Source organism: Longimicrobium sp. (assembly GCA_036387335.1).
Taxonomy (GTDB): Bacteria; Gemmatimonadota; Gemmatimonadetes; order Longimicrobiales; family Longimicrobiaceae; genus Longimicrobium.
Window position 1 is genome coordinate 1 of record DASVTZ010000217.1, and the last position, 54514, is coordinate 54514.

Below are 54514 nucleotides of genomic sequence, written 5' to 3' on the forward strand. Positions count from 1 at the left end.
GGCGCAGGCGGGGCGCGCCTCACCCGCATCCGGTGGACGCGCGGGCGCGCTCAATACGGCGCGGCCACCACGAGCATCACGAAGCCCATGGCGCCCGCGGCGCACACGCTGATCATCCCGAACTGCTCGCCGCGCCGGCGCAGCTCGTTGAGCAGCGTAACCGTGATTCGCCCGCCCGTGGCGCCGAACGGGTGGCCGATTGCGATGGAGCCGCCCATCACGTTGATGCGGTCCTCGGGCGGAATCCCGATCGCCTTGTCGCGCCCCAGCCGCTCGCGCGCGATCTTGTCAGAGTCGAACCACTGCAGGTTGGAGAGCACCTGCGCCGCGAATGCCTCGTGGATCTCCAGCAGGGCGATGTCCTTGATGGTGAGCCCCGCGCGGTCCAGCGCCACGGGCGCGGCGTACACCGGCCCCTGCAGAAGCTGGTCGTTGGGGGCCAGCGCGGCGTACGCGTAGCTGCGGATGAAGCCCAGCGGCCTGTAGCCCAGCGCGGCCGCCTTCTCCTCGCTCATCAGCAGCACCGCCGACGCCCCATCCGTCAGCGGCGACGCGTTGCCGGCCGTCACGGTGCCGTAGCGCTTGTCGAACACCGGCCGCAGCGACGACAGCTTCTCCAGCGAGGTGTCCGCGCGGATGCCGTTGTCCTCCTGCAGCACCTTGTCGTACTTCGGGGGGATGTACGCCGGGGCGATCTCGGCTGTCAGCCGCCCGTCCGCCGTCGCCGCGGCGGCCAGCTGGTGCGAGCGCAGGGCCCAGCGGTCCTGCTCCTCGCGGGTGATCCCGTTCTGCTGCGCCATCTGCTCGGCGGACTCGCCCATCGTCATCCCCGTCGTCGGCTCGGCGATGGCGGGGGTCACGGGGCCCAGGTGCTTGAGGCGCAGCGTGGCGAACGCCTTCAGCCGCTCCGGCAGGGTGCGCGCCTTGGACGCCCTCACCAGCGCGTTGCGGAACTCGGGGGAGAAGAGGATCGGCACGTCGGTTAGCGACTCGGCGCCGCCGGCGATCACCACGTCCGCCATCCCCAGCGCGATCTGCTCCGCCGCCGAGGTGATCGCCTGGTTGGACGACGCGCAGGCGCGCCCCACCGTGAACGACGGCACCCGCGGCGGAATGCCCGAGCCGAGCGTGACCTCGCGCGCGATGTTCGGCTCCTTTACCGACTGGATGACGGTGCCGTACACCACGTGGTCGATCAGCTCCACGTCCAGCTCGGTGCGCGACAGGAGCTCGCGCACGGCGATCTTGCCGAGCTGCGTGGAGGTCATGTCCCTGAAGTCGCTCCCCGACTTCGCGAAGGGCGTCCGGCACCCGTCGATGATGGCGACCCTGCGCCCGATTCCGTTCATCCGAATCCCCTCATTCAGGTGGAGCCCCGCGGAACCCCGCAATCTTTCCCTGAACTCCGCTCATAACAAGGGGAACCCCGGTCTCACGCGGAGGCGCGGAGGCCGCGGGGAGAGAACGACGCGGGTGCCATGCGGTTGCGCTTGCCCCGCCATCAACGCGGACAGATGTTCTTGTCTCGCAGTTCCGTTGAGGCTAATTTACCCCCTGCTGCTCTCCGTTCGCGTCGCACGGATCGCGGCAGCACACCGCTTCCTCCGTTCCAGCCCCACTCGCGTTCCCGCAGTCCCCCGCCGCTCCGCATCCCAGCCCGGCGGACGCGCACTTCATCTTTCCCTGGATGGCCCTCAATGACGAAGCACCCTTGGCTCCGCACGCTCGCCCCCGTTCTCGCGGCCGTGGCGTTCGCCGCCTGCGACCGTCCGGCAACTGGCCCGCTGGGCGCCGCGCGCGCGCCCGGAGAGCTGGCGCCGGTGCACTCCGCGGGCCCGGCGGCGATCCCAGGCCGCTACATCGTGGTGCTGGAGAACGGCGTCGCCAGCGCCGCATCCGTGGGCCGCGAGATGGTGGCGGCGCACGGCGGGCGTCTCCACTACAGCTACGAGAACACGATCAAGGGCTTCGCGGCCAACCTGAGCCCCGCCGCCGTGGAACAGCTTCGGCGCAATCCGCAGGTGAGGTACGTGTCGGAGGACGGCTGGGTCACCCCCGACGAGACGCAGCAGAACAACGCGACGTGGGGGCTCGACCGCATCGACCAGCGCGCCCTGCCCCTGAGCACCACGTTCAGCTACACGCCCACCGGCGCCGGCGTAAAGGTGTACGTGATCGACACCGGCATCCGCACCACGCACACGGAGTTCAACGGCCGCGCCAGCGTGGGCGCCGACTTCGTGGGCGACGGGCAAAACGGCCAGGACTGCCACGGCCACGGCACGCACGTGGCCGGCACCATCGCGGGCAGCACGTACGGCGTGGCCAAGAGCGCCAGCGTGGTCGCCGTGCGCGTATTCGGGTGCTCGGGCGGCGCGGCGACCTCCACCATCGTCGCCGCCGTGGACTGGGTGACGGCCAACGCGCAGAAGCCCGCCGTGGCGAACATGTCGCTGGGTGGCAGCGTGAGCGCCCCCATGAACGACGCGGTGGCCGCCTCCATCGCCTCGGGCGTCGTGTACGCGGTCGCGGCCGGCAACGAGAGCACGGACGCCTGCTCCCGGTCGCCGGCGAGCACCCCCACCGCGCTCACGGTGGCGTCGTCGACCTCCGCCGACCTGCGCTCGTCGTTCTCCAATTATGGAAGCTGCGTCGACCTCTTCGCGCCGGGGTCGAGCATCACGAGCGCGTGGTCCACGGGTGACGCGGCCACCAACACCATCAGCGGCACCTCCATGGCGACCCCGCACGTGGCCGGTGTAGCGGCGGCGTACCTGGAGGACCACCCGACCGCCACCCCCGCCGCGGTGGCGCAGGCGATCCTCGCCTCGGGCACGGTCGGCGCGATCGGCGACGCGGCCGGCTCGCCCAACAACCTGCTGTACTCCAGGCTCACGCCGCCCGTGCCGGCGCCCTCGATCGTGCTGAACAAGTCGTCGCTCTTCTTCACCTTCCTGCGCACCCAGGGCACCGCCGCCGCCGCCCCGGCCGAAAACGCCCCGGCGCAGCGGTTCACGGCCTCCGGCGAGGGCGCACCCAGGCAGGCGGCGGAGGATGCCGGCGCCGTCTACGGCGCCACGCTCGCGGGCTCCACGGCGTCGCTGCCCGTCATCCTGAGCAACGGCGGGACGCTGAACCTGAACTGGACCGCGTCGAGCGACCGCCCCTGGCTGTCCGTCGCCCCCGGCGCGGGGATGCTCACGCCCGCCTCGTCGACCACCCTGAGCGCTACGGTGTCCAGCGCCTCGCTCACCGCGGGCAGCTACACCGGGAAGGTGGCGGTGCGCGACACGGCCGCGGGCATCCCGTCGCGCTTCGTGGACGTCACGGTGCAGGTGACCGACGTACTGCCGCTGCAGTCCGGGACGCCGCGTACCAACCTCTCGGGCACGTACGGAAGCGAGACGTACTACGCCGTCACCGTGCCGAATGGCGCCACGAGCCTCTCCGTCACAATCAGTGGCGGCACCGGTGACGCCGACCTGTACGTGCGGTACGCCGAGCCTCCGACGCAGGCCGCGTTCGACTGCCGGCCGTACCTGAACGGCAACGTCGAACGCTGCGACCGCTCGATGCCGGCCGCGGGCACGTACTACGTCATGCTTTACGGGTGGTCGTCGTACTCGGGCGTGACGCTGTCGGCCAACGTCACTGTGCCCGCGGTGCCCGTGGCCCCCGCCAACCTCGCCGCCGCCATCGCGGGGCCGGCGAAGGTGGGGCTGACCTGGACCGACCTCTCCAGCAACGAGATGGCCTTTTCGCTCTCTCGCCGGGTGATGACGGGCGACACCACCTGGAGCCCGTGGCAGTACGTGTCCTCGCCGCTGGCGAACATCACCGCCACCGCGGACAGCGCGCTGAGCGCGGGCGCCACCTACCAGTACCGCATCAGCGCCTGCAACGATGCGGGGTGCTCGGCGGCTTCGCAGAGCTCGCCCGTGACGCTCAGCGCTCCCGCCCTTCCCACGGGCGCGGCGGCGGCGGCCGTGGCGGCCAACCGCATCCAGGTGACCTGGACGGACGCCAGCACCACCGAGACGTCGTTCACCCTCGCGCGCCGCCTGGTGAACCCGGACCGTTCCCTGGGCCCGCCGCAGCCGATCGGCTCGGTGTCGGCCAACGCGACGGTGTTCGCGGACAGCACCGTCACGCCGGGCCAGACGTACCGCTACCAGGTGCGCGCCTGCAACCTGGCCGGCTGCTCCGCCGTGGCGGCCACGGCGAACGTCACCGCCCCCACCATCCCGGTGCCGCCCACGAACGTCGTGGCGGCCCTGGCGGCGGGCTCGGGGGTGCAGGTGACCTGGACCGACGCCAGCGCCAACGAAACCTCGCTCACCGTTGCGCGCCGCACGATGAACCCGGATGGGTCGATGGGACTGTCGCAGACCCTCGGCAGGCTGGCGGCGGGCGCGGTGAGCTTCACCGATGCGACCGTCACGGCGGGCCAGACGTACCGCTACTTCGTCCGCGCCTGCAACGTCGCCGGGTGCTCCGCTCCGGGGGCCAGCGCCAACCTGGCCATCCCGGCTCCCTGACCGTCGGCAGCGCCAAACGGAAAGCCGCCCCCATACCCGAACCGGGTGTGGGGGCGGCTTGCGTGTGCTGCACCCGCGTGCGCGCACCAGATCACCCGCCGACGACTGTCACCTCTTCGAAGACGGCCGTCCGCCCGGGAATGATGGGTAGGCGCACGAGCTCCTGGCCGAGATCCTCGCCCGCCGGCCCGATACGCCGCGCGGGAACGTCCTGGTACGACGGCTGGACCGCCGCGGCGATGAGGGTTTGGCGGCCCTGTACCCGGCTCAAGTAGAGCGTGGAAATGGTGCGCATCTCTGCGCCGGCGGCCGTACGCACCCGCACGTCGCGATCGAGCGAGAGCTTCCAGGCTCCGTTCAGCGGCCCCTCCGGGATGTTCAACATCACTAGATCGGGAACCTCGATCACGCGGGCTCCCGTCGCCCGGCCCACACGAACCACCGCCTCTTCTGGGCCGAGAAGCGAGCCATTGCCGTCGAGAGCCGCGCCGATTGGTACGCCCGACGCCACGAACTCCATCCCGCTCTGGCGCGGCATGTCGAGCTTTCCGTCTGGATGAATCCCGACATCGTTGGAATACGCGGACACCGCCACGAGCACCTCGGGCTCACGCCCAGTCGCCAGCGTAAAGAGGTAGAAGGGCCCGAATGCGCGCCGGAACGCCGGGTGGTAGCCCTCGGGGAAGAGCTCGTACGGCGTGTGCACGAAGAAAACGCGGCTGTCGGCTCTCAGGCGAGTGACGTCGATGGCACGGCCTCGTTCCCTGTCCCAGAACGGTTTCGAGGCAGGGCCAAAGCTGAGCACGAAGGAAGCGGCAAGTTCCCGGGCCCGCTGTTCCGTAATGATCGCGGCCGAGGAGGGCGCGGTTGCCTGTGGGTACGTGAACAGCCCATCGCTGCCCAGCCGCTGTTCCGCCGAACCGGCGACGTACTGCCGCACCTCCTCCGCGTCGCCCGGCGAGCCCGTGGGACCTTCAGAGCACCCGAGGAGCAGTACGGCGCACGACACCGGGATTGCGGCCGCCAATCGGCGGGATGTGCCAAACATCAGCCCTCCCCCAGCTCGGATTTCAGGACGGCCCGCATGTCAGCTGCGGCGGAACGGGCTGGCAACCGGGATCGTTGTCACCGAATCCGTGGACGTTGAGTGCATGCGCGTCGAACTCGCCTGCGCTGTCCTGTGCCCTGACCTCCAGGCGGTGCCAGTTTTCTCCCGGGTACGAGCTCCACGTGATGCCGCTGCCTGCATAGATGTCGTCCAGATACCAGTCGAACGTGTAGGTCCCCGTGCCTCCCCTCGCCGTCGCGCTCCAGGTCTGAGCTCCCTGAGAAGCGTACACCACTGTGGGGCCGTCGATCGTCGCCTCGATCCCGCCCACGTTCAGCGACAGTACCGCGGCGACCGTGCTCCACGTCTGGTCGGTGACTTCGACACGGAGATTCGAATCGCCAGTGCCGACCGTGCCCGTGTAGGTCGGGCTGCTCCCAACGAGCATTCCATCACGATACCACGCGTACGTGAAGCCGGGGTAGCCGCCCGTCACGGGTGCGCTCCAGGTCTGAGTAGTGTTGGGCGGTGGGATCTTCTCACCGACCAGCCGAGTCGACAATGTGGTCTGTCGATACCTGAGCGTGGTTCTCCCTTGCGCGAGCTTGTTCCCCGTCTGGCTAGACGCGTGGAACGTCACCAGGTCCGTGTCAGTGAACGTTCCCGCACCCGACGCCGCCACGAATTCGGCGCGCGGAACGGCATACCGGTTCCCTACGAAGTCGCGGAGGAAAATCGTCAACTCGCTCTCGACCTCCTTGCCGGCGGAGTTCCTCACCTTCACGGATGCATAATACATGTCCTCGGTGCCACGGTCCCAGATCTTCGCCGCCGCGTATTTCTTCTCGATGCCGGGGTTCGCCAGCGGGACCGGGCACTCTGCTGGGATCACCAGCTCAAATTCCAACTCGTAGAGTCCGGCGTTCTCTTGTGAAACCGCGCAGTTCGCGATCTCATCATCGCCGCCACAATCCGCCGCCGCCAGGGCCGTGCAGGCCAGCAGTACCGCTACGGATCGAAGCATGTCACTCTCCTCCCCGCACGAGGTCCACTCGCTCGTAGGAGGCGGACTCGCCGTCCACGATTGGCAAGTCGATGGGCACGGGACGCTGGCTCTGCCCGGACACGTCCACCCCGAAGCTGCGCAGCGTGCGCCCGTTTCCCGGCACCGCTGCCATCATCCTCCGATCTCGCTCGGGGCCAACGAAGATCTGGCGCGTGCGCCTGACGCCGCCCGCTCCCTTCACCGACACATCGCGGTCCAGCGTCAGCTTCCACATCGAGGAAGCGGGAGAATATGGCAACGGGGGCCGAACCAGCTCCGGCGTGGTGACGACGCGGGCCCCAGTGGCACGCCCCACGGACTCCACCGCTTCTTCGGGAGAGATCATTCGTACTTGGGTGGTGTCGATCGGGAGTGCATGGGAGACGAACTCCATCCCCCGGTGCTGCGCCCTGTCGATCAGTCCACGGTTGTTGACCTTCGTTCCCTCGTTGTAGGCGGCTACCGAAATCAGCAGCACGGGCGTCGAGGCGGAGTAGAGGGTCACCAGGTAATACGGGCCATGGACGCGCACTATGGCCGGATGTTGGCCGCTCGGAAGCTCCCCATAGGGGGTACGCGCGAACACCGTGCGCGGCCCGAGGGTGAGGTTCGAGATGTCGATTGCCTCGCCGCGCTCCTTCGACCAGGAGGCCTGTAGCGACGGACCCCAGCTCTTCACGGATGCGAGCGCGAGCCGGCCGGCCTCTTCAGAAGTGATGATGGGACGGCTTCCCGGTGCCTCCGGTTTTGGGAGGTCGAAGAGCCCTTTCGAGTTCAGGCTCACCGCCGCGGCACCGGCGACGTAGGGTCTGAGAGTCTGCGGCGCCATTGAGGCGCCGGAAATAGCGTCGTCGGGGTCGTCGCACGCTCCCAGGAGCGTGGTAGCCGCGAGCGCCGTGAGGAGGTGGCGCAGAAGGTGAGTACAGCTACGGAATGGATGGTGGAAAGGCAGGAACATGCGTACCTCTGGGGAGCGCCGCTGAAGCCGAAGGGCGTGCGGATACAGGGTGTGGCAGTCCTAAAATGATAAGTAGGCGTGAGATTCGGGTCAATGTAAATTGTTTCACCAAGTGATCCCACAGAGGACAAGCACTCCCATCCTGGAAAAGCCGCACCGCCCCACATCTTCTGAGCGTGGGATGGTTCCCGGGGCGGCTTCCTGCTGGGGCAGACTACTCGGACGCGCGCTTCTCCGCCTCCGCCAGCGCGTCCCAGCCGAGCATTGCGCACTTCACGCGGCGCGGGAGCTTGGCGACGCCGGCCAGCGCCCGCATGTCGCCGAGCGCGCGGTCGCGGGCGGCCTCCTCGTTGCCGTGCATCAGGTCGCGGAAGCGGTCCGCCACGGCGTGGATCTCGTCCCACGACTTCCCCACCGCGTGCTCGCACATCATCGAGGCGGCGGCCTGCGAGATCGCGCACCCTTGCCCCGAGAAGCGCACGTCCTCCACGATCCCCTCACGCACGCGCACGGTCAGAAAGATGTCGTCACCGCAGAGCGGGTTCCTCTCCGCCACCGCCGCGCTCGGCTCCTCCACCTCTCCCCGGTGCTTGGAGGAGCGGTAGTGCTTCAGGATCAGCTCCTGGTAGACGGATTCGAGCGGCAGGGACATGGGACTGCGGGGAATGGGGAATGGGTTTTGGGGAATGGGAACGGCATGGAGCGCGGAAAATGGGGTGGTTTTTTACCATTCCCCCATTCCCCAATCCCCATTCCCCTCTTTCACAGTCCGAACAGCTTCCGCGCCCGCCCCAGCCCGTCCATCAGCCGGTCCACGTCGTCCACCGTGTTGTACAGGTAGAACGAGGCGCGCGCGGTGGAGCCCACGCCCATGCGGCGCATCAGCGGCTGGGCGCAGTGGTGGCCGGCGCGGATGGCGATCCCCTCCGCGTCCAGGATGGTGCCCAGGTCGTGCGGGTGCACGTCGCCCAGGGTGAAGGAGATCACCCCCGAGCGCTCCGCCGGGTCGCGCGGGCCGAAGACGGTGAGGTCCGGGACGTCCGCCATCCGCTCCAGCGCGTAGGCGAGCAGCGTGCGCTCGTGGGCCAGGATGGCGTCGCGCCCGATGCCGGCCAGGTACTCCGCGGCCGCGCCGAGGGCCACCGCGCCCGCGATGTGCGGCGTCCCCGCCTCGAAGCGGTTGGGGAGGGGCGCGTAGGTGGAGTGCTCCAGCTCCACCCACTCGATCATGTCGCCGCCGCCGTGGAAGGGGGGCATCGCCTCCAGCAGCGCGCGCCGCCCCCACAGGCCGCCCATCCCCGTGGGACCGCACATCTTGTGGCCGCTGAACGCGTAGAAGTCGCATCCCAGCGAGGGGACGTCCACCGGCAGGTGCGGCGCGGACTGGGCGCCGTCCACCAGCACGACCGCCCCCACCGAGTGGGCCCTCGCCGCGATCTCGCGCACCGGGTTGATCGTCCCCAGCGCGTTCGACACGTGGACGATGGAGACGAGCTTCGTGCGCTCCGTCAGCAGCTCGTCCAGGTTGGAGAGGTCCAGGCGCTGCTGGTCGTCGATGTCCAGGAAGCGCAGCTTCGCCCCGGTGCGCTGCGCGATGATCTGCCAGGGCACCAGGTTGCTGTGGTGCTCCATCACGGAGAGGAGTACCTCGTCGCCGGCGCGGAGGTTGGCGAGGCCCCAGCTGTAGGCCACCAGGTTGATGGCCTCGGTGGTGCCGCGCGTCCAGATCAGCTCCGCGGGGTCCGCGATCCCAAAGAGCGCCGCCACCTTGCCGCGCGCCAGCTCGAACGCCTCCGTGGCGCGCACCGAAAGGGTGTGCACCCCGCGGTGCACGTTGGCGTTGTCGTGCTCGTAGTACGCGGCCAGCGTGTCCAGCACCGCCCGCGGCTTCTGCGTGGACGCGGCGTTGTCCAGGTACACCAGCGGATGCCCGTTCACCTCCTGCTGGAGGATCGGGAAGTCCGCGCGGATCAGCTCCGCGTTGAGCACGGCCGGCATCTCGGCGATCAGCGACATGGGTGTTCCTGCCATCCAAAGGAAAACGATCTCACGCAGAGGCGCAGAGACGCAGAAGAGATCGCGGAGTTCTCTCCTGCGTCTCCGCGCCTCTGCGTGAGGCCCATCTGTTTTCAGCTATTCCGGCATGTCCACGAAGACGGAGTCGTTCTCCACGCGCGTGGTGAACACGGGCACCGGGCGCACGGCGGGCGGGCACTGGGGGATGCCGGTGCGCAGGTCGAACATGGCGCCGTGCCACTCGCAGGTGATGGTGCACTCGTCCGGGTCCACCTCGCCCGGGGAGAGCGGGAAGTCGCGGTGCGAGCAGTTGTCCTGCAGCGCGTAGAACTCGTCGCCCACGCGCGCCAGGCAGACCCGCACTCCGTTCAGCTCAACGTCGATGGCCGATGCCTCCGCCACGTCATCGACGGAGGCCGCGCGCACCCACACCACCGGCTACAGCCCCCGCCGCGCGAGCTTCAGCTCCACGGCGCGCACCAGCTCGGCGCGGACGCCTTCCAGCGGAAGCTGCTCCAGCACCTCGCCAAAGAAGCCGAACACCACCAGCCGCACCGCCTCGCTGCGCGGAATGCCGCGCGAGAGGAGGTAGAAGAGCTCCTCCTCGTCCAGCTGCCCCACCGTGGCGGCGTGCGAGCAGCGCACGTCGTCCGCCTGGATCTCCAGGTTGGGGAGCGAGTCGGCGCGGGCGCCGGTGCTCAGCAGGAGGTTGCGGTTGGTCTGGTACGCGTCGGTGCGCTGCGCCTTGGGGTGCACGCGGATCAGGCCGCGGAACACCGAGCGACCCGTGTCCTGCAGCGCCCCCTTGAAGAGCAGGTTGCTCGATGCGTGCGGCGCGATGTGGTCCTGCAGCGTCTCGTTGTCGAAGTGCTGCGTCCCCTGCGCGATGTACACGCCCAGCATGTCCACGTGCGCGCCCGGCGCCTGCAGCCTGCACTGCGCGTCCGCGCGGCTCAGGTCGCCGCCGAGGGTGGTGTAGAGCGTGGTGATCTTGGCGTCGCGCCCGGCCACCAGCCGGTCCGTGCTCAGGTGCGAGACCCCCGCCCCGAAGCGCTGCACGGACACGTACGTCACCTTGGCCCCGTCCTCCGCCACGATCTCCGCCGCGCCCACCGAGAGCGTGGGCGACGACATGGCGTCGGAGGCGAGCTCGTCCACGATGGCGATCTCGGCGCCGGCCTCGGCCACGATCAGCAGGCGCCCGAACGCCGCGGTCCCCGCGCCGCTCAGCCAGCGGTAGAGGCGCACGGGCGTCTCCACCCGCACGTTCTTCGGCACGTACAGGAAGAAGCCGCCGCTCCAGAAGGCGTTGCTCATGGCGGCGAACTTCCCCTCCTCGGGCGTCACGGCGCTCCCCAGGTAACGCTGCACCAGCTCGGCGTGCTCGGCGGCCGCGCTCTCCAGCGACATCAGGATCACGCCCTGCGACGCGAGCTCTGGCGGCAGGTCGCGCAGCACAACGGAGGCATCCACCTGCACCGCGCGCGCGCCCTCGCCCGCCTCGGCGATCAGAGCACGCAGCGCGGCAGGCAGCGCGTCGACCGTGGCGGGGGCGGCCTCGTCGGCGAAGGAGAAGGCATCCAGGCGCAGCATCCGCCCGATGTCGGTGTAGCGCCACTCCTCGGCTTCGGTGGTGGGCATGGGCGTTTCGGCGAAGACGCCGTGCGCCCGCTGCCGTGCCAGGCGCAGCCACTCCGCCTCCACCTTGCGCGCGGAAAGGATCTCCACCTGGTCGCGCGTGAAGACGCCGAGCGATTCGGCGGCGACAGATGTATTGGTCACGATGTCCAGGTCGGTAGAAAAGTGCGTTAGTGCGTAAGTGCGTGAGTGCGTTCGATGCCGGTGGGTGAGGCGGGAAGTGCGTGAGCGCGGGGTTTTTCCGCACTCACGCACTAACGCACTCACGCACCGCGGTTCACCCTACGCTCCCTTCCATCTCCAGCTCGATCAGCCGGTTCAGCTCCACCGCGTACTCCAGCGGAAGCTCCTTGGCGATCGGCTCGATGAACCCGCGCACCACCATGGTGGCCGCCTCGTCTTCGCTGAGGCCGCGGCTCATGAGGTAGAAGAGCTGCTCGTCGCCGATCTTGCTGACCGTGGCCTCGTGGCCGATCTGCGAGGTCGGGTCGTTGATCTCGATGTACGGATAGGTGTCCGTACGTGCCTCCTCGTCCAGCAGGAGGGCGTCGCACTCCACGTTGCTGCGCGCGTGGTGGGCGCCCTCTTCCACCTTGAGCAGCCCGCGGTACGACGACCGCCCCGAGCCGCGCGAGATGCTCTTGCTGACGATGCGGCTGCTGGTGTGCGGCGCGTTGTGCACCACCTTGCCGCCCGCATCCTGGTGCTGGCCCGGCCCCGCGTACGCGATGGAGAGGATCTCGCCGCGCGCGCCCTCGCCGTTCAGGTAGCACGACGGGTACTTCATGGTCAGCTTGCTGCCCAGGTTGCCGTCCACCCACTCCATGGTGGCGTCACGCCCCACGATGGCGCGCTGCGTCACCAGGTTGTAGACGTTGTGCGACCAGTTCTGGATGGTGGTGTAGCGGCAGCGCGCGCCATCCTTGACGATGATCTCGATGACGCCCGAGTGGAACGAGTCCTGGGCGTACGTGGGGGCGGTGCAGCCCTCGATGTACTGGATCTGGGCGCCCTCTTCCACGATGATCATCGTGCGCTCGAACTGCCCCATGGCCTCCGCGTTGATGCGGAAGTAGGCCTGGAGCGGCATGTCGAGCTTCACCCCCTTGGGGATGTACACGAACGACCCGCCGGACCACACCGCCGTGTTGACCGCGGCGAACAGGTTGTCGCGGAAGGGCACCACGGTGCCGAAGTACTGGCGCACGATGTCTTCGTGGTCGCGCAGCCCGTCGTCCATCCCCTTGAAGATGACGCCGGCGTCCTCCCACTCCTTCTTGAGCGAGTGGTACACCACCTCGCTCTCGTACTGGGCGCCGACGCCGGCCAGGATGCGGCGCTCCTGGTCCGGAATCCCCAGGCGCTCAAATGTGTTCTTGATCCCCTCCGGCACCTCGTCCCACGTGCGCCCCGTCTTTTCGCTGGGGCGGATGTAGAAGTAGATGTCTTCGAAGTTCAGCCCGCTCAGGTCGCCGCCCCAGGTGGGCCAGGGCCGCTTGAGCGCGTGCTTCAGCGCCTTGAGCCGCACGTCCAGCATCCACTGCGGCTCGTTCTTCTGCCCGCTGATCTCCCGGACGATGTCCTCGTCCAGGCCCTTGCGGCTCTTGAAGATGTAGTTCTCTTCGTCGCGGAACCCGTACTTGTACTCGTCCAGGTTCAGTGCGGCGACGCTTTCGTTAACGGGCATCGGTGTGCCTCCTCAGGATGGAACCAAAGTGCGTTAGTGCGTCAGTGCGTCAGTGCGTTTGAAGCGCCCTTCCAAGCGCACTCACGCACTAACGCACTAACGCACCTTCCCCTCAGACCGCGGCCCCTTCCCGGAGCCAATCATACCCCCGCTCCTCCAGCTCCAGCGCCAGCTCCGGGCCGCCGGAGCGGATGATGCGCCCCTCCACCATCACGTGCACCCGGTCGGGGGTGATGTAGTTGAGCATCCGCTGGTAGTGCGTGATCAGGAGGACGGCCATGTCCTGGCGCTCGTCCTTGATCTTGTTGATCCCGCTGGTCACGATCTTGAGCGCGTCGATGTCCAGGCCGCTGTCCGTCTCGTCCATCACGGCGAGCTGCGGCTCCAGCATGGCGAGCTGCAGGATCTCGTTGCGCTTCTTCTCGCCGCCGCTGAAGCCGTCGTTCACGGAGCGCATGGCGAACGCCGGGTCCATCTCCAGCATCCCCATGCGCCCTTCCAGCTCGTCCTGGAAGTCGAAGATGTCGACCTCTTCGCCGCGCTTGGCGTTCAGCGCCGTGCGCATGAAGTTGGCGACCGAGACGCCCGGGATCTCCACCGGGTACTGGAAGGCGAGGAAGATGCCGGCGCGGGCCCGCTCGTCGGGCTCCATGTCCAGCACGCTCTCTCCCTTGAAGAGGATGTCGCCGTCGGTCACCTCGTAGGCGGGGTGCCCGGAGATCACCTTGGAAAGGGTGCTCTTCCCGGAGCCGTTGGGCCCCATGATCGCGTGGATCTCGCCCGCGTGCAGCTCCAGGTCCAGCCCCTTCAGGATCTCCGTGCCGTCTTCCGCGATCTCGGCGTGGAGGTTGGTGATCTTCAGCAGCGGCTCGGCCATCTCGTTCGGTCTCCTGGGACGGCGGCCCGCGCGGGGCCGGCCGGTAGTCGTTGTGCGTCGCGTTCGGCGGGAAACCTCGTGATACCCCGCCCGCCGGGTTCCGCTCCCGTATGGGCGCGTCTCCCAATAATGATTCTCCTTATCAGGGGCAAGCTACCCCCGCACTCCGCCCGCGTCAAGCTTCCTGCCGTGCCGCGGAAAGGGGGTGCGGGCGGGTCGCAAGAATGATGCGGAGGCATGCGCCTGAACCGCTGATCTTCAAATGAAGAGAGGGGGGAGCCGCGGTGGGCTCCCCCCTCTTTTTTCCCCGAGTACCGCGCGATGCGGTCAGTTGGAGCAGGCCGTGGTGGCCGGCACAACGTCCGCCTGGTCCGCGGTGTACCCTGCGATCATCCACTCCCACGCAGGCGCCGCCGACGCCGCGAACGCCTTGGAGCGCATGGTGCGGCGGCGCGCGGTGCCGCGGGGGGTGCCGGCGGGCTCGTCCGATCCGGCCGGGCGCGCGGCCATCGTGACTCCCAGGTCGCTTCCCACGATCTCGGCGTTGAGCACGACGTCGCCAGGGTTGGCGCTCAGCGTCACGCACCCCGTGCGCCCCGCCGTGATCCGCACCGGGCTCACGCCGCGGCCGCTCACTCGCAGCTCCTCGGTCGTGCGGTTCACCACCAGCACGGTGACGGCGGCCCGCGGGCTGCTCTGCTTGGTGCTGTCGGCCTGCTGCGCCGATGCGGCGGAGGCGGCACCGCAGGAAAGGACGAGTGCGGCAAGTAGGATGCGCATTGGCGGCTCGGTTTCTGGGAGGTGGATCGTGCGGGAAGACCGATAAGATAATGGAGCCCGCGGCAAACCGGAACCCTTTTCATCCCTTCACCTTGCGTCCGCCCGACAGAGACGGGTGTCCGCTCCGTGAACTGGCGGAGCCGCGGGCACGCTTCCCGCGCACCCTCATCCCACGCGACCCATCCCCCCGCACACACCGCCGCCATGCCTGAACCGCAGACTCCGCTTCCACATCCCGCGCCGGTGGGCGGCACCGTGCTGGTGCTGGGCGGCGGGGGGATGAAGGGCGTGGCCCACATCGGCGTGTGGAAGGCGCTGCAGGAGGCCGGGATCGAGGTGAGCGCCTTCATCGGCACCAGCATCGGATCGATGATGGCCACGGGGCTCGCCTCCGGCTGGGGGTGGCGCGAGCTGGCCGAGCTGGCGCGCAAGCTCACCAAGGACGACATCGTCGCCATCAACCGGCGCGCCATGCTCTTCGGCGGCGTGCGCGAGGAAGCGGTGTTCCGCGGCGACCACTTCCGCGCCTACCTGGAGCGCACGCTCCCCGTCCAGGCCTTCTCCGAGCTCCAGAAGCCCCTCCGCCTCAACGCGGTCTCGCTCGTCACCGGCAACGAGGTGTGGTTCGGCAGCGGCGCCAACGACGAGGTGCCGGTGGTGGACGCCGTGTACGCGTCGTGCGCCATCCCCATCTACTTCCCCCCCGCGCGCATCGGCGGCGACGTGCTGGTGGACGGCGGGGTGCTGGACGTGCTCCCCGTGCGCCAGGCCGCCGCGTGGGGCGCCGCCCGCATCATCGCCGTCGACGTCGGCTCCGAGATGACGCCGCCGGCCGAGAAGTACTTCGAGCGCGGCATGGTCGCCATCCACGAGCGAGTCCTGACACTCAACCTGCAGGAGCAGCGGAAGCGCTGCCTGGACGGCTGGCAGGGACCGCCGGTGGTCTACATCCGCCCGCGCATCGGCCACCTGGGCGGCTGGGACTTCGGTCGCACGCAGTACTTCCTGGAGGAAGGCTACCGCGCCGCCCGCGAAGCTCTCAACGCGGCCGACGCGGCATAGTTTGGTCTCCCGCTGGCAGCTTTCAAGCGCGTAAAAGCGGTAGGAACTGCACCTTAGGCTGCGCGGTATTCTATAGCGTACGGAACACCCGCCACCAAGGAGCTTTCCGATGCTGAAGAACGAGACAACTCCAGCTCTCCCGGACCTGAGCAACCTGCCCCCAGACGTCCAGGCATTCATCACAAGTCTCGCTGAGGACGGGATTACGGTCTGGCCGATGAGGCCGGCTCCGAATCGTCCTCTCCCCGAGCCGCTGCATTCCAACACCTCACTCACCGCCGCCGTGCTTGAAGAGCGCGAAGAGTACGAATGGTGAAGTACTACTACTTCGACGCCAGCGTGCTGGTGAAGGCGTACTTCTGGGAGGAGGGAACCGAAGACGTGCGTCAGGTACTCAGGGAGCTTGGGGCGGCGCCTGCTGATACGCGGGTGATCACTTCCAGCCTCGCGTTCGTCGAGGCTGTCTCGGCCCTTTCCCGGCGGACCTTTGCCGGCGAGCTCACCCCGATTGAGGCGGAGGAGGTCTGGGAGCGCCTCGTACACGACTTCGGTGACTACGTTGTCCTGGAACCGAAGCAGGATCTCGTGTCTCGCGCCGCGGAATTGACTCGCCGGCATCGGCTACGTGCCATCGACGCGATCCACCTCGCCACAGGGATGGCCGCGAGGGGTCACGCGGCCCCCTGGGCGGACTTCCGGTTCGCGTCCGCGGACCGGCGGTTGAACGTCGCGGCGACGGCGGAGCTGTTCGAGGTGTTCAATCCGGACAGCCCGGTTCCGCCCGGCACGTCCACGCCCGTCACACCGTCCGAATAGCCGCTCGGCGGGCCGCCAGAAGGCGTGCATCCATCAGAGAATCTCGTGTAATCTCTCCCTCGCGCCCGGCGTCCGGCCCGGAGCGTGCGGCTAGGGGCGGGTTCGCGACGATTCCCGGATGCCCGCTTCCAGCTCGATGGACGACAGAGACCCCGCAGCGTACCACGATTGGGAAGCGCGCCTGGCCCCGGTGCCGCCGCGCGAGCGCCCGGTGCCCCTTCGCGTTCCCATGCCGCTCGACTCCACGCGCGCCGGGCAGGCGCGGCGGATCGCGTTCCTGCGCGGGCGCGGGGTGGAGGTGCCGTACCTGGAGGGGCGCGGCGGGCCGCCGGACCCGGAGGCGCTGCGCGGCAACGTGGAGCACTTCGTGGGGATGGCGCAGCTGCCGGTGGGGCTGATCGGGCCGTTGCGCGTGAACGGGCTGCACCTGCGCGAGGACGTGTTCGTTCCGCTCGCCACCTCCGAGGGGGCGCTGGTGGCGAGCTACGACCGCGGTGCCCGCATCCTGTCGCGCGCCGGGGGCGCGGTGTGCATGCTGGTGGAAGAGGAGGTGCAGCGCGCGCCCGCCTTCGCCTTCGCCAGGCTGGCGCAGGCGGCGCGCTTCGCGGAGTGGGCCACGGCCCGGGTGGAGCTCTTTCGCGAGATCGCCGCGCGCGAGTCGCGCTACGGGCGCCTGGTGTGGATGCGCGCGCACCTGGAGGCGAACCACGTCTACCTGATGTTCTCCTACCGCACCGGTGACGCGGCGGGGCAGAACATGGTGACGTTCGCGACGGCCGCCATCTGCCGCGAGATCCTGGAGCGGACCCCCGTGCGGCCAGAGTACTGGTTCGTGGAGTCCAACCTCTCGGGCGACAAGAAGGCATCCGCCGCGCGCTTCCTCAACACGCGCGGGCGCCGGGTGACGGCCGAGGCGCTTCTCCCGCGCACGCTGGTGACGCGCGGCCTTCGCGCCACCCCCGAGCGCATGTGCGACTGCTGGCGCATGGGGCTGCTGGGCGGGGTGCAGACCGGGGCGATGGGGGCCAGCAGCCACGTTGCCAACGCGCTCGCCGCGCTCTTTGTTGCGTGCGGGCAGGACGTGGCGTGCGTGGCGGAGGCGGGCCTGGCCGTGCTGCGCATGGAGGTGCGCGACGGCGACCTGTACGTCGCGCTCACCCTTCCCAACCTGATCGTGGGAACCGTCGGCGGCGGAACGCGGCTCCCCACGGCGCGCGAGTGCCTGGCGATCCTGGACTGCGTGGGAGCTGGGAAGGCGGGGCGCTTTGCGGAAATCTGCGCCGCGGTGGCGCTGGCGGGGGAGGTGTCGATCGTGGGGGCGCTCGCCGCGGGAGAGTTCGCCGCGGCGCACCAGCGGCTGGGGCGCGGGCCGGTTGGGTAACGGCAGGTCTCACGCGGAGGCGCGGAGGCGCGGAGAGAACGGCGGAGGCGGGGGTTCTCGTTGCGGGCGCACAACTTGTGAGTTTTTGTCGTGATGGGTCAGGCTACCCATTCGGGAGGCGGGTGGCGGAGGTAGAATCGACGTAAACATCAAACCGATTCTTCTTTTGCCGCTCGGAGGGACTCCATGTCCAGCACGCCGCTCGCTTCCCCGCAGATGGTCCTCGACAGCCGGATGAGCTACACGAGCTGGATCCCGGCCGATCCCGACGCCTGCGCGCGGCTCCTTCCGCGGGCGCTGCGTCCGGCCAGGAACCGCGCCGTGTACATGAACCAGTACGTCGTGGACTCGGCGGAGCAGACGACCGGGTTCGGCGCGTACTCGCTCACCTACCTCGGGCTGGACCTGGACGGCCTCTTCGCTCCCGACAACGTGACCCCCGCGCGCTTCTTCACCCACTACCTCAACTCGTCGGAGCGGGTCCGTGCATACGTGCGGGAGCGCGGCGTTCCCGCCACGCCGGGCACCACCACGGTCGACGTGGCGGACGGGGTGATGACGGCGACCACGTACGACGAGGGCACCGCCATCATCCGCACCCGCGCCCGCGTAGGGAGCGACACGACGGTCGCGGCAGGCCACCTGCGCTACATCACGCGCGTGGAGAACCGCCTGGTGAGCGGCCTCTACCCGTACGTCGGCGACCTGGCAACGTCGTACGGCGTCCTCTCCATCGAATTCCTGGAGCCGGGGCACCCGGTGTACGCGCTCCGCCCCGCCGCCCCCCTGCAGGTGGTGGCCGGATCGTGCTTCTACGCGCCGCGCGACTCCTTTGTCTACCCCGGCGGCGTGGAGGAGATGGGCCCCGCCGACGGCCACGGCCGCACCATCGCGGCGGACGCCGTGCCGTCCATCGTGGCCGAGCCGGCGGCCGTGTGACGCGCGACTGACCCATCCTGGGGTGCGCAAGGAAGGAAAGGGTCTCACGCGAAGGCGCAAAGGCGCAAAGAAAGTACTTCTTAGTCTTCCTTGGCGTCTTCGCGCCTTTGCGTGACACCTTGCGCCCTGAGCTCGCCCCAGGGTTCTGTCGAGATGGTACTATTTAGACGGGCTTGCCGTCGCGGTACACGCGCACGCCCTCGCCACCGTGGAGGAGAAGGCGCGCGCCGCGGCCGCCGTACGCGCGCATGAGGTCGATCATCATCGCCTCCTCGCCGCCCCAGGGGTAGGCGTACACCACGTCGAAGTCCTCCAGCGGATGGCCGACCTCGGGGTAGGCGGAGGCGCCGTGGCCGATCGTCCCCAGGCGCCCGTCGCCATCGGCGGGGCGGTAGCGGTAGCCGGACGGGATGAAGCTCCCCGCCGCGAACCGCGCCCCCGAGCCGTAGCGCGACGCCAGGCCGCGCGCCACCTCCACCAGCGCGGGGTCCAGCTCGATCCCCCACGCCTCGTAGCCCAGCAGGTCGGCGATGATGGTGATGACCCCCGTCGCCGAGCCCCACTCCAGGAAGCGCAGCCCCGCCCCACGCTGCGCCACGAGCGCCTCCAGCACGCGCTCGTAGTCGGCCGGGACGAAGGGGTGCCAGTCGTTCCGCCGCACGTCCACGTCGAAGCGCTCCCAGATCTCCCATCCCTCGTCGCTCAGCGCGGCGATGCGCCGGCGCAGCTCGGGGTCCAGCCCGTCCACCGCCGGCGCGCCGGGATCGGCGGCCACTCTCAGGCGTCCTCGTCGTCGTCCGCCGCGGTGTCGTCGTCCTCCGCCCCCTCCTCCACACCGCCCTCCGCCTCGCGCTCCTTGCGAGCGCGCTTCTTCTCCTCCTTCTCGTCCTTCTTCTGCTGCTTCAGCATCTCCTTCTGACGCTTCTCGAAGCCGTAGTTGGGGCGTCGTGCCATGCGTGCCTCCTCTCGTGCGGACGACCCCGTGCGGCCCATGCGGCCGTGGTTGATCGAGCCGGTAATTGACGACTTATCAGTTCTTGCGCTTGAACGACCAGGTGAAGACGAAGGTTGCCACCTCCGTGCCATCCTCCATCCGCCCCACGCTGGTCGCCTCCGCGGTGGTGCCCTCGCCGGTGCGCAGCGTCTCGGCCACGGCGGCGGCGATCCGCTCCCCGTCCGCGCAGGCGAAGGTGGCGTCGGAGACGGCCTTCTTGCCGAACGACGCCCTCATCTCGGTCACCAGCATGGAGACGGGGGCGCCGGCCCCCTGCACGGCCGCCATCGCCAGTGCGCCGGTCGACAGCTCGGCGGCCATGGCCTGGGCGGCGAAGTAGGTGCTGCGAAAGGGGTTCTGCGTGCGCCAGCCGCGCGGCACCACCACTTCGCAGCGCGCCGCGTCCAGATGGCGCACCCGCAGCCCGGCGAACCAGGCCAGCGGCAGCTTGGACATGAAGTACGCCCGCATCCTGGCGCGGCTGCGCATGTTGGCGCGGAACGCCTCCGCGCGGGCGGCGTCCGGCAGGGCCGGGGCGGTTACGGTGCTCACGCGCATCTCCTTCGCTGGGGTTACTCGGGTGGACTCGCCACCCTCTGCAAGATGCGCCGCGCCCCACCCGCGCGACAGCCCCGCCGCTCCTTTCGCCGCGGCCGAGGACACTGCTGGCGAGCGGTGGCGCGGAGTGGTCAGTCTCGGCGCGCCATCTCTGACACCTCGTGCGAAACCGGGTCGAAATTGGCGCCCGGATCGCTTGCCAGCACGCAGCGGGACGGGTAGAGTTGTGCATGCGTAACGGGTCCACGGCGGCCAGGACTAAGCGATGAGCGGAGTGGAGCTCGCCAAACTGGATGATGCGCTGGCTCGGCTGCTGGCGACGGACTACCTGGACGTCTCTCAGAAGATCCCGGTCGCCGTCCAGGCCGCGGCCGGGTCCCTGGAGGTGCTCGTCCAGGCGGTGAACGACAACGGTGGAACCGTCCGCCATGTGCTGGGCCCGCTGAACGCCATCGCGGCCTGGATGCCGATGTCGGGTGTCGCAGCGCTCGCGGCGCTGGAGTTCGTGGAGGAGATCGAGATGGACAGGGTCATGCACGTGGCGTGACTCACGCGCCAACGGCGGATTACTCGGGCGGAATGCGACGGCGTTCCGCCCTTTCTTCATGGCTGCCTATGGAACGGGTGCGCGAGGCCATCCAGTGCGGCGGCGCGGGCGTGGATGGGGGCGGTGTACGGATCGCGGTGCTGGACACGGGGATCGACCTGGATCACCCCGACCTCCACGGCAAGGTAGATCTGGAGAACAGCGCGTCGTGCTGCCTTTCGGCGTCGATCGCGGACGTGCACGGGCACGGAACTCACGTGGCCGGCATCATCGCGGGGAGCGGCGAGGCGTCTGGGGGGCGGTTCGCCGGGATCGCGCCGGGCGCCGAGCTGATCGTGCTCAAGGTGGGGAGCGGCATGACGGCCTACAGCAACGATCTCGCGCAGGCGGTGTTACGCGCGGTAGAGCTGGGGGCCGACATCATCAACTATTCGGGCGGCGAGCACGGGTTCGCCGCGGGTCCGCCGCCGTGGAAGTGGCCGATCCGGCTGAACAAGCGCGACGCGGCGTTCAGGTACGCGGCGGAGCATGGGGTGCTGTGCGTGGCCGCCGCCGGAAACGACGGGCCTTCGCCGGGCACGGTTGTGCGGCCCGGCAACCTCTCCGAGGTGCTGTGCGTCGGTGCCCTGGCGCCGCCCGACTTCCGGGTGGCGCCGGCCTCCGGGCGTGGGCCGCTATACCTGGACGGTTCGATGAGGGGCGGGGTGGCGCGCGCGGATCCGGGGCTGGACACGAGGTCGCGCCTCGTCAAACCGGACGTCGTGGTGCCTGGCGGCGAGCCCTCGGACTTCCTCCACCAGGCGCTTCACCTTGCCGGGATCGGGCGCGGCGGCGTGGTCGCGCCCCGCTCACGCCGCGGAATCCTGGTGGGGATCGATCCGGGCGACCCCGAGTGCGCCTACGCCCGCGTGGTGGGCACCAGTCAGGCGACGGCCGTGGTCACGGGTCTCGCCGCCCTCCTCCTCCAGCTTGGACGGCGCATCGGGTTCGATTGGGGCTCCAACACAGGGCGTGCGCTCGCCGGTATACTCCGCGCCGCGGCGCTGAGGCTTGCCGAAGGCGGACCCGACGACTACGGCTACGGAGCTCTCCTGTGGCCGAACATCGCCGCGACGCTGAACGACTGCGCGACCAACCCCGTGCGGCGAGAGAGGGTGCTGTTCGGGCCGCAGCTCCACCTCGAGACGTGACCTGCTCCTACGGGCTCTGATTGTTCACCGCACGTTGCGCCAGCGCCCTATCGCGGGGGGCTGCACGGGTTGCGGAAGGGAGAGCATGTAGTCGATCAGGACGTTCAGGTCCACCAGGCCGGTGGCGGTGCGGCGGCCGGCGGCGAGGGAGGTGTAGCGCTCGCCGCCCTGCGCCATGAACTCGGTGAGGCCCAGCGTCACCCGGTCCGCGTCGGCCAGCTCGCGGCCGCCGTCCAGGCGCACGGAGCGGATGCGGCTTCCCTGCGGCGCCGCAGAGTCGTAGGCGACGGTCATCCCCGAGAGGTGCGCCGTGGGGCGTCCGCTGGCGACGGCGTTCTCCAGCGCGCCGCGGAGCTGCGCGCCGGTGACTTCCACGCGGTACACGGCGTTCTGAAAGGGCTGCATCTCGTAGAGCACCCCGTAGTTCACCGGCCCCTCCGGGAGCCCGCGGCGGATGGAGCCGTTGTTGATGATGGACGCCTGTGCCCCCGCCGCCCGGCGGACCGCGTCCGCCACCAGGTTGCCCAGCGGACGCTCCCGCCCCTGGTTGATGAGCGCCTGCGCCGTCGTCAGCACCACGCGCTCGGTGAGGGGGCGCACGTTCGCCTCCCACTGGTGCACCACGCGCTCGACGGCGGTGTCCGGCGTGACCTCGTCGGCGTAGGGGGTGCGGACGGCGCGGTACGACACGCGCGTGCGCCCGCCGCTGCGCTCCAGGTCGGTGACGCTGTACGCGGCGCCGTACGACATCGCCTCGACGACGGGGACGCCGCCGGCCGTGGACAGCACGCGCAGGTGCGTGTGGCCGCCGACCACCAGGTCCACCGGCTCGGTGAGGGCGCTCGCCACGTCCAACATCTCCCCCGCGCACTCGCGCGACTCCTCCTCGGGCGCGGCGCCGGGGGAGCGGCACTCCGCGCCGATGTGCATCGTGACCACCACGAAGTCCACGCCGGCTGCGCGCAGCTCGCGCACCGCCTGGTCGATGGCGGGAACCGCGGGGCGGAACTCCAGCCCCGTCACCCGCCCGGGCACCACCATCTCCGGCGTGTTGGGAAGGGCGATCCCCACCACCCCGATACGGACCCCCCGCCGCTCGATGATCGTGTACGGCTTCACCCACTCCGCGCGGCGCCCGGTGGAGGCCTGGTACAGGTTGGCCGCCACCCAGGGGAAGCGGCTCTCGCGCATGCGGTTGCGTAGCGTGTCCTGCCCCCAGTCGAACTCGTGGTTCCCCGTCGCGGCCACGTCGTACCCCATCGCGTTGAAGGTCGCGATGGTGGCGCGCCCCCAGCTCAGGTTGGAGATGGCCGTCCCCTGCATGTCGTCGCCAGCCGAGAGGAAGATGGTGGCTCCCGGAAAGTGCGCGGCCGCGCTGTCGAAGTGTGCGGCGATCACGGCGGCCCCGCCCGCGGCGCGCGTCTCGCCCGAGCGCGGCGGCTGGGGCAGGATGCGCCCGTGGATGTCGTTGGTGTGCACCACCCGCAGCCGCTTCACCCCCGAGGGCGCGGCGGCGGAGGGGGTCTGCATCGCGGGAGCACAGGCGCCCCCCAGGAGGAGCGCGAGCGCGACTCCCAGAGGCGCGGTGGAGCGGAACCGGTTCATGCTGCTTCCGTAGCGGGTAAAACGTCGTCGTCGCGAACAAGATACGCCGCCCACACCCCCCTCCGCATCCCGCGGGCCGGGGCGGAGATGGGGCAGTGTGGGGCGTGCGCGTCCCAATTGCGCCCTTCCGTGAACCGGGTCGCGGGGCGAGCAAGAAACGCCAATCCGCGCAACTCCATGTGCCCGGCCCTTTTATCGGATCATTGCGGCCCGGCTTGTTTTTTTTGTACACGCAGAACACTTTCGTTGTGCCCGCTGTACCCACCCCTCCCGCTGCCGAGGTACCATGATCGACTCCGCTGCCGCGCCCGCTCGTCCGAACGACGATACGTACGAAACCTGCACGATCCAGCACGCCGGGTCCACCTACACCTTTCGCTTCTACAAGGGTTTTGCGAGCCGGGTGGTGTTCAACGCTCCGGACGGAACCCAGATCCCGGTTTACCAGCAGTCCGGCGTCTTCAAGTGCGAGCCCGCCGGCCCGGACCCGGACAGCACCATCAGCATCAAGGGCGGCCCCCTGGATCTGGACATCGAGGTGCAGATCAGCGACGGCCCCATCGGTCCGCCGGACTACGTGGGCCCCATCGCCGGCATCCAGATCGGGATGAAGAAGCGCGGCACCCCCGTATCGCCGCCGCAGCGCGTGACGCCCATCCGCGGCGCCGACCAGATCTCGCGCATCAACGTCAAGAACCGCGGCAACGGGGGCGGTGGCGGGGGCGGCGTGTACGCGCAGCAGCTCGACGACGGCGGTTGGCTGGACGTGACGAACACCGCGCAGTGCTGCCCGCCGCACTGCTGACATCCGGCGGACGCGCTCTCTTTCAAGGACTCGGGACGCCATGGTCAGCATGGGCCTGCAGCTGCTGGTGACGGCGCTGCTCCTCTCGTTCGGCGTGCTCTCGCTGGTGATCGCCGGGCGGGCGGCCTTCCAGAAGCCGTTCCACCAGGTGTTCTGGAAGCTGGCAGGCGGCGCGTTCGTCACGCACGGCACGCTGCAGGCGACGCAGAACCTGTGGGGATCGCTGGCCATGGCCGCGGGCATGTCATCCGCGACCATGGCCACCTACCTGCGCTACGTGCCCGCGTTCAACCACAGCCGCACCTTTCTGTGGCTGGCGTTCAGCGGAGTCGCGGTGTGGATGGCGCGGCGGGGTACGCTTCCGGGGCCGCGCGCGTGGGGTGGCATCGTGGTGGCGCTGGCCTGCGGGCTGCTGGTGGGAGCGCTGCTCGGCTACCACGAGGGCTCCATCCTGGCCAGCACGCACTACACGCGGGTGGCGCTGCTGGACGCGCTCGAGCTGGTGATCCTCCTGGTGGTGCTGTTCGTCGCCCTCGTGAGCGGGCGCGTGGACCGGCACCTGTGGGGCGCGCTCGCGGTGTTCGCCACCATGGTCGCGCTCAACATCGTGTGGTACGCGGCGATGAGCATGATAGACGACAAGCGCGTCTGGACGCCGGCTCCGTGGATGATGAGCGCGTACCGTGTCGTCCCCACCTCCGTGATGGTCGCCATCGCCGTGCGGCGGCTGCAGCTGGCCAGGCGCGGGGTCAAGGTGCCCAGCCTGCTGGATCGCGGCTCGTCGGGAGCGCCCCTCCTGGCGGGGTGAGAGAGACGCAACTGCATGGCTCACACAGAGACACAGAGGCCACAGAGAGAACCGCAAAAAGGTTTTCTCTGTGGCTTTTCCGTTCCCTCTGTGCCCTCTGTGTGATGCTTTTCGCCGGTCAGGGCCACTCGCGGTACTTCACCAGGAGGCCAGCCAGGACCAGCCAAAAGAGGCCGTAGCCGAGCGCGTACGCCGCCGCGCCCCAGGCGATGCCGCCGGAAAGGAGCGCGTTGTAGACGTCGCTCACGGCGGAGTGCGGAGGGAGGACGAAGGAGATCGCCGCGCGCACGCCGGGGGTGAAGGGAAGGATCGGCGACGCCTGCACCAGCGACAGCCAGAAGTCGGTGAGGAAGAAGAGGATCACCGCCAGGATGCCGTCGCCGCGCGGCACCAGGGCGGAGAAGAAGGCCATGAGGCCGCCGTACACCACCGCCAGCAGGAGCGCCTGGAGGAGGAACCCGGGGTGCACCTGGACCTTTCCCCACGCGGCGAGCTGCGCGAAGAGCCAGAAGAAGGCGGCGGCCAGCATCGCCAGCGCCAGCGAGAGGAGCCAGCGCAGGCCGTAGAAGGCGAGCGGCCGTGTGGGGTGCGAAAACGCGAGGCGGTAGTAGCCGCGCCGCCGGTCGGTGGCGATGAAGCCGGCCAGCATCGCCACCATCCCCACCGTCGCCAGGTTGGCGATGGTGAAGGAGATGCCGAACGGCTCCAGCAGCTCGGCCACGTCGCCGGGCGTCTCGGTGACGTGCTCGTGGAGCGCGGGATCACCCAGGTAGAAGAGGAAGCCGGCCAGCGCGAGCGCCGCGATCCGCCAGCGAAGCTGCCGCAGGAGGATGGGGATCATCGCGCCACTCCGCGCACGCGCTCTTCCAGGCGCAGCCGCTGCGGCGCCACCGCGCGCACCACCACCCCGCGCGCCAGCAGTGCCGCCAGCCGCTCGCTGATCTCGCGAGGCGAGGCGGGGTCCACGCGAAAGGCCCATGGCGCGCCCTCCTCCTCCAGCGCGCCGGGAAAGACCTCGTGCACCGCCTTCACCGCGCCCGGGGTGTCTTCCACCTCCAGCCGGTAGGGCGGGTTGATGCCCTCGGCGGCGCGCAGGTCCAGCAGCTCGCGCACGCGCCCGCTCTCCAGCACGGCCACGAGGTCGGCGGTGCGCTCCAGCTCGTCCAGGTTGTGCGACGCGATCAGCAGGGTGCGCGCGGGGTCTTCGGCGCGCCACTCGGCCAGCACGCTGCGCAGCCGCGAGATCCACTCCGGGTCCAGCCCGCTGGTGGGCTCGTCCAGCACCATCACGCCGCGCGGGGCGAGGAGTGCCTGTGCCATCGCCAGGCGCTGCAGGTTGCCCTTGGACAGGTAGCCCACCCTTCGATTCGCCACCGCCGCGATCTCCATCCGCTCCATCACCTCGTCCACGCGGGCGCGGGCGTGGTCCACCTCGGCGAGGGCGGCGTAGGCGTCCAGCGCGCCGCGCGTGGTCCACGACGGGGGGATCGCCACCAGCTCGGAGACGTAGGCCACGCCGTGCTTCTCCACGTAGCCGCGCGGCGCCATCCCGTGCACCTCCACCCGGCCGCGGGTGGGGCGGATGTAGCCGAGGAGGAGGCGGATCAGCGTGCTCTTGCCGGCGCCGTTGGGACCCACGATTCCCAGCGCGGTGCCGGGGGGCACGTCCAGCGTCACGCCGTCCAGGGCGCGCACGGCGCCGCCGCGCGCGCGCGCCAGCGGCCCGGCGAATTCCTTTACCACGTCGGTGAAGCGGATCATGGGCGGGAGCGTACCGTGGGCCTCCGTGCGGCGCAAGGGCGCGGAACGGTTTCTGCGCCGCGGCTGCGGCCATGAACACGCCCAGGCACGCACACGAGCATCCCGAGCGGGGCCCCCTCCGCCCTCTCCTGAGCGGCATCGGCCGGTGGGTGGGCGGATTCTACACCGCGATCGGCGCCTTTTTCCTGCTGGCCATGGCGGTGATGCTGGCCGGCGTGGCCGCCTTCGCCGCCATCGCCGACGCCGTGAGCGACGGCGAGACGGAAGCGTTGGACCGCGCCATCCTCCTCTCGCTCAACAAGCAGGCGAGCCCGCGGCTGGACGACTTCGCTATGAACGTGACGGCGCTGGGTTCGGGGCTTGTGGTGGGGATCGTGGTGGCGGTGGCGAGCGTGTACCTGTGGGGGAGCCGCCACCGCTACTCCGCCGTGCTGCTCTGGGTGGCGCTGAGCGGGTCCTGGATCCTGAGCAGCATCCTGAAGGCGTTCTTCAACCGGGCGCGCCCCAACCTCTTTCCGTGGCGCACGCCGCACGCCTTCCAGGCCTCCTTTCCCTCCGGCCACTCCATCACGGCGATGGTGGGCTACGCGACGCTGGCGTACCTCGTGGCGCGCCTTCTTCCGCAGCGGGGCCTGCGCTGGTTCACCGTCGGCGTGGCGGCGACGATCGTGGCGCTGGTCGGCTGGTCGCGGATGTACCTGGGCGTGCACTGGCCCTCCGACGTGCTGGGCGGCTACGCCACCGGCCTGGCCTGGGCATCGTTCTGCGGCCTCGGCCTGAGCGCCGTCCGCTACTTCCGCTACCGCCGCCCCGAGCTCGTCGCGGAAGAAAAAGACCTGGAGAAGTGAAAAAAAGATGGCCTCACGCGGAGGCGCGGAGACGCGGGAGAGAACTCAGCGCCTCTCTCTGCGTCTCCGCGCCTCCGCGTGAGACCTGCTGTTAGCGGGGCTGCGAAGCGCCGTCCGTCGAAGCGAGGGCGACCGTGGCGGTGCGGTCCGGCAGGACGGCCTCATCGGTGCGCGCCATGCGGAGCGCCGTCGCCGGGCGCGAGGCGCCGAGGCGTGCCAGCACCGGCGCGGGGTCGGCGCCGGCCAGGCGCAGCTCGTCGCCCACGCGCGTGGCGTAGGCACCGCCGGCCCGCGCGTACACGTCCGGGAGGATGGTCACCGAGTCGGCGGCCACCTCGGTCAGGCGGTACTCGATCCGGGCGCGCACCCGGCCCGAGAGCGCGACTTCACGGGTCGCGCGCGGCGTGCGGGCCAGGTGCTCCACCGTGCTGTCGGAGATGGCCGAGCCGTCCTCGCGCAGGATCATCCGGGCCAGCTCCATCACGTCCGCGTTGCGCATGCGGATGCAGCCGTGCGACGCGGGGCTCCCCAGGTACCGCTCGTTGCCGGCGGGCGTGCCGTGCACGTAATAGTCGCCGAAGAGGTGGATCTTGACCCGCCCCATCGGATTCGACCAGCCCGGACCGGCCTTCTTCTCGTTGCGCGCCCAGGCGGCGCCCGGCGGGGGCGTCCAGCTCGGGTTCCACACCATCCGCCGCAGCCCCGTGGCGCCCGTGGGGGTGGCGTAGCGCGCGCGGCCCACCGACACCGGGTACGAGCGGACGCGCTCGCCGCCCTGCATCACGTCCAGCCGGCCGGCGGGGATGTTGACGACCAGCTCCATGGGCCCCTGCGCGCGGGCGGGAGCGGCGATGGCGGAAGCGCCCAGGATCAGCGCGGTCGAGGTCAGGCGAAGAAGAGAGGTCATGGTCGGGTCCGGGTCTGTCGTTGCGGGCCGCGGGGGGCGCTTCCTCCATCCCTCCCGTCGCGACCGCGGGCGCTGCACCGCCTGCGGCCATCTACGTCGCGCCCCGTGCGGTGTTTCAGGCGGCGAGATCGTGGGTGCAACGTACCCGTATCACCTCGGCGCCACATTGGTCATCTGACCCCCCGCCGTGCGGACGCTGGACGGAGCGGCCTCAGAGCGGCACATTCCGAGGGGGCACCCTCCACCGTCCATCCGATCCGATGCTTCCAGACCGACACGCGGCAGCCTCCAGGCTTCGCCTGCGCAGGGCGCTGCTCTTCGCGGCGCTCGGCTACGTTTACGTGGCGGCCGTGCTCGCCGTGCTCTGCGGCGCGGTCGTCATTCTGGCGAGGCTCGGGCTGGGCGCGATCGGGTGGTACGCGCTGGGCGGGCTGGTCTTCTACCTCGTCATCGCGCTCGTGGTGGGGTTCGCGCCTCCCGCCGGAAGGCTGGTGACCCGCGAGGAGTGCCCCGAGCTCTTCCGCGCGATCGACCGCGCACGCGGGGAGATGCGCGCGCCCGGGCTGGACGGCGTGTTCCTGACGCACGAGCTGAACGCGGGTGTGATGGAGCGCCCGCGCTTCGGGACGGTGGGATGGACCCAGCGCTACCTCCTGCTGGGCCTTCCCCTGCTGTACGCGCTTCCTGAAGACGAGCTGCGGGCGATCCTGGCGCACGAGCTCGCCCACCTTTCGCGCCAGCACAGCCGCTCGCGCCGCCTCCTTGCGCGCGCGGAGGTGACGTGGCAGGTGCTGGTGACGGGCTTCACGCACTCGTTCCGCTGGGCCTCCTTTCTCTTCGCCCCCTTCTTCCGCTGGTACACGCCCCGGCTGGAGGCACGGACCCAGGAGGCGAGCCGGGGCCACGAGTTCGAGAGCGACCACCTCGGCGCGCGCGTGTCCGGCGTGGAGGTGGCGGCGCGCGCCCTTCTGCGGCTCACGCTGTGGACGGTGCGGCTGGAGCGGGTGGTGTGGCCGTCCGTCTTCCGCGGTTCGCTGGAGCGGCCCGCGCCCGCCGCGGACGACTTCCTCGGCGTGCTGGACGTGGTGCGCGAGCCGCTCGCCCCGGCGGAGGTGGAGCGCGGAGTGCGCGCGGCGCTGCGCGACCGCACGCTGGACAGCCACAGCCATCCCAGCCTGGCGGACCGCCTGGAGGCGCTCGGCGCGGACCCGGCGGAGGCGGAGCGCGCCCTTGCGGCGGCAACGGGCGAGTCCGCCGCGGCGGCGTTCCTGGGCCCGGCCGCCCCGACGCTGGCTTCCGAGGTGGGCGCGGCGTGGGCGGAGACCGCCGGACACCTCTGGCGGCAGTGCCACGCGGATGCCCGCGTCTGGACCGATGCCGCGCATCCCGCCGCGGATGCGACGTGGGCGCACGCGCGCTGGGCCGCGCACTGTGAGCCGCCGGAGACCGCCATCCCCCTCCTTCGCCGCGTGCAGGACCGCACCGAGGCGCGCGTGCTCCTGGGCGCCCTCCTCCTGCAGCAGGAGGACCACGCCGCGCACGACGAGGCCGTGCGGCTGCTGGAAGCGGAGAGCCGCCGCGACACGGCGCTGGCCATCCACGCCAACGAGGCGCTGGAGCAGTACTACGCCCGCGTGGGGTGGCCCCGAGACCTTCAGCGCTGCCGCGAGCGCCGCCCCCGTCTGCGCGAGGCGGCGCTGCGTGCGCTGCAGGAGCGCACCACGCTCTCGCGGCGCGACGCGCTGCGCCCGTACCGGCTTCCGCCCTCCGCGCGCGACGAGCTCGTGGCCGCGCTGCGCGAGTTCCCAGAGATCCGCCGCGCGTACCTGGTGCAGAAGAAGGTGCGCGAGGAGGGCGAGGCGCCGGCGGTGGTGCTCGCGCTGGAGATGGGCACCCCGTGGTACCGGCACAGCTCCGGGAACCGGGCGCTGGAGGTGTGCCAGCGACTTCTTCCCCGCGTCCAGCTCCCCGAGCCGCTGGACCTGATCGTCCCCGTGGACGGTGCCCACTCGCTGCGCGGGCGGCTGCGCAGCCTCGCCGGGGCCGAGGTCTACCGCCGGGAGGGCGCACCACCCGCCGCCGCCGCGCCCCTCTCCGTGGGGTGGTCCGCGCCCGCGTGGTACTCGCCGCGCAACCTGCTGATGGCGGGCGGCGCGGGGGTGGTGCTCGTCGCAGGCATCGCGGTCGTCGCGGATCCGGACGACGCGCCCTCTACCGCCGCGGAGCAGTCGGCCGAGGTGGGGAAGCTGCGCGCGGCCGCCACCCTGAACCCCCAGGATTCGGTCGCAGCGCGCGATTACGCGAGGGCGCTGGTGGACGAGGAGAGGTGGGACGAAGCGCGTCCGGCGCTCGAGGCGGCGGTGCGCCTCAACCCGCGCGACGCCAATCTGCGCAACTCGCTGGGGTGGGCGCTCATGCAGAAGGAGGAGTTCGAGGAGGCGGTTCCGCACCTGCGCATGGCGATCGCCCTGGACTCGGCGCACGTGGACGCGCGCCACAACCTCGCCTGGGTGCACGCCCGCCAGGGGCGATACGCCGCGGCCGAGCCCGAGTACCGCAGAGTGATCCGGCTGGCCCCGCGCCGCGCCAACGCGCACGCCGAACTCGGCGCGGTGCTCCTCTACCTCAACCGGCTGGACGAAGCCGAGATGGAGCTGGACGAAGCGGTGCGCCTGGACCCCAGCGACCCCGCGAACCACCTGGCGCGCGCGCGGGCGTACAAGGCGCGGAGCGACCTGGGCGGGGCGGTGGAGTCGTATCGCAAGGCCGCCGCGCTCGATCCACAGGCGTACGTCTGGGCCGAGGTTGGGCACATCGAGCACCTGCGCGGCAACTTCCGCGAGTCCGCCGCCGCGTTCGAGATGGCGGCGAAGGCGGATCCCAAGTACTTCGAAAAGGATGAGTACCGGCGCGAGATCTGGGAGGCCTCGCAAGCCGGGCGGATGTACGTGCCGCCCGAGTCGTAGCGGCGGCCAGGTTGTTGAACAGCGGGGCTCACGCGGAGGCGCGGAGACGCAGAGAGAACAGCAACTTCGCGGGACTTACCAGATCCGCGAAGTGAGGTGGCTTGGTTGTTCTTTCGTGTCCGGTGTGACATCGCTGATCCGAACGGGCGGGACGGGGTAATCGCGCAGCGGGAGGCGTGAAACGAATGACGGGACGACTCGTATGCTCAGAGTGTCGATGCTGTCATACTGGCAGCGCGCTCACCGGAGCCTACTATGCGCAAAACCCTCATCATCTCTCTGGACCTGATCCGGCCGGGGGAACCGGCGACTCCTTTGTCCACGGCATCGCTCCTGGCATATCTGCGAAGCGCGCCGGAGTACGGTGATACGTTTACGGTGGAGCACCTGGGGATCAACTTGCTCGAGGAGGAGCGAGACTCGGAGATTGGCGCGGTAGAGGCTGCGGTGCAGGATCGTGAACCGGGCGCCTTCGATGCGATCGCGGTGGCTTGCTACGTGTGGTCCGAGCGAGTCACAGGCGGGCTGCTCCGGATGCTGCGCCGCTCAGGATTCGGGGGGACGCTGATCCTCGGCGGTCCTCAGATCACCTATGCGGCGCAGGATGATCTGCCCGTGCTGTATCCCGATGCCGATATCTTCGTCACCGGGTACGCTGAGGCGGCGCTGCATCGGGCCATCGTTGATGCTCCGCCGGAGCGGCCCGCGTTTGTTGCGGATGCCGTTGACTTCGATGCGCTCATATCCCCGTACCTGTCCGGAGCGCTGGACGTTGCTCCGGGGCAGGAGCGAGTGCGTATGGAAACCCGCCGCGGCTGCCCGTTTCGATGCTCGTTCTGCGCTCACCGAGACCTGAAGGGGAACCGGGTTCACAAGCGCCCGCAGGAGCGAGTCCGTGAAGAGCTGGATTGGCTCTCCGCGCGCGGAGTTCGGAAGGTGAACTTCCTCGACCCGGTGTTCAACCAGGGGAGCGAGTACTTGGACTTGCTCGATCACATGGTCGCCCGCGACTTCCGCGCGGATGTCACCTTCCAGAGCCGGTTCGAGCTGATCCGCAATGGGGAGGGGGAACGCTTCGTGGAATTGGCTGGGAAGCTGAATGCGCGTCTCGAATTCGGATTGCAGACGGCGAACGGTTCCGAGGGGAAGGCGGTCAACCGGGTAAACGCTCCTGACAAGATTCAGGACGCGATGCGCGCTTTGGACCGTGGAAAGGTGCCGTACGAGGTGAGTCTGATTTATGGCCTTCCAGGTCAGACCGTGCAGTCATTCGCGGAGAGCGTCCTTTTTCTCCAGGACAACGGCTGCTCCAACATTGTTGCCTTTCCGCTCATGCTGCTACGTGGAACGGAGTTGTTCGCGCAGAAGGAAAAATGGGGATTCAAGGAGCGGCCGGAGGGGAGGTTCGGGATCCCGGTCGTCTACGAGAGTGCCTCGTTTACGGAATCCGAGTGGTTCCTCATGAAGGAGATCGCGGACGGCCTTGGGGCACACGAGCGGGTCTAAGGGTGAGAGAGCGCCACGGCGCGCGTAAGCTCGCGCGGCCATTGTCCCGCCGCGGGGGGAAGGGTAGCTTCGGGGCATCCCGAAACCAGCCCCGCGACGAACGATGCCGAGCGACCCCATCCTCAGCCACACCCACGTCCACGCCCCCGGCCGCACGCCCGAGCGGTGGCTCCTGGTGCTGCACGGCATCTACGGCTCGGGGCGCAACTGGGGGACGATCGCGCGGCGGCTGGTGGAGCGGCGGCCGGAGTGGGGCGCGGTGCTCACCGACCTGCGCATGCACGGCGCCTCACGCGGCTTCGCGGGGCCCCACACCGTGGCCGCCAGCGCCGGCGACGTGGCCGCGCTCGCCGGGCACCTGCAGGGCGAGGTGGCGGCGGTTATGGGGCACTCGTTCGGCGGCAAGGTGGCGCTCACCTACGCGGGCACCGCGCCGGCCGGGCTGCGGCAGGTGTGGATCATGGACTCCACGCCCGCCGTGCGCGCGCCGGAGGGGAGCGCGTGGCGGATGATCGAGGCGATCCGCTCCTTGCCGCCCGAGTTCGCGTCGCGCGCGGAGGCGGTGCAGGGGCTGATGGCGAAGGGGTACGACGAGGGGCTGGGCGCGTGGATGGCCATCAACCTGGAGCCGCACGAGGGACGCTACCGCTGGCGCCTGGACTTCGACGTGATGGAGGAGATGCTGCGCGACTTCTTCCGCACCGACCTGTGGGAGACGGTGGCGCGCCCGCCGCAGGGGGTGGAGCTGCACTTCGTGAAGGCCAGCGAGTCCAACACGCTGGAAGAGTCCGCCGCGGCGCGCGTGGAGGCGGCGGGGGCGGCCACCGGGCGCGTCTTCCTCCACCGGCTGGAGGGCGGGCACTGGATCAACACCGACAACCCCGAGGGGGTGCTCGACCTCCTCGTAAGGAACCTGCCGTAGCCGTGTCGCTCATCATCCGCCGCGCCCACCCGGACGATGCGCCGCGCCTGGCCGTTCTGGCGCGCGCCCATGCCGCCGCGGTGACCTCGGAGTACGTGGCTTCGCATCCCGTATTCACCGCATCGGAGGGGACGCGGCTCGTAGGATTTTACGCGCTGGAGGACGAAGGGGAGCGGTGGACGCTGCGCCACCTCTGGGTCGCTGCGGAGTGGACGGGGCGGGGGCGCGGCCGGTGGATGTTCACGGACGCGGTGCGCCGCGTGCGCCGGGCCCGCGCCGCCGCGCTGCGCCTGGTGCCGGAGCGGGGGGCGGAGGCGTTCTTTCTGAAGATGGGCGTCGCCGCGGTGGAGGGCGGGCCGACGCTGGAGCTGGACCCCGCCACCTGGGAGGAGCCGCTCGCGGACAGCGTATCAGGCGCCGCCTTCGCCGAGTAGCACCAGCACCACGTCGCCCACGTTGGTGCCGGTGGGGCCGGTGACCACCAGCTCGCCGGTGGCGCGGAAGAAGGTGTGGCTGTCGTTGCGGTCGAGCGCGGCGCGCGCATCCTCGCCGCGCTCCCTTGCGCGCGCCACCGTCCCGGAGTCCACCATGGCGCCGGCGGCGGAGGTGGGCCCGTCCACTCCATCCGTGCCCAGCGTGGCGGCCACGGTCCCGTGTTCATCGGCGATCTCCAGCGCCAGCGCGAGGGCGAGCTCCTGGTTGCGCCCGCCTCGCCCCTTCCCGCGCACCGTCACCGTCGTCTCGCCGCCGAAAAGGAGCGCGAGCGGGCCGTCGTGCTCCCCGCGCCGCCGTCGTGCGAGCGCGGCGATGTCGCGGGCGGCGTCGCGGGCCTCTCCCGCCAGGTTGTCCGCCACGATCTCCGCGCGGTAGCCCATCGCCTCCGCCGCGCGCGCCGCTCCGGCGAGCGCATCGCCCACCGACGCCACCACATGCGCGGACGAGCGGCGGAACGCGGGGTCGCCGGGCTTCGGCGTCTCCGGCACCACACCGGCGGCGCCGGCCTGGAGGTGGGCCATGACGGCAGCGGGCGTCCTCACGCCGTACTTCCGCAGCACCGCCACCGCCTGCGCGAACGTGGTGGTGTCGGGCACGCCGGGCCCGGAGCCGATCACGTCCAGCGGCGAACCCACCACGTCCGAGATCGCGAGCGTCACCAGCCGCGCCGGTGCGGCCGCGCGCGCCAGCCCGCCCCCCGCGATGCGCGACAGGTGCTTGCGTACGGCGTTCATCTCGCCGATCTCGGCCCCGGCGCGCAGGAGGGCCGCCGTCACCTCGCGAACGTCCGTGAGCCCCACCGCGGCAGGCGGGCACGGCCAGAGCGCCGACGCCCCGCCGGAGAGCAAGCAGAGCACCAGGTCGCGCTCCCCCGCCGAGCGCGCCACCTCGAGCGCCGCCACCGCGCCGGCGAGGCCGTGCGTGTCCGGCACCGGGTGCGCGGCTTCCCACACCTCGATCCCCGGCAGCTCCACGCCCCCGCCGTGCGGCACCGTGACGCATCCCCCCGCCACGCGATCCCCGAGCACTTCCAGCGCCCCGCGCGCCATCCCCGCCGCCGCCTTCCCCGCGCCGACGATCAGCACCCGCTCCACATCCCCCAGCTCCACCCGCTGTCCGCCCACCGCCAGCGCACCGCCCTCACGCCGCACCGCACGGAGCACGGCCGCGCGCGGATCCACCGCGTCTATCGCGGCGTCGAGGATGCGGCGGGCGTCATCGCGCAGGGGCATGGCCGGATCTGGTCGTTAGTCGGCGGGAAGGGGCGCCGGAGCCCTGGACAATCGGCGGCGCAGGTGCCTACGTTGGCGCGCCATGCCCGCCAGCCGTCGTGCGGCTCCGCCCCCATCTTTCCACGATGATATGACGATCAAGCGGATGGACAACGTTCTCATCGTCGTCGAGGACATCGAGGCCGCCAAAGCCTTCTTCGCCGAGCTCGGCATGGAGCTGGAAGGCGAGACGACGGTCGAGGGGCCCTGGGTAGACCAGACCGTGGGGCTCGAGGGCGTCTGTGCCGACATCGCCATGCTGAAGACCCCGGACGGCCACGGCCGCGTGGAGCTGACGAAGTTCCACACCCCGCCGGCGGTCAAAACCGAGCCGGCAAACGCGCCGTCGAACGCGTTGGGCATACGCCGCATCATGTTCGCCGTGGACGACGTGGACGGCACCGTCGCCCGCCTGCGCCCCCACGGCGCCGAGCTCGTCGGCGAGATCGCGCAGTACAAGGACGTCTACCGGCTCTGCTTCGTGCGCGGCCCTGAGGGCATCATCATCGGACTGGCCCAGCAGCTCAGGTGAGCCTTGATCTCTCGCGCACTAACGCACTAACGCACTAACGCACTTTCACCCCCTCACCGGCGTCAGCGCCTGCCGCCCGCCCAGCACCGCGTGCACGTTGCGCGCGGCGAGCATCGCCATCTCCGTGCGGGTGCCGCGCGTGGCGGAGCCGATGTGGGGGAGGAGGATGACGTTCGGGAGCTCCAGCAGGCCCGGGTGCACGGCGGGCTCGTGCTCGTACACGTCGAGTCCCGCCGCGGAGATCGGACCATCGCGGAGAGCGTCGACCAGGGCGGCTTCGTCCACCAGCGCGCCGCGGGCAGTGTTAATGAGGACGCTCCCCGGGCGCATCCGGCGGAGTGCATCGCGGCTGAAGGCGTGGCGCGTCTCGGGGGTGAGCGGCGCGTGGAGCGACAGGACGTCGCTGCGGGCCAGGAGGTCGTCGAACTCCACGCGCTCCGCCCGCAGCGTCTCTTCGTCATCGGGGGAAAGCGGGGTGCGGGAGTGGTAGACCACGTGCATTCCGAAGCCCCCCGCCCGCCGCGCGACCGCCTTCCCGATGCGCCCCATCCCAAAGATCCCCAGCGTCCTTCCTTCGAGATCGCCGCCGAGGTAGTCCCAGAACCCCCACCCGGCGAACTCCCCCGCGCGCAGCGAGCGCTCCGCCTGCGGAAGCCGCCGCACGGCCGCCAGGATCAGCGCCCAGGCCAGGTCCGCCGTCGCGCCGGTGAGGACGTCGGGAGTGTTGGTGACGACGATCCCGCGCGCGCGGCACGCCGCCACGTCCACGTGCTCGTACCCGACCACCGCGTTCGCCACCACGCGCAGCCGTGGCGCCCGCTCCAGCAGAGCCGCATCCACGCGGTCCGTCAGCAGGCAGAGGAGCGCCTGCGCCTCGCCAAGCGCATCACGCCATCCATCCGGCCCGGCGACGGTCCCCACCTCGCGCAGCAACGCCAGCGCCTCGTCCGGAAGCGGAAAGGTGGTCGCGATGATCGGCTCAGGCATCGTCCCGTATCCGGCTGAAAAGCAATTTCACACAGAGGCGCAGAGGGTTACGGAAAGGGCACGGAGAAAACCTTTTTGTTGTTCCTTGCGGGTTATCTCTCTGTCTCTGTGTGAGGAAAATCCCCGATGCCCTTCTCCCAGAGCGAGATGCTCGCGCCCGCCAGCCCCAGCTTGGTGTGCTCGCGGATGCTCATCTCGCTGAACCCCAGCGCCTTCACCACGGGATGGATGGCGCGGCGCCGGCGCTGGAACGCGGTGCGCAGGTGGCGGATGCCACTCGCGGCGAGCCGGGCTTCCAGCGCGGCCAGCGCCTCGCGTGCCACGCCCGTGCCCCGGTGCGCGGGGACGACCAGGATCATCCCCAGCAGCGCCACGTCCGGCTCGGGATGCGCGGCCCACCAGCCGAGCGCGCCGGCATCGGTGCCGTCGGCCAGCGAGATCAGCGCGACCTCGCGGCCGGGGCGCGCGGCGGCCTCGCGGATCTCGTGCGCGGCGCTCTCCGGGGTCGCACGCTCTAGCTCGGCAACGATGGCGAAGTAGTCCGGGGTAGCGTCGAAGACGGCCTGCAGGCGCGGCGCGTCGTCCAGCCCCAGCGGGCGGATGACGAGACGCGCGGACTCGATGACGGGATCTTCCTGGGACGGCACGCGCTGCACGGTTCGGGACTCGGCGAAAGCGGGCGGGGAAGTTGCCCCGGACCCGCCCGCGGCGTCAAGTTACCCGCCGCGCGCGCGTCCGCCCGTGGATGCGCCCGGGGGAGATCCACAGCGGAAGGCGGGGAGCGGTTCGGTGAGCGCACAACTGGAGTCGCGGCACTTCTACAACACGGGCGACGCGGTGCAGCACGTGGCCGGCGTCATGGGCTGGATCGTGGAGGGGTTCGCCCTGTGGGCCGTGGTCCGCTGGGACGATGGCAGGCAGGAAGAGGTGGACCAGCTCGACCCCACCATCTGGGTAGTGGAGCGGGCGGCGAGGGAGTAGCGTTCACGCCAACGGGAGCGGCACGATGAGGTACGCCGTGGTCATCGAACCGAGCCCGACCGGTTTCGGCGCGTACGCCCCCGACCTTCCCGGGTGCGCCGCCGTCGCGGAGAGCGAGGCAGAGGTGCGCGAGCTGATCCGGGAGGCCATCGAATTCCACCTGGACGCGCTTCGCGAGGACGGCGCGGCGATCCCGGCGCCCGTGACGCGCATTGGGTACGTCGAAGTGCCGAACGCGGGGTGCTGATGGCGCACTTCGACCCGAGCTGGTGCGCGCGCATCAACGCGCACAAAGCCGCCGAGCCCGCCGCTCCCCCGCCGGAACCTGCGCCCCTTCGCAAGATCGAGGTGCCCACGCAGCACTTCTGCGACATCTGCGGGGTGGAGATGTACGACCACAACTGCAAGATTGTCTGCCCCAACTGCGGCTACAAACGGGACTGCACAGACCCCTGAGCGCGGTGTCAGGGTTCGATGCTGCTGACCAACAAGGCCCGGTTCCGCCGTCGCGGAGCCGGGTCTTTGCGCAAAGGAGCGCTGCCGATCTCCGCGCGCCTGCTGCCGCGCAGCGCGTGCGGCGGCTGGCGGAACGTTGCGATTGTGCGCCGGGTGCGTCGCAACGATGTTGGGTTGCGCAAAAGACACCTCCCGTCACACGACACGAGAGCACACACGCGATGGCGACGATCGATACACCGAGTGCGATGGAGGCCGCCGAGGCGCTCCTCCGCGAGCGATTCGGGCTCCCGGAGTTCAGGGCGGGGCAGCGCCAGGTCATCGAGGCGCTCTTCGAGCACGGCGGGGCGCTGGCCGTCTTTCCCACGGGCGGGGGAAAGTCGCTCTGCTATCAGCTCCCGGCGCTTCTTCTGGATGGGGTGACGGTGGTGATCTCGCCGCTGATAGCGCTGATGAAGGACCAGATCGACTACCTGCGCTCGCGCGGGATCGAGGCGGCGCGGCTGGACAGCTCGCTGGAGCGCCAGGAGGTCGCGTCGGTGGAGCGCGGGCTGCGCGGGGGGACGCTGAAGCTGCTTTACGTGGCGCCGGAGCGGTTCAACAACGAGCGCTTCCTGGAGCAGCTCGGGCGCCTGCGGATCTCGCTCTTCGCCGTCGACGAGGCGCACTGCATCTCGCAGTGGGGGCACAACTTCCGGCCGGACTACCTGAAGCTCGCGGAGACCGCGCGCACCCTGGGCGTGGAGCGGATCCTGGCGCTCACAGCCACCGCGACACCCGCCGTCGTGCAGGACATCTGCGACAGCTTCGGGATCGCCCCCGCCGGTGCGGTGGTCACCGGCTTCCACCGGCCCAACCTCTTCCTCTCCACGCACCCGGTGGCGTCGTCTGGGCGGGACCGCGTGCTGGTGGAGCGCATCCGCTCGCGCGCGCCGGGCCCCGGGATCGTGTACGTGACGCTCCAGAAGACCGCCGAGAGCGTCGCCGAGGTGCTTGCCGAGGCCGGCATCCCCGCGCGTGCCTACCATGCCGGCATGGATACCGAGCTCCGCTCCGAGGTGCAGGAGTGGTGGAAGGGCTCCGACCGCGCCACCGTGGTGGCGACCATCGCCTTCGGGATGGGGATCGACAAGGCGGACGTGCGCTACGTCTACCACTACAACCTGCCGAAGGGGCTGGAGAGCTACAGCCAGGAGATCGGCCGGGCGGGGCGCGACGGGCTGGACTCCACCGTCGAGGTGCTGGGGAGCATGGAGGACGTAGCGACGCTGGAGAACTTCGCGTACGGCGACACGCCGGACCGCGAGTCGATCCGCGGCCTCCTCCGCTGGATCGACGCGGAGCCCGCCACCTTTGAGATCGCCCAGCTCAAGCTGGCCAACCAGCACGACCTGCGGCAGCTCGTCCTGCGCACGGCGCTCACCTACCTGGAGCTCCTGGGGATGATCCGCCAGGGCACGCCCTTTTACGCCGGCTACAAGGCCAAGCTCCTTGCGCCGCTTCCGGAGGTCGTCGGGCGCTTTTCGGGGGAGCGCGCGCGGTTCATCGGCGCTCTTTTCGGGCAGGCGAAGTTCGGGCGCACCCTCTACACCATCGAGCCCGACGAGCCGGTGCTGGGCTCCATCGACCGCGGCCGCGTGGTGCGCGCGCTGGAGTACCTGTCGGAGCAGGGCTTGGCGGAGCTGCAAGTGACCGACCTGCGCCAGCGCTACTCCAAGCTCGTCCCGCGGCTGGACGTGGAGGCGCTGACGGGCGAGCTGGAGGCGCGCTTCGTCCAGCGCGAGGTGGGAGAAGTTGAGCGGATCGGACAGGTGGTGGAGCTGGTGGAGCGCGACGGGTGCCAGACCAACGTGCTCCTGGAGTACTTCGGCGAGGTGCGCGCGGCGCCGTGCGGCCACTGCACATGGTGCTCGACGAGGACACCCACCCGCTTCCCCGCGCTTCCGCCGCACCCGCCGGTGGAGCGCGCCATCGACGCCGGCGCCTTTCGCGCGCTGTGCGCCAAGCACCCGGTCGCGCTCGGCACCCCGCGGCGGCGGGCGCGCTTCCTGTGCGGCCTCTCCACCCCGGCGCTCACGCAGGCAAAGCTGACCCGCAACCCCCTCTTCGCCGCCCTGGAGGACCGCCGCTTCGCCGAGGTGCTCGCGTGGTGCGAGGCGATGTAGGAAGCTTCGAGTAGGTAACGTGGCGCGCGGAGCGGCAGGCCGGGAACGCGCCGCTACTGCGCGGCCGAGCGTGCGAGGGTGGTGTTCGGCTTCGGCGAGTTCTCCACCTCTTCCTCGCCGCGGAGGGCTGCATCGAGGCCCCAGCGGGCGCCGTGGGCGCGCTGCAGGGCGCCCATCGTGAGGTGGACCTGGATGTACGCCACATCCTCTGGCGTGGCGGATGGAGCGCGCCGCTCGGGACAGCGGCTGACGTCCGCCACCACCGAGTTCCACGAGCAGGTGTGGCCGATCCCGAGGGTGTGCACCATCTCGTGAGCGATCAGCCCCGGCGCGCCGGGCCGGGTGAAGGCGAGGGCATCGTCCAGCCGCACGGAGCCGTACCCGATGTCGCCGCCGCTGTACGCCACCGATCCGAGCCCCGCGGACCGTAGACCCCGCTCGACCCATACGAGCACCAGGTCCTCCGGCGCGTCGTCCACGGGATCCGTCTCGCTGAAGCGCGCCGGCCGAAAGAGATGTTCGCCCAGGTCGCGCTCCAGCTCGGCCACCTCGCGCCAGAAGGCGGCCGAGTCGCGCGCGCTGATGGGCTCCGAGCTGTACCCGTGGTCGAAGGCCACGCGTAGCGGAAAGCTCCCCGGCCGCCACGCCGGGACCGTGCTCACGCGCGCATCCACGCGCGAGGGGACACCGCGGCGGAAGAAGCCGCTGCTGCAATCCCGGCAGGTGGGGGCGAAGCCGCGCCGGGCGCTCACCTCCACGATCTCCCCGGCGTGCGTCCCCGCGCGGATCGTCCAGCGGCGCGGCAGCAGGATCATGCGCACCTCCTCGTCCCACTCTCCGCGGGCAAGCGACGCCACGGACGGGTGGAAGACGCGCACCGCCGTCTCAGCCGCGTCCACCACCACCCGCACCGAGTCGCTGCCGAGCGAGTCCGGCATCGGTACCGCGAACCGCCCCTCCGCATCCGTGGACGCGGTGTCCGCCCACGCGCCCGCGTGCGCCGTCACGCGCAGCCCGGCCGTCGCGGCTCCATCCGCCGCCCACACTTGCCCGCGGATCGCCTGCGCATCCGCGGCCGGGGCCAGCGCGAGCATCGCCGCCGCACCCACGATTATCGATCGTATCAACATCCAAGTACCACTCGCTGAAGCACTTGCGCGTCCACCTCGCCGCGCGGCCCGCTCTGTACACCGCACGATACCATTTGGACGACCTCAGTGTGCATTCTGACCGGCTTTTCTCACGCGGAGACGCGGAGGCGCGGAGTAAACAGCAAAAGCCTCACACAGAGAACACAGAGGGAACTACAAGCCAGAGAGGAGGCCTTTATCTGTTCTCTCTGTGTCTCTGTGTCTCTGTGTGAGCCATGTAGTTGCAGTTCTCTCTGCGTCTCCGCGCCTCCGCGTGAGACTAGGTTTCAGGGGTCAGGGAACACCCCGATGAGCCCGCGCGCTGGACCGCTCGTGCCGCTCCAATCTGGCCTACCCACAACCCCCGCCGAACCACTGCTGGCGTGGATTGATCGCAAGCGTGCAAATCGTTGCCGTTGCTGGGCTTGGCGCGATTGGTGTGCACGAATGAGAGTGTTGACAACAGCTTCGGAGCGCAGGTATCCTGGGTGCCGGTGCGCGCCCCACATCGACCAGGAATCACTATGAGCACGAGACAGTCGGACGCGAAAGGGAGACTATCCGCATTCTTCTACGGGATGGCGCACGCCCTCGATCTCGGCGGCACTCTGGCGCGCGACCGCGGGCGGTTCGCGGGCGGATTCGAGAGCGATGCCCGCGCGCTCCGCGGCGACTGGGAGCGTGCATTCCAGAGCTTGGACGGAGTCGTGGATGCCGGGGCGGCGAGCGAAGCAAAATAGGAAAGCCGCCGCCGAGCGCGGGAACACCCCTGCCGTTCCAGAGCGGGAGCGGCAGGGCGAATTTTTCCCGGGTGAGATCCGCGTCTCGCGCGTCAGCACGACGTTCAGCGGTCCGATCCCTCTGCCAACGCACCTCCGCGAGTACGAACAGGTGCTTCCCGGGTCCGCGGACCGCATCGTGGCGATGGCTGAGGCCGAGGCACACCATCGCCGTACATCAGAGGGCCGCTTGATCCGCCTCTCGGAGTGGGGGCTGTTGGCGGCGCTCCTGATCGCGCTCGTCGGCATGATCGGTGGATTGTACGTCACCCTGCGCGGAAAGTCTCTCGAAGGAATGGGGACCATCGGGGTCACGATCGTTGCTCTGGTGACGGTATTTGCCCTTCGGAAGGAGCCACCGGGCGAGAGTGGTTGACCCGAATCCTTGATGCCGAAAAGCAGAGCGGGAGCGCCTCGGCATCGAAGCGGCTCCCGCTCTGACTCTTTCCCTGCCCCTCGTCCCCTACCGGTTCGGCTTGCTCGCGCGCGAGCCGGGCTGCGGCTGGTTGCCGGGGGTGAAGCCGCCGCGGTTGTAGCCGGAGTACGAGTGCTCCTGCGTGGGGCGATGGCGGAGGTGGTCGGCGTAGTTGCCGTCGTAGCCGCGGGCGATCTCGCGGGCACCGGGGGCCCAGCCGTAGCTCCGGTCGTAGCCGCGCCCCGTGCGGAAGGCCAGGCTGTCGCGGTTGTACTGCTGGAGGTGCTGGTTGTCGTAGCGCACACCGCCGTCGTGGGCGTCGCCGCGCATCTGCCGGTCGTAGCCGCGAATGCCGTTCAGCGGGCGCCCCTGCGCGCCGTGGGGGCCGCGGTCGAAGGGGTCCTGGAACCAGCCCTCACGGTTGAAGCCGCCCGGCGGCTGGCGGTAGCGACCCTCGTAGCCGCCCCACCCGCCCAGCTCCTGCGAGTGCTCGCGGCGGTAGTGGCCGTACGCGCCCTGCCAGTTCCCCTGATCCTCCCGCATCCCGTGGTAGTGCCCGTCGGCCCAGTTGGGGTCCAGCGGGTGCGGGCGGCCCCAGTCCGGGCGCACCGAGTTCTGCTGGATCCCCTTGTACTCGCGGTTGTCGTAGCCGTGGCGCGCCATCGTCTGCCTCCCTCTGCATTCGGATCATGTTCCCGGATCTGCCCGAGTCTTGCATCGCCATCTCGCAAGATCCCTTCCGCTTCCGGAATACCGCGGAAGGGGAGGCATTCACCCCGGACGGAGGTGAAGGATGAGGAGAAGCATGGCGCAGACCGGCGCGCTGGTCTTTGGGGCCGCGTTCCTGCTGGTCGGTGTGCTGGGGCTGTTCGTACACAACGGGATGGCGATGGAGGCCGACAACGAGACCGCCGGGAAGCTGCTGGGCCTCTTCCCGGTGAACCTCCTCCACAACATCGTGCACCTGGCGTTCGGCGTGTGGGGGATCGTGGCGTCGCGCAGCCATGCCGCATCGCGCGGCTACGGCCGCATCGGCGCGGTGATCTACGCCGTGCTGGTGGTGATGGCCTTCGTCGATCCCACCACTTTTGGCCTGGTCCCCATCGGCGGCAACGACATCTGGCTCCACGCCGTGCTCGCCGCCGGCCTCGCCTACATCGGCTTCGCGGCCCGCGATACGACGGCCCACGCCCGCGTGTAGCGAGCGGCGGCCCGCTGAAGAACACGATGCCCCTCGCCAGCCGGCGGGGGGCATCGCGTTTTCACCAGCAGGCAAACAAAAACCCCCGGCCCGCAGACCGAGGGGGGCCGGAGTAGCGCTTGCGCGATAGCCCCGGGGATGACGTGCGATGAAATTAGGTGAAGCTGGCGCCAGCGCGCAAGCTGTTTTGCGGCATACTCGAAATCTCGTTCGGCGGGTGGCGCTTATGGTACGTGATGCGCTCCGTTTGACGCTCGTGCCGAATAGCGCCGGGGCGGCTATCTTCCTTTTCACTCACCTCCCGCTCCCCGATCGCTTCTCATGCCGCAGCCGATCATCCAGGTAGACGCATTCGCGGACCGCGCATTTACCGGCAACCCCGCAGCGGTGTGCATCCTGCCCGCGCCGCGCGAGGAGGGATGGATGCGCAGCGTGGCCGCCGAGATGAACCTGTCGGAGACCGCCTTTCTCCACGCGGAGGAGGATGGGTGGCGGCTGCGGTGGTTCACGCCCGAGGTGGAGGTGGCTCTCTGCGGACACGCCACGCTGGCCACCGCGCACGTGCTGTGGGAGGACGGGCATCTGGCTGAGGACGAGGTGGCGCGCTTCCACACGCGCAGTGGGCTGCTGACGGCGCACAGGGCGGGGGAGTGGATCGAGCTGGACTTTCCCGCGAAGCCGATCCTCGACGCGCCCGCTCCCGATGGGCTGGCGGCGGCGCTTGGCGTGGAGGCGGTGTACGTGGGGCGCAGCCACTTCGACGTGCTGGTGGAGGTCGCATCCGAGGCGGAAGTGCGCGCCCTGAAACCGGATTTCGGGCGGTTGACCGCGGTGGAGGCGCGCGGGGTGATCGTGACCGCGCGGGCGGATGGCGGGGCGGGGTACGACTTCGTGTCGCGGTTCTTCGCGCCGCGCGTGGGCGTCGCGGAAGACCCGGTCACCGGTTCGGCGCACTGCGTGCTGGCGCCGTACTGGGCGGCGAAGCTGGGTCGGGACGAGCTGGTCGGCTTCCAGGCGTCGCGCCGCGGCGGCACGGTGCGGGTGCGCGCCGCCGGCGACCGCGTGCACCTGGGAGGCCGCGCCATCACCATCCTGCGCGGGGAGCTCGTCTGATGGTGCGGCGCCTGATCTCCAGCGGCACGCCGTGGGAGCCGGTCGTCGGGTACTCGCGGGCGGTGCGGGTGGGCCCCCACGTCCACGTCTCCGGCACCACCGCCACGGATGCGGACGGCGGCATCGTGGGCCCCGGCGACGCCTACGCGCAGGCGGTGCAGACCCTCCGCAACATCCGCCACGCGCTGGAGCAGGCCGGCGCGCGGATGGAGGACGTCGTCCGCACGCGCATGTACGTCACCGACATCGCGCGCTGGGAAGAGGTCGCCCGCGCGCACGGCGAGGTCTTCGCCGAGATCCGCCCCGCGACGTCGATGGTGCAGGTCAGCGCCCTGATCGACCCCGCGATGCTCGTGGAGATCGAGGCGGAAGCGTATGTGGCAGGGAGTAGGGAATAGGGAATAGGGGATCAGGAACAGCAGGCAAACGAGACCCGTCGTTGCTGGCGATTCCCCCTTCCCCATTTCCCCATTCCCCAGCAGTTCCATCCACCCGTCAACCGAGCCAAGTCCCATGTCCGCCGATCCTTCCCGCCCGCTCGTCCTCGTCACCGGTTCCAGCGGACTGCTGGGGCGCTCCCTGGTGGGGCGCGCGGCCGCGGGCGGGTACGTCGTGCGCGGCACCGGTCGCGGCGCCACGGGCCCGGGCGACGAGTGGACGCGCTGCAACCTGGCCAGCGGCGAGGGGGTGGACGCGGCGGTCAAGGACGTCCACACCATCATCCACGCGGCCAGCAGCCCCAGGGGCGACACCGAGCGCACCGACGTGCAGGGGACGATGCGCCTGCTGGAAGCCGCGCGGCGGGCCGGGGTGCGGCACGTGGTGTACGTCTCCATCGTGGGGATCGACCGCGTCCCGTTCGCCTACTACCGCCACAAGCTCGCGGCCGAGCGCGAGATGCAGGCGGGCCGCGTGCCGTGGACGATCCTGCGCGGCACCCAGTTCCACGACTTCATCGACACCATGTTCGCGGGGATGATGAAGCTCCCGGTCGGCTTCGTCCCCGGCGACTTCCAGAGCCAGCCGGTGCACGTGGACGAGTTCGCCGACGCGCTGTGGGAGTGCGTGGCCGCCGGGCCCATGAAGCGCGCGCCCGACGTGGCGGGGCCGCAGGTCCTCCGCTTTGGCGCGATGATGCGCGCGTGGAAGGCTGCCCGAGGCATCCGCAAGCCGGTGATCCACCTTCCGCTTCCCGGCGGAATGGCCGCCGCCCTGCGCCGCGGCGACGGCACCGCGCCGGAGCACGCCGTGGGGCGGATGACGTGGGAAGAATGGCTTCGGGAAAGATACGGCACGGTCCTTCCGTAACAGAATGTTGCAGTTTCGTGAACCGACCGGCGGACCGGGTGTACGGGATCGTCCGCTCTACGAAGCTGGACCTCTGGAGGCCGATGCGAGCTGTGACGAGCCGGTGGAAGCAGGCGGGGATCGCGACCCTGTGGATGGTGCTCTCGGGAGCGGCCGCGCACCCCGCGGGCCCGCGCGGTGAGCAGACCCCGGTGCGCGTGTCGATCGATCCGCGCGAGGGCACGGGCACGACCGTGTGCCTGGAAACCGGCCCCGCGGTGAAGGGGCGCAAGCGCGCGTCCGTGTCGCACGGCGGCGGGAACGCGGTGCTCTCCGCCGGCCCGGAGAGCCCCGGCCCGCACTGCGTGGAGCTCGCCGAGCCCCAGGGCACGGTGGCGGTGAGCCTCCAGTACTCGCGGCTCTGGGTGATCCCCTCCACGCTGACCGAGTACAGCTACCCGGCCGCCCAGGTGCGCGGAAAGCGGCTCACCTACCTCTGGGTGCGCGACTGAGCGAGCCCCTCCCCGCCGGCGAGCTGCCCCGCCTGCGCGAGCGGCTCCTGGCCTGGTTCGACGCCCACCGCCGCGACCTCCCCTGGCGCACCCCGCCCGGCGAAACCCCCGATCCGTACCGCGTCTGGCTCTCGGAGGTGATGCTCCAGCAGACGCGCGTGGAGACGGTGAAGCCGTACTTCGCCCGCTGGCTCGACCGCTTTCCGACCCTCCGATCGCTCGCCGAAGCTCCCCTGGACGACGTCCTCACGGCGTGGGAGGGGCTCGGCTACTACTCGCGCGCGCGCAACTTTCACCGCGCCGTCCGCGAGGTGGCGGAGCTCCACGCCGGCCGCGTCCCCGACGACCCGGCCGCCTTTCGCGCGCTCCCCGGTGTGGGGCGCTACACGGCGGGCGCGGTGATGTCGATCGCGTTCGGCCGCGGCGAGGCGCTGGTGGACGGCAACGTGCGCCGCGTCTTCGCCCGCTGGACGGACGACCCGGCCCCCGCCGAGCCCACCCTCTGGTCGCTCGCCGAGGCACTCGCCCCCGGCGCGCGGCCCGGCGACGTGAACCAGGCGGTGATGGAGCTGGGCGCCACCATCTGCGTTCCGCGCGCGCCGCTCTGCGGCGACTGCCCGGTGCGCGAGCACTGCCGCGCCTTCCGCCACGGCACCCAGGCCGAGCGCCCCGCTCCCAAAAAAGCGAAGCCCACGCCGCACGAAGACACCGCCGTCGCCGTCGTCCAGCACGACGGCCGCACCCTCCTCGTCCGCCGCCCCGTCGATGCGCGGCTGGGCGGGATGTGGGCCTTCCCCGCCGCCGTGCGCCGCCGCGGCGAGAGCGTCGCCGCCGCCGCCGAGCGCGCGGTGCGGGACGGGCTGGCGCTGGAGGTGCGCGCCGGAGCCGCCATCGGCACGGTGAAGCACGCCTTCACCCACGTCCGCGCCAGCTACCACGCCGTCCGCTGCACCCTCCTCACCGGCGATCCGCGCCCTCTGCACTACGACGCCTGGGCCTGGGCCACCCCGGCCGATCTCTCCGGCTACGCCCTCCCCGTCGCCCAGCGCCGCATCGCCGCGCTGGCAGCGGAGCCGTCGCTGTTCAGCGGCGCCGAGGGCTGACACGCGTCCGCGCGATCAAACCTTGCGTGAGTTCATTGCGGTATTAACGGTTCAGCCGCTAACCTTTAATAACGTGCGTCCTTATCAAAGGTTCGCGGGTCCGCAGCGCATCGGTCCAGAACATCCAGCCCGGACGAGACCCATGAGTAGAGCAGGCATCTGGGTGCGGCAGCAGCCCGGGCCAGAAGGGTTCTCGGCCTTCATCCCGGCGCCGCTTCCTCCATCTCCTCCGCTTGAGTTCACGCCGGAGCTCACGCGGATCTACGAGGAAGCCGTCCACGCGGTGGGGCAGCTGGAGGGCGTCACGCGCACGATGGATCCCGACCGCCTCCTGTACATGTACGTTCGCAAGGAGGCGGTGCTGTCCAGCCAGATCGAGGGCACCCAGTCCACCCTCTCGAATCTTCTGGAGTATGAGAACGCCGCCGCGCCGGGAACGCCGCTGAGCGACGTGCAGGAGGTCTCGCGCTACGTCGCGGCGCTTTACCATGGCCTTCACCGCATCAGATCAGGCGAGCTGCCGTTGAGCCTGCGGCTGATCCGCGAGATGCACGGCGTCCTGATGCAGGAGGGGCGGGGCAGCGCGCGAAATCCCGGGGAGTTCCGGCGCACGCAGAACTGGATCGGCGGGACGCGCCCCGGCAACGCCCGCTTCGTGCCGCCGCCGCCTCACGAAATGCAGGCTGCGCTCGCAAACCTGGAGAACTTCCTCCACGACGAGCACGGGCATACCGCACCCCTGTTGAAGGCGGGGCTGGCGCACGTGCAGTTCGAAACCATCCACCCCTTTCTGGATGGGAACGGACGGATCGGGCGGCTGCTCATCAGCCTCGTATTCATGACCGAGCGCCTGCTCACGCAGCCCTTCTTCTACTTCAGCCTTTACCTGAAGGAGAACCGCGCCGACTACTACGATGCGCTCCAACGCGTCCGCACGCATGGCGATTGGGAGGGGTGGATGCACTTCTACCTCGTGGGCGTCGAGGCAGTCGCGCGGCAGTCGGCCGATACCTCGCTGGCGCTGCGCACGCTGTTCGAGGAGGATCAGCGGCGCGTGATGAGGCTGGGGCGTGCCTCGGCGTCTACCGCCCGGGTGTACGAGTACCTGCGGCAGCGGGTCATCATCTCCATTCCGCGTGCCGTCAAAGAGCTCGTGATCGCGTGGCCGACCGTCAGCGGCGCACTCCAGCGGCTAGAGCAGCTCGGGATCGCCCGCGAAATCACCGGGAGGTCACGCGACCGGCTGTACGCGTACCATCAACAGCTTCATCTGCTCGACCAGGGGACTCAGCCACCGGAACGCGGCTAGCAGGTCCCGCTAGTCCGCGTACTCGAATTCGACCTCCTTTTTGATCTCCGGAAGCAGCGAGCGGCTGACGGGGCACTCGTGCGCGGCGCGCTCCAGGCGGGCGCGCTGTTCGGGGGTGAGGCTCGCGGGCATGCGGATGCGCACCGGGATCGCGTCCACGCGGCGTGGGTCGGCGCGCATGTGCTTGACGGCGATGAACTCGGCGGAGGCGAAGGGGATGCCTTCGCGCTGCGCGACGATGGCCATCGTGGTCACCATGCACGATGCTAGCGACGCCGCCAGCAGGTCCGTTGGAGAGAACGATGAGCCGTCGCCCATGTTGTCGCGCGGGGCGGCGGTGTTGAGCTGCGCGCCGGAGGGGCCGTGGCGCAGCTCCGTCTTCAGGTTGCCGGCGTAGCTGCCGGTGATCTCGACCGCCATCGCGTCCTCGTGGGGTGTGGGTTCGGGGTGCGTTTCGTCATCGCGCGGTGTGTCACACTGTCCACTCAGTGGGTCAGCGGTGCGGAGCCATTTCGGGGGCTTTGCGGGCAAGATGAAACGCCGCAATCGCTTGCGCAAATGGCGGATTTCGGCACCCGCGTTGCCCTATGGAGTGGCGGCACCGGATTCATCCACCGTACGACCCTCAGAGGCACCATGCGCTCGCGTTCCTCCATCCTCGCACTGCTGTTCGCCGCCGTACTCGTTCTTCCCGCTTCCGCGGACGCCCAGCACTGCCGCCACGACTGCGACGACCCTGACTACGATCGCGAAGAAGAGTGGGGCCCGCGCCGGCCGACCGGCGGCTACCTCGGCGGACGGCTGGAGCTCGCCAGGCCGCAGGGTGAGTTCGGTGAGTTCGTGGAGTCCGGTTTCGGCGGGAACGTGCACTACATCCACCGGCTGGACCGCGACGGGCTGATCGGCATTCGCGTGGATGGCGAGGCGATCACCTACGGCTACGAGCGGCAGCGCGTGCTCCTCAGCCCCACGGTCGGCGGGCGCATCCTGGCCGACCTGGTGACGACGAACAACGTCGCTTTCCTGGGCGTGGGCCCGCAGATCGGCACGCCGAACGGGACGCTGCGGCCGTACGCGCACGGCTTCGTGGGGGTCTCGTACCTCTTCACCTCGTCGTCGCTGGAGGGGAGCGCGAGCGGTGAGCCGTTCGCCAGCACGACGAATTTCGACGACGTGACCTTTGCGTACGGCGGCGGCGCGGGGCTCTACATCCCGCTGCGCCGCGGGCCGGCGCCGATCTCACTGGATCTGGGCGCCACCTACCGCAACGCCGGCCGCGCCGAGTACCTGCGCGAGGGCGACATCGTCGACAACCCGGACGGCTCCGTCACGCTCTTTCCGACGCGCAGCGACACGGACATGCTGAGCTTCCACGTTGGCGTGACTGTGGGGCTCAGCCGGTAAACCGCGGGGCCTCACGCAGAGGCGCAGAGACGCAGGAGGAGGCGCGGAGAGGGTTCCGCGCCTTCTTCGTTTTTCGGGGGGTGCGGTGCCGTGGGCGGGGGGCGGGGCAGCGGCCGGCACGGGCAGCCACGTGGGGCGGCCCCTACGAGGATCCGGTTCGATGGGCGGGGATCGGGGCGGAGGCGAGGGTGGGCGGACACGCAGGTCCGCCCCTACCGGGTATCGGCGTGCGGAGGCGGGCGTGCGAGATCCGTGCGCCTCCGCGGAGATCCATGCAAACACCCCCTCCCCCAGGCAGTTTTGGGGGAGGGGGATGCGTCGCGGAGCGACGCTGGGGGTGGGGGCCCTCAGGACGTCGTCGTGGTCGTGCTTTCGGTCGTCGTGGGGGTGGTGGTCTCGTCGTCGTCGTTGCCCATGAAGCGCATCGCGCCCCAGATCAGCGCGGCGAGGAGGACGAGGCCCAGGAGCCACGGGAGAAAGTTGGGTCCGCTGCGCTTCCGCTCGACGTTGATGTCCGCCATCTCGACCTCCAGGGGGGTACGGGGGCAGGCCGGCGTCCGGTGCGCGCCGTCAGGTTGGTGCGCGCCAATTCGCACGCGCCATGCCAGGGGCTATCCGACGCGCACGAAGAAAGCCTTGAGGTACGCCGTCTCAGGGATGGCGGGGTGCACCGGGTGGTCCGGGCCCTGGTGCCCCTGCTCCACCACCTGCAGCGACCGCCCCTGCCGCCGCCCGGCGCGCAGCACGGCATCCTGCAGCGATGCACGCGGCAGGTGGTACGAGCACGACGCGGACACCAGGATGCCATCCTGCTTCAGGACGTCCAGCGCCAGCGTGTTGAGGCGGCGATACGCTTCCTCGCCCTGCTTCACATCCTTCTTTCGCTTGATGAAGGCGGGCGGGTCCAGCACCACCGTGTCGAAGCGCTCCCCGTCCGCCGCGAGCTGGCGCAGCACGTCGAAGGCGTCGCCGCGTATGGACGAGACGCGATCCCCCACGCCGTTGAGGGCGGCGTTGCGGGCGACCATCTCCAGGGCAGGGGCGGATGCGTCCACGCATACCACCGCGTCCGCGCCGGCCGCCGCCGCCTGCACTCCCCATCCGCCCACGTACGAGAAGACGTCGAGCACGCGCCCGCCGCGGACGTACGAGGCGAGGCGCGCACGGTTCATCCGGTGGTCGTAGAACCAGCCCGTCTTCTGCCCCGCGACGGGCGCCTCGAACTTCACGCCGTTCTCCTCCAGCGGCAGCACGTCGGGAACCTCGCCCCACGCGGTCTCCACGTACGATGGCAGGCCCTCCAGCTCGCGCCCTCCCACGTCGTTGCGCAGCAGGATGCCGGCGGGGGCGAGCTCGTCGCGGAGCGCTTCCACGATCTCGTCGCGCACGCGTTCCATGCCGGCCGTGGTGATCTGCACGACGAGGCGGTCGCCGAAGCGGTCCACCACCAGCCCAGGCAGCCCGTCGCTCTCACCGAAGACGGCGCGGTAGAAGGGGGTGCCGAAGACGGTGTCGCGCAGCGCGACCGCGCGGCGGATGCGGCCGCGGAGGAACGCGCGGTCGAGCTGGGCGTTGCGGTCGCGGCTCACCATGCGCACGGCGATCAGCGAGCGCGGGTTGACGTAGCCCACGCCCAGCGGCGCGCCGCGCGCGTCCTGCACCTCGGCCAGGTCGCCGGGCTGGAACGCAACCAGCGGCGTGGCAACCACATCCACCTCGTTGCTGAACACCCACAGGTGCCCGGCACGTAGCCTGCGGTCTTCGTCCTTGCGGAGGCGGAGCGGGGGGAGCGTCATCGGCGTTGAATCCCTGGTCTTCGGAACCGTATCGAGCCCCGCGGCGGGCACTGGCCGCGGGTGCGTGGGCGGTGCGCCCGCGCAAAACATACACCCGCGTCCCGCGCCGGGCACCTCCGCCCCATCGCGCCGCGCCCGTGCCGCACCCCGTTTCGCAGCAGAATGGCCATCGACACACCCCTCGCCGCCGCACCCACCGACCGCCGCATCCGCGAGCTGGACCTGCTGCGCCGGCTGGCCGTGGAGACCGCCGCGTCGGTGGAGCCCGAGGAGATCTGGGCGGCCGTCTGCCGCCGCCTCCCCGAGCTGATGGGTGCGGACGCCGCGCTCCTCGCGCTTCCCGGCGAGGAGCCGCGCGAGTGGTGGGCGGCGGCCGAGTCCGAGCACGCCCCTGCCCTGCGCGCGCTCCTGGAGACGGCTCGACGCGGCGGGCGCACGGCATCGGCGGGGGGCGAGCTGGCGGCGGTGGCGGTGCCCATGCGCCCGCGCGGCGAGCCGGCGGCGCTGGTGGTGGGGTGGATCGATGGCGACGTCCCCCCCGGCGGCACCGCGCTGGTGGAGGCGCTCGCGGAGCAGACCGCGGTGGCCCTCGCCGGCGCCGCGCGCTACGCCGAGATGCGCGATGCGGCCGTGCGGCGCGACCGCTTCTTCAGCGCCATGAGCCACGACCTGCGCACCCCCATCACCGCCATCGTCGGCTACAGCGAGCTCCTGCAGGACGGCATCGTGGGCGAGCTCACCGAGCGGCAGCAGGAAATGATGGGGCGCATCTGCCAGGTCTCCGGCCACCTGTCGCAGCTCGTCAACGACATCCTGGACCTGGCCAAGCTGGATGCCGGCCGCATGGAGTTCCAGCTCCAGCCGATCCCCCTGGGCGAACTGCTGGAGGGCGCCATTTCGACGGTGGAGCCGCAGGCCACCGCGAAGGGGCTGCGGGTGAGCTTCGCGGACCCGTCTGGGGTCGTGGTCTCGGCCGACGAGCCGCGCGTGCGGCAAATCCTCGTGAACCTGCTCTCCAACGCCGTCAAGTTCACCGAGAGCGGCGAGGTCGCCGTTTCCGCCGGCGTCGATGGGGAGCGTGGGTGGATCGAGGTGCGCGACACCGGGCCAGGGCTGCCCGGTGGGAGCGAGGAGGCGGTCTTCGAGGAGTTCTTTCAGCTCCAGACGGGCGGCAAGGGGAAGCGCGAGCCCGGCACTGGCCTGGGCCTCGCCATCGCGCGGCGCCTGGCTCGTGCCATGGGCGGCGACCTTACCGCGCACAACGTGGATGGCGGCGGCGCGGCCTTCACCCTGTACCTCGCGCATCACGCCGAGAGCTGAAGGCCTCACACAGAGCCACAGAGGGGTACGAAAAGACGAACGGAAAGGCGTTCTCC

The 54514-nt window shown here is 70.2% G+C and carries 57 protein-coding genes; 31 read left to right on the forward strand and 26 right to left on the reverse strand.

The window, feature by feature from the left end; translation table 11 throughout:
* Positions 1-50: 50 nt before the first annotated feature.
* A complete protein-coding gene (gene fadI, locus VF647_22170; GenBank protein HEX8454800.1) occupies positions 51-1349 on the reverse strand; it encodes an acetyl-CoA C-acyltransferase FadI in 1299 nt (432 codons plus the stop codon).
* A gap of 348 nt (positions 1350-1697) precedes the next feature.
* Between fadI and VF647_22175 the strand changes: the two genes are divergently transcribed.
* The gene (locus VF647_22175; protein HEX8454801.1) at positions 1698-4538 is read left to right on the forward strand and encodes a S8 family serine peptidase; all 2841 of its coding nucleotides are present in this window, start codon (positions 1698-1700) and stop codon (positions 4536-4538) included.
* 91 nt (positions 4539-4629) lie between these two features.
* Here VF647_22175 and VF647_22180 read toward each other — a convergent pair whose 3' ends face one another.
* From VF647_22180 to VF647_22225, 10 genes are all read right to left on the reverse strand, one after another.
* Positions 4630-5478: a hypothetical protein gene (locus VF647_22180; protein ID HEX8454802.1), complete on the reverse strand. Its 849-nt coding sequence runs from the start codon at positions 5476-5478 to the stop codon at positions 4630-4632.
* A 130-nt stretch (positions 5479-5608) separates the two neighbouring features.
* Positions 5609-6610, reverse strand: coding sequence for a hypothetical protein (locus VF647_22185; protein ID HEX8454803.1), 1002 nt, complete (start codon positions 6608-6610; stop codon positions 5609-5611).
* A gap of 1 nt (position 6611) precedes the next feature.
* Positions 6612-7589, reverse strand: coding sequence for a hypothetical protein (locus tag VF647_22190; GenBank protein ID HEX8454804.1), 978 nt, complete (start codon positions 7587-7589; stop codon positions 6612-6614).
* 214 nt (positions 7590-7803) lie between these two features.
* The gene (locus VF647_22195; protein ID HEX8454805.1) at positions 7804-8241 is read right to left on the reverse strand and encodes an SUF system NifU family Fe-S cluster assembly protein; all 438 of its coding nucleotides are present in this window, start codon (positions 8239-8241) and stop codon (positions 7804-7806) included.
* Between the two features lie 110 nt (positions 8242-8351).
* Positions 8352-9587 (reverse strand): cysteine desulfurase, encoded by a 1236-nt coding sequence (locus VF647_22200; protein ID HEX8454806.1) that lies wholly within the window; start codon positions 9585-9587, stop codon positions 8352-8354.
* Positions 9588-9722: 135 nt separating this feature from the next.
* Positions 9723-10031 (reverse strand): non-heme iron oxygenase ferredoxin subunit, encoded by a 309-nt coding sequence (locus tag VF647_22205; GenBank protein HEX8454807.1) that lies wholly within the window; start codon positions 10029-10031, stop codon positions 9723-9725.
* 12 nt (positions 10032-10043) lie between these two features.
* Positions 10044-11387: a Fe-S cluster assembly protein SufD gene (gene sufD, locus VF647_22210; protein HEX8454808.1), complete on the reverse strand. Its 1344-nt coding sequence runs from the start codon at positions 11385-11387 to the stop codon at positions 10044-10046.
* A 133-nt stretch (positions 11388-11520) separates the two neighbouring features.
* Positions 11521-12930 carry a Fe-S cluster assembly protein SufB gene (gene sufB, locus VF647_22215; GenBank protein HEX8454809.1) on the reverse strand — a complete coding sequence of 470 codons (1410 nt, stop codon included), beginning with the start codon at positions 12928-12930 and terminating at the stop codon, positions 11521-11523.
* Positions 12931-13042: 112 nt separating this feature from the next.
* Positions 13043-13807, reverse strand: coding sequence for a Fe-S cluster assembly ATPase SufC (gene sufC, locus VF647_22220; protein HEX8454810.1), 765 nt, complete (start codon positions 13805-13807; stop codon positions 13043-13045).
* A 327-nt stretch (positions 13808-14134) separates the two neighbouring features.
* Complete coding sequence (locus tag VF647_22225; GenBank protein ID HEX8454811.1) at positions 14135-14587, reverse strand: hypothetical protein; 453 nt, start codon at positions 14585-14587, stop codon at positions 14135-14137.
* Between the two features lie 204 nt (positions 14588-14791).
* Between VF647_22225 and VF647_22230 the strand changes: the two genes are divergently transcribed.
* The 5 genes from VF647_22230 (at position 14792) to VF647_22250 (ending at position 18785) form a co-directional block, all read left to right on the forward strand.
* Complete coding sequence (locus tag VF647_22230) at positions 14792-15649, forward strand: patatin-like phospholipase family protein (GenBank protein HEX8454812.1); 858 nt, start codon at positions 14792-14794, stop codon at positions 15647-15649.
* A gap of 109 nt (positions 15650-15758) precedes the next feature.
* Positions 15759-15965 carry a hypothetical protein gene (locus VF647_22235; GenBank protein ID HEX8454813.1) on the forward strand — a complete coding sequence of 69 codons (207 nt, stop codon included), beginning with the start codon at positions 15759-15761 and terminating at the stop codon, positions 15963-15965.
* Positions 15959-16465: a type II toxin-antitoxin system VapC family toxin gene (locus tag VF647_22240; GenBank protein HEX8454814.1), complete on the forward strand. Its 507-nt coding sequence runs from the start codon at positions 15959-15961 to the stop codon at positions 16463-16465. The genes VF647_22235 and VF647_22240 overlap by 7 nt, the downstream gene beginning before the upstream one ends.
* Before the next feature lie 118 nt (positions 16466-16583).
* Positions 16584-17846: a hydroxymethylglutaryl-CoA reductase gene (locus VF647_22245; protein ID HEX8454815.1), complete on the forward strand. Its 1263-nt coding sequence runs from the start codon at positions 16584-16586 to the stop codon at positions 17844-17846.
* Between the two features lie 186 nt (positions 17847-18032).
* On the forward strand, positions 18033-18785 hold the full coding sequence (locus tag VF647_22250; GenBank protein HEX8454816.1) for a hypothetical protein: 753 nt from the start codon (positions 18033-18035) through the stop codon (positions 18783-18785).
* 163 nt (positions 18786-18948) lie between these two features.
* Here the strand turns inward: VF647_22250 and VF647_22255 are convergent, their stop codons facing one another.
* The 3 genes from VF647_22255 to VF647_22265 all read right to left on the reverse strand — a co-directional run bounded on the left by VF647_22255 (position 18949) and on the right by VF647_22265 (position 20331).
* Positions 18949-19560 carry a hypothetical protein gene (locus tag VF647_22255; GenBank protein HEX8454817.1) on the reverse strand — a complete coding sequence of 204 codons (612 nt, stop codon included), beginning with the start codon at positions 19558-19560 and terminating at the stop codon, positions 18949-18951.
* Between the two features lie 2 nt (positions 19561-19562).
* Positions 19563-19739, reverse strand: coding sequence for a hypothetical protein (locus VF647_22260; GenBank protein HEX8454818.1), 177 nt, complete (start codon positions 19737-19739; stop codon positions 19563-19565).
* A gap of 76 nt (positions 19740-19815) precedes the next feature.
* Complete coding sequence (locus VF647_22265) at positions 19816-20331, reverse strand: DUF4442 domain-containing protein (GenBank protein HEX8454819.1); 516 nt, start codon at positions 20329-20331, stop codon at positions 19816-19818.
* Positions 20332-20602: 271 nt separating this feature from the next.
* Here VF647_22265 and VF647_22270 point away from each other — a divergent pair, with 271 nt between their 5' ends.
* Together VF647_22270 and VF647_22275 are read left to right on the forward strand one after the other, a co-directional pair.
* Positions 20603-20884, forward strand: a complete 282-nt coding sequence (locus VF647_22270) for a hypothetical protein (GenBank protein ID HEX8454820.1) — start codon at positions 20603-20605, stop codon at positions 20882-20884.
* A gap of 68 nt (positions 20885-20952) precedes the next feature.
* Positions 20953-22074 (forward strand): S8 family serine peptidase, encoded by a 1122-nt coding sequence (locus VF647_22275; protein ID HEX8454821.1) that lies wholly within the window; start codon positions 20953-20955, stop codon positions 22072-22074.
* A 24-nt stretch (positions 22075-22098) separates the two neighbouring features.
* Here VF647_22275 and VF647_22280 read toward each other — a convergent pair whose 3' ends face one another.
* Positions 22099-23679: a 5'-nucleotidase C-terminal domain-containing protein gene (locus tag VF647_22280; protein HEX8454822.1), complete on the reverse strand. Its 1581-nt coding sequence runs from the start codon at positions 23677-23679 to the stop codon at positions 22099-22101.
* Between the two features lie 286 nt (positions 23680-23965).
* On the opposite strand from VF647_22280, the gene VF647_22285 reads away from it, so the two are divergent.
* Both VF647_22285 and VF647_22290 read left to right on the forward strand, forming a co-directional pair.
* Positions 23966-24484, forward strand: a complete 519-nt coding sequence (locus VF647_22285; protein HEX8454823.1) for a hypothetical protein — start codon at positions 23966-23968, stop codon at positions 24482-24484.
* A gap of 40 nt (positions 24485-24524) precedes the next feature.
* Entirely contained in the window at positions 24525-25292 is a 768-nt protein-coding gene (locus VF647_22290; GenBank protein HEX8454824.1) for a hypothetical protein, read from the forward strand.
* Between the two features lie 118 nt (positions 25293-25410).
* On the opposite strand, the gene VF647_22295 is transcribed toward VF647_22290, so the two are convergent.
* Together VF647_22295 and VF647_22300 are read right to left on the reverse strand one after the other, a co-directional pair.
* Entirely contained in the window at positions 25411-26133 is a 723-nt protein-coding gene (locus VF647_22295) for a hypothetical protein (protein ID HEX8454825.1), read from the reverse strand.
* Positions 26130-27053 (reverse strand): ABC transporter ATP-binding protein, encoded by a 924-nt coding sequence (locus tag VF647_22300; GenBank protein HEX8454826.1) that lies wholly within the window; start codon positions 27051-27053, stop codon positions 26130-26132. The genes VF647_22295 and VF647_22300 overlap by 4 nt, the downstream gene beginning before the upstream one ends.
* A gap of 71 nt (positions 27054-27124) precedes the next feature.
* Between VF647_22300 and VF647_22305 the strand changes: the two genes are divergently transcribed.
* The gene (locus VF647_22305; GenBank protein ID HEX8454827.1) at positions 27125-27901 is read left to right on the forward strand and encodes a phosphatase PAP2 family protein; all 777 of its coding nucleotides are present in this window, start codon (positions 27125-27127) and stop codon (positions 27899-27901) included.
* A 91-nt stretch (positions 27902-27992) separates the two neighbouring features.
* On the opposite strand, the gene VF647_22310 is transcribed toward VF647_22305, so the two are convergent.
* Positions 27993-28808: a L,D-transpeptidase gene (locus tag VF647_22310; protein ID HEX8454828.1), complete on the reverse strand. Its 816-nt coding sequence runs from the start codon at positions 28806-28808 to the stop codon at positions 27993-27995.
* Between the two features lie 260 nt (positions 28809-29068).
* On the opposite strand from VF647_22310, the gene VF647_22315 reads away from it, so the two are divergent.
* From VF647_22315 to VF647_22330, 4 genes are all read left to right on the forward strand, one after another.
* Positions 29069-31774 (forward strand): tetratricopeptide repeat protein, encoded by a 2706-nt coding sequence (locus VF647_22315; protein HEX8454829.1) that lies wholly within the window; start codon positions 29069-29071, stop codon positions 31772-31774.
* A gap of 255 nt (positions 31775-32029) precedes the next feature.
* Positions 32030-33280, forward strand: coding sequence for a radical SAM protein (locus VF647_22320; protein HEX8454830.1), 1251 nt, complete (start codon positions 32030-32032; stop codon positions 33278-33280).
* 103 nt (positions 33281-33383) lie between these two features.
* Positions 33384-34202, forward strand: a complete 819-nt coding sequence (locus tag VF647_22325; GenBank protein ID HEX8454831.1) for an alpha/beta hydrolase — start codon at positions 33384-33386, stop codon at positions 34200-34202.
* A gap of 2 nt (positions 34203-34204) precedes the next feature.
* Positions 34205-34636, forward strand: coding sequence for a GNAT family N-acetyltransferase (locus VF647_22330; protein ID HEX8454832.1), 432 nt, complete (start codon positions 34205-34207; stop codon positions 34634-34636).
* Here the strand turns inward: VF647_22330 and VF647_22335 are convergent.
* Positions 34613-35929, reverse strand: a complete 1317-nt coding sequence (locus tag VF647_22335; GenBank protein ID HEX8454833.1) for a DUF4147 domain-containing protein — start codon at positions 35927-35929, stop codon at positions 34613-34615. The two genes, VF647_22330 and VF647_22335, sit on opposite strands and share 24 nt — an antisense overlap.
* Positions 35930-36059: 130 nt before the next feature.
* On the opposite strand from VF647_22335, the gene VF647_22340 reads away from it, so the two are divergent.
* Positions 36060-36500, forward strand: coding sequence for a VOC family protein (locus tag VF647_22340; GenBank protein ID HEX8454834.1), 441 nt, complete (start codon positions 36060-36062; stop codon positions 36498-36500).
* A gap of 45 nt (positions 36501-36545) precedes the next feature.
* On the opposite strand, the gene VF647_22345 is transcribed toward VF647_22340, so the two are convergent.
* Together VF647_22345 and VF647_22350 are read right to left on the reverse strand one after the other, a co-directional pair.
* Positions 36546-37487, reverse strand: coding sequence for a D-glycerate dehydrogenase (locus tag VF647_22345; protein HEX8454835.1), 942 nt, complete (start codon positions 37485-37487; stop codon positions 36546-36548).
* Positions 37488-37579: 92 nt separating this feature from the next.
* Positions 37580-38143 (reverse strand): GNAT family N-acetyltransferase, encoded by a 564-nt coding sequence (locus VF647_22350; GenBank protein ID HEX8454836.1) that lies wholly within the window; start codon positions 38141-38143, stop codon positions 37580-37582.
* Between the two features lie 133 nt (positions 38144-38276).
* Here VF647_22350 and VF647_22355 point away from each other — a divergent pair, with 133 nt between their 5' ends.
* The 4 genes from VF647_22355 (at position 38277) to VF647_22370 (ending at position 41089) form a co-directional block, all read left to right on the forward strand.
* Positions 38277-38468, forward strand: a complete 192-nt coding sequence (locus tag VF647_22355; protein ID HEX8454837.1) for a hypothetical protein — start codon at positions 38277-38279, stop codon at positions 38466-38468.
* 25 nt (positions 38469-38493) lie between these two features.
* On the forward strand, positions 38494-38715 hold the full coding sequence (locus VF647_22360; GenBank protein HEX8454838.1) for a type II toxin-antitoxin system HicB family antitoxin: 222 nt from the start codon (positions 38494-38496) through the stop codon (positions 38713-38715).
* Positions 38715-38924: a hypothetical protein gene (locus VF647_22365; protein ID HEX8454839.1), complete on the forward strand. Its 210-nt coding sequence runs from the start codon at positions 38715-38717 to the stop codon at positions 38922-38924. The genes VF647_22360 and VF647_22365 overlap by 1 nt, the downstream gene beginning before the upstream one ends.
* A gap of 221 nt (positions 38925-39145) precedes the next feature.
* The gene (locus VF647_22370; protein ID HEX8454840.1) at positions 39146-41089 is read left to right on the forward strand and encodes an ATP-dependent DNA helicase RecQ; all 1944 of its coding nucleotides are present in this window, start codon (positions 39146-39148) and stop codon (positions 41087-41089) included.
* Positions 41090-41142: 53 nt separating this feature from the next.
* Here the strand turns inward: VF647_22370 and VF647_22375 are convergent, their stop codons facing one another.
* A complete protein-coding gene (locus VF647_22375) occupies positions 41143-42219 on the reverse strand; it encodes a hypothetical protein (GenBank protein HEX8454841.1) in 1077 nt (358 codons plus the stop codon).
* 524 nt (positions 42220-42743) lie between these two features.
* On the opposite strand from VF647_22375, the gene VF647_22380 reads away from it, so the two are divergent.
* A complete protein-coding gene (locus VF647_22380; GenBank protein HEX8454842.1) occupies positions 42744-42959 on the forward strand; it encodes a hypothetical protein in 216 nt (71 codons plus the stop codon).
* Positions 42931-43374, forward strand: coding sequence for a DUF2335 domain-containing protein (locus VF647_22385; protein HEX8454843.1), 444 nt, complete (start codon positions 42931-42933; stop codon positions 43372-43374). Before VF647_22380 ends, VF647_22385 begins: the two co-directional genes overlap by 29 nt.
* 87 nt (positions 43375-43461) lie before the next feature.
* Here VF647_22385 and VF647_22390 read toward each other — a convergent pair whose 3' ends face one another.
* A complete protein-coding gene (locus VF647_22390; protein HEX8454844.1) occupies positions 43462-44076 on the reverse strand; it encodes a hypothetical protein in 615 nt (204 codons plus the stop codon).
* A gap of 130 nt (positions 44077-44206) precedes the next feature.
* On the opposite strand from VF647_22390, the gene VF647_22395 reads away from it, so the two are divergent.
* The 7 genes from VF647_22395 to VF647_22425 all read left to right on the forward strand — a co-directional run bounded on the left by VF647_22395 (position 44207) and on the right by VF647_22425 (position 49938).
* Positions 44207-44614, forward strand: coding sequence for a DUF4383 domain-containing protein (locus VF647_22395; GenBank protein ID HEX8454845.1), 408 nt, complete (start codon positions 44207-44209; stop codon positions 44612-44614).
* Between the two features lie 321 nt (positions 44615-44935).
* Positions 44936-45727 (forward strand): PhzF family phenazine biosynthesis protein, encoded by a 792-nt coding sequence (locus VF647_22400; protein HEX8454846.1) that lies wholly within the window; start codon positions 44936-44938, stop codon positions 45725-45727.
* Complete coding sequence (locus tag VF647_22405; protein ID HEX8454847.1) at positions 45727-46125, forward strand: RidA family protein; 399 nt, start codon at positions 45727-45729, stop codon at positions 46123-46125. Before VF647_22400 ends, VF647_22405 begins: the two co-directional genes overlap by 1 nt.
* A 115-nt stretch (positions 46126-46240) precedes the next feature.
* On the forward strand, positions 46241-47035 hold the full coding sequence (locus tag VF647_22410) for an NAD(P)H-binding protein (protein ID HEX8454848.1): 795 nt from the start codon (positions 46241-46243) through the stop codon (positions 47033-47035).
* An 83-nt stretch (positions 47036-47118) separates the two neighbouring features.
* On the forward strand, positions 47119-47526 hold the full coding sequence (locus VF647_22415) for a hypothetical protein (protein ID HEX8454849.1): 408 nt from the start codon (positions 47119-47121) through the stop codon (positions 47524-47526).
* 32 nt (positions 47527-47558) lie between these two features.
* A complete protein-coding gene (mutY, locus tag VF647_22420; protein ID HEX8454850.1) occupies positions 47559-48629 on the forward strand; it encodes an A/G-specific adenine glycosylase in 1071 nt (356 codons plus the stop codon).
* Positions 48630-48771: 142 nt separating this feature from the next.
* Entirely contained in the window at positions 48772-49938 is a 1167-nt protein-coding gene (locus tag VF647_22425; protein ID HEX8454851.1) for a Fic family protein, read from the forward strand.
* A gap of 9 nt (positions 49939-49947) precedes the next feature.
* On the opposite strand, the gene VF647_22430 is transcribed toward VF647_22425, so the two are convergent.
* Positions 49948-50358 carry an OsmC family protein gene (locus VF647_22430; GenBank protein HEX8454852.1) on the reverse strand — a complete coding sequence of 137 codons (411 nt, stop codon included), beginning with the start codon at positions 50356-50358 and terminating at the stop codon, positions 49948-49950.
* Positions 50359-50574: 216 nt separating this feature from the next.
* On the opposite strand from VF647_22430, the gene VF647_22435 reads away from it, so the two are divergent.
* Positions 50575-51342, forward strand: a complete 768-nt coding sequence (locus VF647_22435; protein ID HEX8454853.1) for a hypothetical protein — start codon at positions 50575-50577, stop codon at positions 51340-51342.
* A 347-nt stretch (positions 51343-51689) separates the two neighbouring features.
* On the opposite strand, the gene VF647_22440 is transcribed toward VF647_22435, so the two are convergent.
* Both VF647_22440 and VF647_22445 read right to left on the reverse strand, forming a co-directional pair.
* Positions 51690-51863 (reverse strand): hypothetical protein, encoded by a 174-nt coding sequence (locus VF647_22440; GenBank protein HEX8454854.1) that lies wholly within the window; start codon positions 51861-51863, stop codon positions 51690-51692.
* A 90-nt stretch (positions 51864-51953) separates the two neighbouring features.
* Positions 51954-53138, reverse strand: coding sequence for a class I SAM-dependent rRNA methyltransferase (locus VF647_22445; protein ID HEX8454855.1), 1185 nt, complete (start codon positions 53136-53138; stop codon positions 51954-51956).
* 162 nt (positions 53139-53300) lie between these two features.
* Here VF647_22445 and VF647_22450 point away from each other — a divergent pair, with 162 nt between their 5' ends.
* A complete protein-coding gene (locus VF647_22450; protein HEX8454856.1) occupies positions 53301-54458 on the forward strand; it encodes a HAMP domain-containing sensor histidine kinase in 1158 nt (385 codons plus the stop codon).
* The last annotated feature ends 56 nt before the right edge of the window (positions 54459-54514 follow it).

What these genes read in the sequence shown, in the direction of transcription:
- VF647_22270 (HEX8454820.1), top strand. Translation starts at nt 20,603, where the DNA reads ATGAGCGGAGTGGAGCTCGCCAAACTGGATGATGCGCTGGCTCGGCTG.
- VF647_22325 (HEX8454831.1), top strand. Translation starts at nt 33,384, where the DNA reads ATGCCGAGCGACCCCATCCTCAGCCACACCCACGTCCACGCCCCCGGC.
- VF647_22360 (HEX8454838.1), top strand. Translation starts at nt 38,494, where the DNA reads ATGAGGTACGCCGTGGTCATCGAACCGAGCCCGACCGGTTTCGGCGCG.
- VF647_22260 (HEX8454818.1), bottom strand. Translation starts at nt 19,739, where the DNA reads ATGGCACGACGCCCCAACTACGGCTTCGAGAAGCGTCAGAAGGAGATG.
- VF647_22345 (HEX8454835.1), bottom strand. Translation starts at nt 37,487, where the DNA reads ATGCCTGAGCCGATCATCGCGACCACCTTTCCGCTTCCGGACGAGGCG.
- VF647_22440 (HEX8454854.1), bottom strand. Translation starts at nt 51,863, where the DNA reads ATGGCGGACATCAACGTCGAGCGGAAGCGCAGCGGACCCAACTTTCTC.
- VF647_22415 (HEX8454849.1), top strand. Translation starts at nt 47,119, where the DNA reads ATGCGAGCTGTGACGAGCCGGTGGAAGCAGGCGGGGATCGCGACCCTG.
- VF647_22410 (HEX8454848.1), top strand. Translation starts at nt 46,241, where the DNA reads ATGTCCGCCGATCCTTCCCGCCCGCTCGTCCTCGTCACCGGTTCCAGC.
- VF647_22430 (HEX8454852.1), bottom strand. Translation starts at nt 50,358, where the DNA reads ATGGCGGTCGAGATCACCGGCAGCTACGCCGGCAACCTGAAGACGGAG.
- VF647_22235 (HEX8454813.1), top strand. Translation starts at nt 15,759, where the DNA reads ATGCTGAAGAACGAGACAACTCCAGCTCTCCCGGACCTGAGCAACCTG.
- VF647_22340 (HEX8454834.1), top strand. Translation starts at nt 36,060, where the DNA reads ATGACGATCAAGCGGATGGACAACGTTCTCATCGTCGTCGAGGACATC.
- VF647_22230 (HEX8454812.1), top strand. Translation starts at nt 14,792, where the DNA reads ATGCCTGAACCGCAGACTCCGCTTCCACATCCCGCGCCGGTGGGCGGC.
- VF647_22395 (HEX8454845.1), top strand. Translation starts at nt 44,207, where the DNA reads ATGAGGAGAAGCATGGCGCAGACCGGCGCGCTGGTCTTTGGGGCCGCG.
- VF647_22245 (HEX8454815.1), top strand. Translation starts at nt 16,584, where the DNA reads ATGCCCGCTTCCAGCTCGATGGACGACAGAGACCCCGCAGCGTACCAC.
- VF647_22435 (HEX8454853.1), top strand. Translation starts at nt 50,575, where the DNA reads ATGCGCTCGCGTTCCTCCATCCTCGCACTGCTGTTCGCCGCCGTACTC.
- VF647_22310 (HEX8454828.1), bottom strand. Translation starts at nt 28,808, where the DNA reads ATGACCTCTCTTCTTCGCCTGACCTCGACCGCGCTGATCCTGGGCGCT.
- VF647_22275 (HEX8454821.1), top strand. Translation starts at nt 20,953, where the DNA reads ATGGAACGGGTGCGCGAGGCCATCCAGTGCGGCGGCGCGGGCGTGGAT.
- VF647_22405 (HEX8454847.1), top strand. Translation starts at nt 45,727, where the DNA reads ATGGTGCGGCGCCTGATCTCCAGCGGCACGCCGTGGGAGCCGGTCGTC.
- VF647_22195 (HEX8454805.1), bottom strand. Translation starts at nt 8,241, where the DNA reads ATGTCCCTGCCGCTCGAATCCGTCTACCAGGAGCTGATCCTGAAGCAC.
- VF647_22300 (HEX8454826.1), bottom strand. Translation starts at nt 27,053, where the DNA reads ATGATCCGCTTCACCGACGTGGTAAAGGAATTCGCCGGGCCGCTGGCG.
- VF647_22250 (HEX8454816.1), top strand. Translation starts at nt 18,033, where the DNA reads ATGTCCAGCACGCCGCTCGCTTCCCCGCAGATGGTCCTCGACAGCCGG.
- VF647_22365 (HEX8454839.1), top strand. Translation starts at nt 38,715, where the DNA reads ATGGCGCACTTCGACCCGAGCTGGTGCGCGCGCATCAACGCGCACAAA.
- VF647_22290 (HEX8454824.1), top strand. Translation starts at nt 24,525, where the DNA reads ATGGTCAGCATGGGCCTGCAGCTGCTGGTGACGGCGCTGCTCCTCTCG.
- VF647_22185 (HEX8454803.1), bottom strand. Translation starts at nt 6,610, where the DNA reads ATGCTTCGATCCGTAGCGGTACTGCTGGCCTGCACGGCCCTGGCGGCG.
- VF647_22305 (HEX8454827.1), top strand. Translation starts at nt 27,125, where the DNA reads ATGAACACGCCCAGGCACGCACACGAGCATCCCGAGCGGGGCCCCCTC.
- VF647_22400 (HEX8454846.1), top strand. Translation starts at nt 44,936, where the DNA reads ATGCCGCAGCCGATCATCCAGGTAGACGCATTCGCGGACCGCGCATTT.
- sufB (HEX8454809.1), bottom strand. Translation starts at nt 12,930, where the DNA reads ATGCCCGTTAACGAAAGCGTCGCCGCACTGAACCTGGACGAGTACAAG.
- VF647_22380 (HEX8454842.1), top strand. Translation starts at nt 42,744, where the DNA reads ATGAGCACGAGACAGTCGGACGCGAAAGGGAGACTATCCGCATTCTTC.
- VF647_22190 (HEX8454804.1), bottom strand. Translation starts at nt 7,589, where the DNA reads ATGTTCCTGCCTTTCCACCATCCATTCCGTAGCTGTACTCACCTTCTG.
- sufC (HEX8454810.1), bottom strand. Translation starts at nt 13,807, where the DNA reads ATGGCCGAGCCGCTGCTGAAGATCACCAACCTCCACGCCGAGATCGCG.
- VF647_22375 (HEX8454841.1), bottom strand. Translation starts at nt 42,219, where the DNA reads ATGTTGATACGATCGATAATCGTGGGTGCGGCGGCGATGCTCGCGCTG.
- VF647_22425 (HEX8454851.1), top strand. Translation starts at nt 48,772, where the DNA reads ATGAGTAGAGCAGGCATCTGGGTGCGGCAGCAGCCCGGGCCAGAAGGG.
- VF647_22315 (HEX8454829.1), top strand. Translation starts at nt 29,069, where the DNA reads ATGCTTCCAGACCGACACGCGGCAGCCTCCAGGCTTCGCCTGCGCAGG.
- VF647_22370 (HEX8454840.1), top strand. Translation starts at nt 39,146, where the DNA reads ATGGCGACGATCGATACACCGAGTGCGATGGAGGCCGCCGAGGCGCTC.
- VF647_22335 (HEX8454833.1), bottom strand. Translation starts at nt 35,929, where the DNA reads ATGCCCCTGCGCGATGACGCCCGCCGCATCCTCGACGCCGCGATAGAC.
- VF647_22175 (HEX8454801.1), top strand. Translation starts at nt 1,698, where the DNA reads ATGACGAAGCACCCTTGGCTCCGCACGCTCGCCCCCGTTCTCGCGGCC.
- VF647_22385 (HEX8454843.1), top strand. Translation starts at nt 42,931, where the DNA reads ATGCCGGGGCGGCGAGCGAAGCAAAATAGGAAAGCCGCCGCCGAGCGC.
- VF647_22240 (HEX8454814.1), top strand. Translation starts at nt 15,959, where the DNA reads ATGGTGAAGTACTACTACTTCGACGCCAGCGTGCTGGTGAAGGCGTAC.
- VF647_22450 (HEX8454856.1), top strand. Translation starts at nt 53,301, where the DNA reads ATGGCCATCGACACACCCCTCGCCGCCGCACCCACCGACCGCCGCATC.
- VF647_22225 (HEX8454811.1), bottom strand. Translation starts at nt 14,587, where the DNA reads ATGCGCATCCTACTTGCCGCACTCGTCCTTTCCTGCGGTGCCGCCTCC.
- VF647_22295 (HEX8454825.1), bottom strand. Translation starts at nt 26,133, where the DNA reads ATGATCCCCATCCTCCTGCGGCAGCTTCGCTGGCGGATCGCGGCGCTC.
- VF647_22285 (HEX8454823.1), top strand. Translation starts at nt 23,966, where the DNA reads ATGATCGACTCCGCTGCCGCGCCCGCTCGTCCGAACGACGATACGTAC.
- VF647_22320 (HEX8454830.1), top strand. Translation starts at nt 32,030, where the DNA reads ATGCGCAAAACCCTCATCATCTCTCTGGACCTGATCCGGCCGGGGGAA.
- VF647_22445 (HEX8454855.1), bottom strand. Translation starts at nt 53,138, where the DNA reads ATGACGCTCCCCCCGCTCCGCCTCCGCAAGGACGAAGACCGCAGGCTA.
- VF647_22280 (HEX8454822.1), bottom strand. Translation starts at nt 23,679, where the DNA reads ATGAACCGGTTCCGCTCCACCGCGCCTCTGGGAGTCGCGCTCGCGCTC.
- fadI (HEX8454800.1), bottom strand. Translation starts at nt 1,349, where the DNA reads ATGAACGGAATCGGGCGCAGGGTCGCCATCATCGACGGGTGCCGGACG.
- VF647_22200 (HEX8454806.1), bottom strand. Translation starts at nt 9,587, where the DNA reads ATGCCGGCCGTGCTCAACGCGGAGCTGATCCGCGCGGACTTCCCGATC.
- VF647_22390 (HEX8454844.1), bottom strand. Translation starts at nt 44,076, where the DNA reads ATGGCGCGCCACGGCTACGACAACCGCGAGTACAAGGGGATCCAGCAG.